Below are 48,419 nucleotides of genomic sequence, written 5' to 3'. Positions count from 1 at the left end.
GTACTTGGTGGCCAGCACCGCGCGGATGTCGGCCAGGGTAGCGATGACGTCAGCCCGGTCGTGGGAGCCGGGGGCGAGCTTGCTGAGCCGGAACGAGAGCCGTTCCCAGAGCTGGATGAGCTCGTCGCGTGTCAGCAGCTTCAGTTCGTCGATTGTCATCTTCATGATCTCCTCCTTTGTGTCCGACCACGACCGTCGCGGTCTTCTTGCGAAGGCCCACGAAGCCGACGCGGAGGCGGCCGCATCGCCTGCGACTGGAACGAAGAGGAAGACTGCCCCGCGGGGCAGTTGCGGCCACGAGCCGACCGCCGGCGTAGACCGGCCGTAGTTTTTGACCGCTACGATATCGGCGTGGGGACACTGGAGAGCTGATGGCGATCACGGACGCTGACGAACGCTCGACTATGCTGTCTCACGAAGCGGCGCAGTCCGGACGTGATATCTTTCATCTGGCGTGCAAGTGAATCGAGCCTTGGCATCGTGACTCGACCCCCGACCAAACAGGACAGCAGCAAGGCGCGGCCCCAATCCAATGTCGCAGAACGGGAGGTTAAGGCTTCTGCGGCAACCACGTCGGACCGCAACCCATTCCCTCAAAACGATGCATCGGAGGAATTAACCCGGCCAAATTCCTTCACATCGCGAATTAGTATCCTGAAGGCAATTCGCCGCTCCAATGAAGTAACTGAAATATATGATGAAAGTAATATACCTATTGAAGGGTCTCAATATTCCCGGCATCTATTGCCGGGGGTTAATTTGGACGAGTTCGATAGTGCAATTGAGCGCCTCGCTATTGAAAGCGAGTTTTCTGAAGCTGAACGAGAAGTGTTTTCCAAGGCTGCCCGCGAAGGCGTGAGGAAAGCACTCGAAGAGGCACGCGTTGCCGCGCGTCAGACCATCCATCAGCCCGATAGCGAACCGCGGCCGAAGTACCTGGGGGTCCGCAAGTCCGGCGATCCCGTCGATTTTCTGAATGAGCATTGGGGCGCGGATATCCAGAGTGGTCGCGCCACACGCGCCAGCATACGAGCTGCTGACGAGCCGCTCTTGATGGCAGTCTATCGAGCGTGTCGGGGCGACAAGTCTAAAGCCGACAAATTGTTACCGCCGTCAGCGAAGGAAGACCTCAGCGGGCTTACCGCCGATGAACTTCTTACTCGCAGGCGGAGCAAGGATGCCGAAAAGGCACGTATACGCCGAGCGAGCGCGAAGCCAACAACATAGTCAACATCGTACGATGTTGACATGCGAGAGAGAGGCGCGCACCGTGCCGCTGTCATCGATTTGGTGGCGTCAGCGGAGGGCATCACGATGTCCGACTTCAATCATCAGTATCTGACCGCCCAGGCTGAGATCGCCCGCGGCCTCGGTCTCTCCAACAACACCAGCGCCGGCTATCAGCAGGCGATCATCGACGACCCGAAGAAGTCCTGACTTCAGGGGCGTTGCGCTCAGAACGGGCCGCGCCCCCGCAAGGGCGCGGCCTTTTTCTTGGGGCAATCCACTATGAAACCCGTCTTACTTACGTCGTGCCTCTGCGGTGAGTGGCAGAGCTCCGAGATCACGCAGCGCCAGTTCAGCTGCACCGTCTGCGTTGAACCCGGCAACCGCAGCCTTTGTGCGGTGACCCAAGACTCCATCCTCTAGCGAGAACCCATCATGACTAAGCACGCCATCAACGGCGCTGCGTCTCGCAGCGACCGCACGACCTTCCTCGCCCTATTCGGCGCCCTTGGCCTGGCCTGCGCAACCGACGCTCAGGCCGCCGCACCTCCAGCGCCATCGGAAACTTCCGTGGTCGCTCAGCGTCTGTGGGGCAAGCTGCTGACGCGATGCGGAGACGACGCCTTCTATGCGGGTTCGATCTTCGACGCGTCGGGGATGCTCGCGAGCGTTCAGGCGTATCGCGCGACGTACTTCCAGTTCCGAAATCCACGCTTCCACATCGTGCCGATTGCACTGACTCCTGCCGAGCAAGCGAACGGGGTCACGGTTCGCGCTCGCATCTCGATGCTGTCTCAGATCTACCGCGAGCCCGGTGAGCCTTGGCAGGACGGCCCCGGCGCCCAGGCCCGCAACACCGAGGATATGTTCGCAAGGCTCTTGCGCTCGACGGGTGGCGACCAATTCGAGCTCGGTCGAGGCGGGGCGATGGCTCTTGAGCTCGTCAAGCACAAGGGCCGCTGGTCGGCGACGAGGCTCTCGACAAGTGGCGGCATCATTGCGCTGGGGAGGCCTTACTACTTCGTCGATGACCTGATCGCGACGCCAGCGGATCGCTACAGCTGCCAGACCGGCACGGTCATTCCGCGACCTCCAACACCCGAGGAAGCCGCAAAGCTCGCCGAGGAGGCGAAGAAGAAGGCAGAGGAAGATCGCATCGCTAAGCTTCACGCCCAGGTGGAAGCGGAGCGAAAGGAGCAAGAAAGGCGCGACGATATTGAGCGTGCCGCATACCAGGCCGAGCATGATCGCAAGATGAAGCCGTGGCGCTTCGAGGGTGCCTTTGGTCCCTTCACCTCGAAGCTGACCATGAACCTGATCAAACGAGGTCAGCAGTACGGCTTCAATCCGATGGACTACACGGACGAGGTCACGGCCATCAATCGGATGGTCCAGTCCTGCTTCCGCTTCACGGCCGCAGACTGGCGGCGCGCGCGGGACTTCCGCGGATCGGCGAAGGCCAAGAACGAGCTGCTGGAGAACTGCGAGGGCTATTCCAAGATTCCGGTGTCGCCGGCCGGAAAGCCTCACGGCCTCGTTGTCCAGCGCTCCTTGTCTGACGTCGTCGACAACAAGTTCGTCTGGGCCGGCAAGCTCCGCGTGATCGTGTCGATGACACCTACGCAAGAGGATCACGAGAAAGCCGGCCGCCCGCCCGTGATGGAGTACGGACCGGCCTTCACGATCGTCGACGCCACCTTCCCGATGACGACGACAGTTGCGCGAGGCGCGCAATGAACCGGCATCGCCCCGGCGTCGTTGCCCGCACGCGGATGGGCCTCGCCTGGTCGCAAGGCATCTTGCGGCTCTTCAGCGCCGGCACCGTACTCTATGAGGCGCACCAGCTCTTCCTTCGCTATCACGCCCGCGAATGGCAGGGCATTCAGCTCCGCGGCGTCAATGACTGCCGCGGCGAGGAGATCGTCGCAAGCGGCGATCTCTTCGTCGGCCAGACTTTCTGCAACAAGCCGATCAATTTCGTGCCGTGGGTGGAGGTCTATCGCAACCACCTCGCACAGGCGGCCATCTACTATGGCGTCGCGCTGGTCCTGATCGTCCTCATCGGGGTCGTGATCGGCTTCGCCTTCAAACGTCTCGGCACGACCACGCCCTACGGCGCTCACAAGCGCCTGCCGCCCTCGCAGCACGAGTATCTTCGCTGATGGCCGGCATCGACCTCGGCATCCCCCTCATCGCTCGCGATGGCAGCGAGGAGCTGGATCATGTGATCGCCAACCCCGTGCCGAGGCTAAAGCCTGACCGCACACCCTATCGTGTGCTGTTCGATGGGCCGGAGCACATCGTCTCGCTTGGCCCAACGCGGTCGGGCAAATCGCGCAGGCTTGCGGCCCCGGAGCTCTGCCTCGACGTCCACCGGTCGATCTTGGCCCTCGATATCAAAGGCGAGCTAGCCACCTGGTCGGCAGCGCATCGCGCGAAGTTCGGTGAGGTCCACGCCATCGACCCCTTCGGCATCCTCGCGCATGTGCCGGGCCTGGAGCTAGAGAGCAGCGGCTACAACCCGATGCGCTGGCTCAACCCTGAGAGCGAGGACTTCGTTGACGATTCTACGGCGGTCGCCGAATCGATATGCCCGGTCGAGAGTCAGAAGGATCCGCACTGGCAAAACGGCGCGCAGGACATCGTCGCCGGCCTCATCATGTATCGACGCCTCGTCAATCCGAACGCCAGCCTCGGCGACATCCGCGGCGACCTCGCGCTCACGCAAAAGGGCTGGCGCGATCTTCTCCTTGGCGATGACGACGGCCTCACCAAAGAGGGCCTGCCATGCGTGTTCCTGGCGTCCGAGCGGCACGGCGTTCCGGCGCTCTGGACGAAGCTCTCCGAACTCCAGTCACTCAGCCCCGATGATCGCGAGCTCAACGGCTTCATCCGTTCAGCCAAGACCCAGACGCGCTTTCTCGACAGCCCCGCCGTGGCGCGGGACCTGGCGCGGCCCGGCGTTGATTTCAGCACGCTGAAGCAGCGGACCGTGACCACTTTCGTTGTGCTCCCGCCTATTAGACTTGCCACGCATGCCAGGTGGTTGAGGTTGGTGATTTCGGGAGCGATTGAGGCGCTGCGGAAGACGCTCGGCGCGAACAACCGCCCCGAGACGTTGCTGATTATCGACGAGTTCCCGGCACTTGGCCGCATGCAGAGCATCGAGACGGGCGTGCAACTCAATGCTGGCTTTGGGGTGAAATTCTACCTCCTCGCGCAGGCCCTCTCACAGCTCAAAACGATCTATCCGGAGAACTACGAGTCGTTCACGTCGGCCGGCGTTCTGACCGCATTTGGCCCGCGCGATCCCACGACGTCGGCTTATCTCGCGGAGCTCTCCGGTGAACGCACGATCGACGTGCGCAGCGACAGCCGCGACCACGAGGGCAAGACGAGCTTCTCCGTCGGCCGCGAGCGCCGCGAGAACGTGATGCCTCACCAGTTCGAGCAGCTCGGGAAGGGCCGCATGTTCGTGCGGCTGCCGTCCGACACGCAGGGCGTCGCCCGTTACATCACCCAGGTCGCGGACTTCACGGAGCGTACCGACATACCGGAGGATGTCCGTGCACGCGGCCGTAGGTAGCTCGTTGCGCCTGCAAAATAACATGCAGGCGTGTTCCACATCCGGATGCGGCTTTTGGTATGAGGCCGCACCCCGCGCTCGCGGGTTCGCAGACGCCTCGCCGAAGTCGGGCCACCTACAATCCTCACCCGACGAGCTCACGCGCAGTCTGGCGCCGGACCCTTCGGCGTCGCTCGCGCACAGCGCTCGCTCAAGACAACAATTTTTCGATCCGGCCCCTGACCTCGCTCCGCTTTGCTGCGCGTCGGTCAAGGGTACGCGCCGTGCGCATCCCTCCCGAGAGCTTTGGGGGCTCCTCGAAAAATTCTCATCTTGTCGCCCTCGGTGCCGCCGCTCCCCTGCGCACATCACAACCGGAGGAGACGCCTATGCAGAGCCTGCCAACACCCGGATCGCCGACGCACCGACAGTGGATGAACCGCCGAACGAAGCGAGCACCGCACCACTACGCCAGCCTCAAAAGGGCCCTCCGTGGATCAGCGGAAGTGCAGTTGGTGAGTGGCCAGAAGGTGTTGGTTCAGAGTGTCGACCGACGAGATGCGGTTGGCGTTTGAGGCTCGTTGTGGTCGGCAACGGGTCCTGTGCCTCTTCGGCAATTCCACGGATGCGCATAGGGCGCGGTGGAATAAGGAAGGGGGCAAGCCATGCGCGGTAGTGCGTTGCACTCGCCTGCGGCGCCCCGCGCAGCTTGCCAGGGGACTTCGTCCCCGTGGACCCCGACCAAGAGGGTTGCACCCTCGCTGGACCTCCCCGCTCAGAACTCTCCGGTTCCGAGACCTCAGGCCAACCCGTCCGCCGGATTGGATGCCGCGCGACGTCGTCGAGACCGGGGAGTCTTGCTCCCCTGGACCCCAGCTCGCAGCCGGAGCCTCGCATGAGTCACGGCAGCGAAAAGCGCGCACGCACGACGCACCTCACCATCCGCTTCACGCCGGATGAACGCGCCACGGTCGACGACCATGCGGCGCGAGCGGGCCTGACCTCCGGCAGTTACGCCCGCCAGGTGCTATTAGGTGCGCCGGCCCCGCGCCAAGTGCGCAGGCCGCCAGTCGAGCGCCAGGAGCTGGTCCGCATCCTCAGCCAGCTCGGGCATGTTGGCTCCAACGTGAATCAAATCGCGAGGTCAGCCAACGCCAACATGCCGATGCAGAGGAGCGCGCTCGTTGCGGCCCTCGATGATCTGAAGCGGGTTCGCGATGCGATCCTTGCCGCTCTGGGGCGTGGCTCATGATCATCAAGGGCACATCAAGATCAGGCCCCGCCGGTCTCGCGAAGCATCTCGGCAATGCCGAGACGAACGAGCGGATCGAACTCCTCGAGACGCGCGGCACCATCGCAGAAGATCTCCGCGGGGCCCTGATCGAGATGGACACCTATGCGATGGGAACGCGGTGTCAGAAGCCGCTCTATCACGCCGCTATCAGCCCCGAGCCGCCGCACCGCCTGTCGGCCGAACAGCGCAACCAGGCGGTCGACGCGCTAGAGCGCAAGATGGGCTTCGACGGTCATGCGCGCGTCGTGGTGCTGCATGAGAAGGAAGGTCGCGAGCACCTGCACGTCGTGTGGACGCGGATCGACATCCACCACATGCGCGCCGTGTCTGACAGCCATAATTTTCGGAAGCACGAACAGGTTAGCAGAGCCCTTGAGGCCGAGTGGGGTCACGCTCGCATTCAAGGGGCTCATCACGAGCGCAGCGGGGTAGAACGCCCCGACCGCACACCATCGCGCGCGGAGCTGAGGCAGGAAGACCGCACCGGCATCAAAGGCAAGGATGTGAAGGCCGAGGTGAGCGTGGCCTTCCAGGCGAGTGATGGCGCAGAGTCCTTCCGCGCGGCGTTGGCGGACAAGGGTTATGTCCTCGCTCACGGAGATCGCCGTGACTTCGTAATCGTCGACTATGCCGGCGGCATCCACAGCCTCGCGCGCCGGATCGAGGGCGTGAAGGCGGCCGAGCTGCGCGAGTTCATGGCGCCGATCGACCGGGCCAGCATACCTACCATCAGCGAGGTGAAGTCGCTGCTGCGCGAGCGGAGCGGCAAGGAAATCGGGAACGAACTCGCGGGTGATGACGACACCATGCGTCGCCTTCGCGAGGCCAAGGCTGAGTTCGCAGCCGGCGATGAGTATAGGCGCGGCGGTGACTATGTGAGCCAGAGCCTCGCAGCCCAGGCCGACTTTGAGCGACGCCAGGAGCGGCTTCGTCAGATGGAGCAGGACCGCCAGCGCCAGGCCGCGGCTGCCGAGGTCACGAAGCCCGCGCCCGCCGAAGAAATCACCCCAAGTCGCGAGCTGAGCGAGAACGAGCAGAATGCGCTTGATCGGCTGAGGGCCGCCAAGCTCGATGCGCCGGATGTCAGCAGAGGGCTCGGCCAACAAAACGGGGCTCCCGGTGCAGGCCACACCCGGAGCCGCTGACGTTAGGCCGTACGATCCTTGCGACCTTTCGTGCAGCGGCGCGTCAAATCACCCGCGCGCTGCACAGGCTGACGTTCGATTTCAGAGCTGCGGCGCGGGCGATGACCGGCGGCGCAAAGCAGCGCCCGCCGCGCCGAAGCCCAGGATCATCAAGGCCCAGGTCGCGGGTTCGGGAACACCGCCCGTGACAGCCTCGCCCACCACGATGTTGTCGAGCTGGACGCCATAGGGACTCGTGCCGTTCGAATTGAGATCGCCGCCCCAGGACACCGAGACCACGTTCTGGAAATCGGTGTTGAAGGCGAAGGTCTTGAGGCCTGGCGTCTGATCGAAGGTGAAGCTCTGCGTCACCGTACCGCCGCCGGCCTTGGTCGCCGTGAAGATGGTCGTGAGCGGCAACCCGCCGGCCTGACCGTTGTAGATGTCGGCAAGGTCGATGGAGAACAGCGCGAAGGCGCCGCCGCCGATAGCGGCGAAGGCGTTGGCATAACGACCGCCTACGTTGTCGAAGAGCGTCGCGCCATCCGGATCGGCGTTGTTGGGCGCGAACTCGCCTTCCGTGCCCCAGCTCCGAAAGCCCACGCCCTGATTGAAGGCGTGCGTGAAGAGGAAGCCCGCGCTCTCGAAATCGCCCGTGTCGACGCCGCTCGCCGACGTCCGCTCATCAAAGGTGATGGTCGTGCTGGCCGCTGCCGGAAGCGCTGCGGCCATGAGCGCCGCACCGGCGAGAAGTCCCATCCTTATCTTCGTCATCTTTGCCCCCAAGGTGTTGCAAGGCGAAGACCATCATCGGCCTTCGGTGATAGAGATATCGGATGATCCGATATCGGATTTTTCGTTATTGGATCATCCGATTTAGCGCTGCACGCAGATTCTCGTATCGGGAGAGCTGTTTCGCGTGTGGCCAGGTCCGGCGGATCATAAAGTCGTCGGCGACTATCTGGGCCGGGTGCGCCGGGACGCTGGCGTCACGCAGGTGGAATTGGCGCGCCGCCTTCAGAAGCCTCAGTCGTTTGTCTCGGCCTACGAGCGCGGCCAGCGGCGCATCGACTTCCTGGAGTTCGTGGGCATCGCGGCGGCGCTTGAGATCGACGTGGAGACGACCGGCGCTGAGTTGTTGAAGCGCGTCGCCGCGCAGGCGTCGCCAGGGCGCACGCGCCGCGGTGGCCGCTAGATGTACCCAATCCGCCATTGAACTGATGCACTCGCCACTCACCTGGCGGAAGGCTAGGTCGAGCGGGCAGCGGTGGGCTACCCGACTTTCGTAGGGGTCATGGCGTGAGGTAGCCGCGCCAGATACCGAGCGCGACCGCATGCGTCCGGCTCTTCACCCCGAACTTCCGGCACACATTCCCGAGATGCTCTTTCACCGTGGCCTCGGTGACGGTCAGGATGTTGGCGGTCTCCCAACTCGTCTTGCCGGCGGCCGTCCACTTGAGCACCTCGATTTCGCGCGCGGTGAGGTTGACCCGCTGCTCGGGCACCTCATCAGCGACAAGGGCGAGCGCCCGCTCGTGAACGTAGGTCGCCATAATCTGGAGTTCGTGCCGATGCTCCCGATACAGTTTCTCGATCTCTTCCGGACGTCCTGAGCTGGCAACACCGAAGCGACTCCGAACCGCGCCTGGCCCCCAGAGCGGCACCGAGACGCCGGAAACGACTCCAAAATCGGCCCCTTCGTTGAAGATCCGCTGTTGCGCCGAAGTCAGGGCCGCCGGTTTGATGACTTCCGACCAGATGATCGGCCGCGTGCTCTCGGCCATGCGATGGAAAATCGCATCGTCCGCCTCGTAGTTCTCGGCCCGATAACGTGTCAGCCATTCGGCAGGATAGTTCGTGGACACGCAGTCCGGCCGCGCGCCGTTCGGCAGGGCCAGCAGTCGATAGGTGTAGCGCTCGAAACCGAGACGTTTGATCTCAGCTTCGACGAGCTTGAAGAGGGAGCGAAAGTCAGGCGCGGCCGCGATAACGCTGAGGAAGCGATCGATCCGCTCAAGTCGATCCAAGCCGCATCCCCCTTCGAGCCACGTACAGCTGGAGTCCGAGTACTCACTATGACGAGGACGCCAACCCTACGAAAGTCGGGTGTCGAGCGCTTTGGGTAGCGGACGGATCGGGAGGGTAGACTTACGCCCTTCGCTCGCGGCAGCCCGGTCGATACAATTTCATGGTCATGCATCAGGCTGAGCGCGACCGCATGCTCCTGTCCCTCTTGCCCGCGGCGGATCGCGCCGCGTTGGACGAGGTGGTGGAGGAGATCATCGAAGAAGAGATCTTCGCCGGCAGTGAAGCCGCATGCCTCGTCGCGGCGCAGATGTTCGATGAAAAGGCGGCCGACCCAACCCTCCTCGACGACGAAAAGATCGTCGCGCTTCAGATCGCCGCAGCGATCCGCATGCGGCTTCAACCGCCGCAGCTCGATGACTGAGATGGTGATGCCCGGAGAACGACGCCCCCGGCGGGGGCCGGGGGCGTCAACGTCGGGGCAAAGTTAAGGGGGTGCCGTCCCGACGAAGCCAAGCTGCCTTAAACACTCATGCGCGCTTCGGGCATGGTCAAGTCCGCGCGGCCGGTTAATGGCGCGCGGCGGCGGTCGCGACGGCATGATGGATGCGGCGAAGGATAGAGCCTTCCGGCTCCTCGTCTTCGAGCAACTCGCCGTCCAGCTCGACGCTGCAATGGCGCAGCGCGAATATCTTCAACTGATACGCCGCGGCAGCCAGGTGCGGCGCATCCATCGCCAGCATTTCGTCTTCGAGCGCGATCTCGGCGTCGCGGGTCGCCTCGCAGCGAAGCTCGTGGCCCTCGTCAAAGCCCGCCGCTTCGCGCGCGTAAGCCGCGTGCGCGGCATCGTGGACGCGGCGGGCGTCCTCATAGCGCTCGACCAATTCGGCCCATCTCGTCGTGGCGGTTTTGGACATGGCTCGCGACCTGTGCGGCGGTACTCGCGGCACTCTACCGCGCCGGTATTCTGGCTCAAGCACAACTGGAGCGCGCCCTAGCTGTATTCTACTGTCTGCCGATCAGGAGGTTTCATGAGGGGCGTTGAAATCAAAGACGATGGGCGCGCGCTCGTGTTCGGTCAGTTCCTCCGCGAGTTGCTGGCCATTCACGAGCACTACAAAGCAGGCAGCGAGCGCCTGGTCGCGTTCGCCGGCGAGCGGTTCGGGCGCACCGAGATTTATGAGGCCACGGTCACCCGCCACCACCTAGCGTTCGAAGTCAAAGTTGTCGTCAGCGATGACGGTGTTCGCGAGATCGCTCGCGCCGAAGTGTGACCTTACGGAGCGGTGTGCCGTAGGGGCGTTATGCGCCAATGGCTTAGAAGCCAATGGCGTCTTTTCTGGACTTTTGGACGCCATTGGCGTATAGTTGTCTGGAATGGCAACAAGGCTTATCACCGTCTGCGAGACCAAACTTTTCATGCGTCAGGCGGAAGCCGTTTGGGGCGATGAGGAGCGCGAGACCTTCATCAATTTCATCGCCGCCAATCCGGAGGCCGGGGATGTGATCCCCGACACGGGCGGCGTGAGGAAGGTGCGGTGGTCGCGGCCAGGCTCCGGGAAACGCGGCGGCGTGCGGGTGGTCTATTTCTACTTCGATGCCGAGCGGCCGCTCTTCCTCCTGATGGTCTATGCCAAGGCTCAGCAGGAAGACCTGTCACCGGAAGGCAAGAAGGCCGTCCGCGCGTTCGCGGCGGTCGTGAAGGGCGAGGCGAAATGAGAGGTGCGAGATGGGTAAGTTCGAGAAGGATCTGATTGAGAGCATGGGTGAAGCTGCGGCCTATGTCCGCGGCCAGCGCGCCAGCATACGCGTGACGACGATCGAAGTGCCGGACGTGAAGGCGATCCGGCGTTCACTTCATATGTCGCAGAACCGGTTTTCGACGGCATTTCGGATTCCGCTCGCAACGCTGAAGAACTGGGAGCAAGGGCGGCGCTATCCCGATGCGCCAGCGGCAGCCTACCTGCTCGCTATTCAGCGCCGGCCGAAGGAGGTCATGGAGGCGGTGGCGGAGTGAGTACGAGCGATCACCCAAGACATGGGCAAGGCGCGCTTGAGCCTTCGCCGCACTGATCAAACGAGAGGATAAGCCATGGCAGAACGCCGCGGTGACGTAGTCATCTTGACTGATGAAGAGCGCGCGGAGCTCGATCGCCTCCGCGAAGAAATTCCGGCTGCCTATGCAAGGGCGGGTGCTCTGTTCAGAGAAGCCACGATGAAGGAGTTCATCGAGGCGGATGCCTATACAGGAAAGCTCCTTCGCCGCTGGAAGGAGCTGATGGGCGAATAGCCCTAGCTCGCTTCCGCAATTCTGCGCGCCAAAGCAGCGTGGAGGCGGCGTCCTTTCGACCCGATAAGCGCTTCCATTTGATCGGCCGTCATCGCGGCAACGCGATCTGGTGTTCCGAAGCCGCGATCCCAGAGCAGCAACAACTCGCCACGTGTGAGTTCCAAACCGAAGTCGGTGAACCAAAGAGCAGCTTCGGGCACGCCGAGTTCAAGCCGTTTCAAGAAGGCGGCCACCGCCTCTTCGTCCAGGGCCAAGGCGAGGACGATGGAGGCGATGCGAACAGCCGACTCCAGGAGATAACGACTTCCATCGGCGAAGCCCCGGACATCAGCGTGACGCACCGCGGAGAAGCCGTTGGCGCTGTAGCCATCTTCGATTTCGTTCAGCGGCACTCCGGCGATCCAATCGGCGACGATGAGCGCGCGCTTGCAGCGGGCGTAGTATTCCTTGTCGCTGCCAACGCGCATGCGGAGCAGCCCAGCTACGTCGAATCCGAACCGCTGGCCGGCCGTTTGCTGCCAGCGCGCTTCGCCGTATCTGCCCGCCTGGGGCGTGTAGTCCTCATCACGCTCCGGCAGGACTTCGAGCAGCGTCGCCAGTGTTTCGGGGGTCGCGCGTTCGGGTTGAACGCGCCGCAGAACCTCGACCAAGCGCAGAGCGGACTCCAGCATCAATGGTGACTCGCCACACGCACGGCCCAACATCGTCAGGCGGATCATCTCGCCTTCCTGCTCGACGAGGCCGTCCGCGACCATACGGGTGAGGAGACGGTCCAGCGTCTCGGTCATCCGCTCCCGGAAGCGCGGGTCGCGAAGGTTGGCCAGATAGCCGCCATAGGTGTTCGCGACCATGTCGGTCACGGCGGCGCGCGGAGCCTCGCGGACCTGGGCCAGCAGTCGCATCACCCAGGTGCCGGGATTCCTCTCGTCAAACGACGACCGCAAAGGCTCAGGCCGGCCATCGACGTAGGTGCGCATGAGCTGGTTCCGCTCGGCACCATTGTCTGCGATCAGGATCGCCTTGCCTTCATTCTCGAAGCCGAGGCGACCGGCGCGGCCAGCCATGTTCTTGTACTGAGCGACGGTGTAGGGCGTTGAGCCGTCGGCACCGCGAAACTCGGTCTCCGCCACGATCACAGTCGATGCAGGGGTGTTCACGCCGGCCGCGACGGTGCTGGTCGCCACCAGGACATGAATGCCGCCGTCCTGGCGGCGGAAGCCGCGCTCGACGGCGACGCGTTCCTCGCGGTTCAGATCGCCATGGTGGAAGGCGACGCCACCTTCGAGCGCCTGTCGCAGACTGCGCGACATCACCGACTGATCGGCCTCGGGCAGTTCGGTGATGACGTTCGCCGCGCGCGGAAGGCCAAGCTCGGCGGCCAAGTAGTTCGCCGCGCCCGAGCTGGATCCGCGATTGTTGCGGAAGACTATGACCTTCTCACCTTGCTCGACCAGGTGCCGAACCAGTGGAACGATGACGTCCTGATCGGAGGGCTTTTCTTTCCGCTGCCGGATGGCGAAGCGGTCGAGCAACTGATCGGTCTGGGGGGCCTCGCCTTCACGACGGAACGTCCAGGCTCCCGTGCGGTCGATGACACCCTCGATGAGAGGAACGGGCCGCTGATCCGTCACCAACAGGTTGCAGCCGAGCCAGCGCTCAAAGCCATTGATGTCGCCGATCACGGCGCTGAGCGCGATGACCTGAGGAGCAATCCCGCGATCGCGCGCGCTCAACAGATAGGTTAGCAGCAGCTCGACCGTCATGCCGCGACCCGGCTCGGTGATGAACTGCGCCTCGTCGATCACGACAAGGCCGATCTGATTGAGGATGTGCGGCGCGCTCAGCACCATCCCGAGAAACTTCTCGTAGGTGAAGAAGGCCAGGTCGTACTTGCCGCGAAGCACGTCCCGGACCTGATCCTGATAGTCGCCGCTGCACCGCGCGATCCGAAGGTTCAGCTGGTCGCCGTAAAGCGCCGAGAAGTCCTCGAACTTCTCATTCACGAGCGCCTTGTAGGGCAGAAGGAACACCGCCTTGCGGCCTTCTGTGATGGCCTTGATCGCCGCCACTTCGCCAATGAAGGTCTTGCCCGCGCTGGTCGGGGCCACGGTCAGCAGGGAGTTTCCGCCCAGGACGTTGTGATCGTTGATGGCGGCGATCTGGAGCGCGTTCAGGCCGCCAGAATAGCGGCCTCGCCAGGCATCCAGCACTTCGGTCGCTAGCCCATAACCCGCCAGCTCGGCGAAATCTCCTGTCGTGCGGATCGGCGCGTATTCCGGGAAGGCAGCTTGATAGTTCACGCCCCGGCGGCATGGCGGCAGCGACAACTCGCCCTCGACCATGCCGAACATGACGGGCGTCTGTTCGTAGCCCATCCGCCCGGCGTTTGCGCGGACAGCACGGACAACATCGTCGACCATGCCCGTGATGCTGACCGGCTCGCCCGTCAGCAGATGATCGAGGATCGCCTTCGTAAAGAGGCCATGCCGCGTCTGGTGATCTTCAAGCGCGGGCTGGTGGGCGGCTGACGCTGCGAAGAGCACGCGACCTTCACCGGCCACGTCGTCCAACGGCTTTCCGATGGCGCGCGGTAGGACACCGAAGTCGATAACGCGGGCTGGCGCGCCGCCGCTGAAGCAGCAATCCAGAAGCATCACCACGGCCCGGGCGCGAGAGCGCCGGAAACGCTCGGCCAGGTCCTCCATGGTGATGGTTGTGTTCGGAATGTCCGTAGCGCTGGTGTCGGCCACAACCAGCCGGTGGTCCGGTGTCCCGTGGCCAGCAAAACTGATGAGGACCACATCGTCGTCGCCGGCGGCGTCCAGCGTTTCGTCGAGCGCTTGATTGACTGTGGCGAACGTCGCGCCGTCATCCGTCAGCAGCCGAGCATCAATCCCGGCGATAGAATCTGTCAGAACCGCCCAGAGCGCTCGTGCGTCACGTGTCGCGCCGTTCAGATCGCCGACCTGAGGATCGCGGTAGCGGTCGATTCCGATGAAGGCGGCGCGGATCATGGCGGTCTAGAACTGCCAGACCGAGGGGCCGGGATGGTCCTCGACGGCCTTCAGAACCTCGGGTCGAAACGTATCGCGCTTCACCACGCGCTGTTTGGCGACCACCTCGAACCAGACGCAGAAGCACACTGCCTTTCCGCCCGAAAGCTGGTGCTCGCCGATCTCTTCGATTGTCATTTCCGGACCGCCGGACTTCAGCTGAACGACGTCTCCGATCTTGAACTCCAACCTAGCCTCCTGTCGCAGGTTCTTGATTCGTTTTCAGGCTATCACGCAGCGTCAGCGTCGCCTAGCACTCAGGTCTCCCGAGTGCCAATCATCAACAGATACAGTGACCTGTCGCGGCTATGTCATCCCCGCACGCGGCAAGCTGCTGCCTTCGGTCTAGGTGTGGAGGCTGCGAACGAGGTAGTCGCGCACCTCAAACAGATTCACGCCAAAGTTCTCAGCGTCCTGCGGCCGCACCAGGATCGCGAGCCGGTTCGAGAAGATCTTGTCGCGGGACGCGTCGGCAAAGCTCTGCGCGATGCGCTCGATCATCTTCTTGCGCGGCAGCTCGACACGCCCACGGCCGGTGCCCATCAACGGGATTGCGATAGGCCGCAGCTCGCCTTGGTCGCCCACGAATTTCCACAACCCTTCAAGCGCATCATCGATATCGTGAAGCGTGGAGCGCGCCGTGCCGTGCTCGTTCAGGCGCGACATCGCGACGAAGTAGTAGATGCGGCCGGGCGCCGTCACCTTCGCGACGGTCCCGATGGGGAACTCTTCCTTCTTGCCCTTCGCGTCGGCGCGAATGACGTGCGGGTGCTGCCGTAGCCCTTCTGCCAGCTGGCGATCGATCTCGTCGGTGTTTCCCTGAAAGACCTGAATGGCCAGCTGGCCTTGAAGGCTGTCGACGGCAATGAGGCCGCTGGCCATGTCGGTGTCGAAGGTCGTGTTGGTGCTGATCACGACGTCCGCGTTCTCGGCGAAGATGTCGCCGATCTTCACCTCGAACCGATAGTCCCTATGCGGGGCCTTGTAGGACACCCGGGCCACCGGCCGGCGGGTGACGACAACGAAGAGAACCGCTACTGCGATAATCGGAATGATCGCGAAAGAGCTATACCGGTCCTTCGTATAAATACTGAGGAAATCCATCAGCTCCATGAAAAGGTAGATGGCCCCAATCGTCGCGAGCAGCTTCCCCAGCGCTTCCGCCGAGAACAGCGCGTAGCGCCAAAAAGAGAAGGTGCAGATCGAGCGGAAGAAGTACCGGAACATCACATGCCCAAGCTCTTGTAGGTGCTGCTCGACAGCGCGTAAGGCCCCGATTTTCCCTGGCGTTGCAGCTGTCCGAACTCACCTGGCCAGATCTCCATGGCGTGGTGGACGGCTTTCGGACCGAACGGGACGTAGAGCACGAGTTCCTCGCGGATTGCGGGCGGGCTCAGGTTGTCGCGGTCCCGCGCACCGTTCAGATTCACGCCGATGATCGGGAGGTTGAGCCGCAGCGCTACCTCCATCTCCCACCGAACGAACTTCGTCAGGTAGCGGGTCTTTTCACCGATCAGGACGATCATGAGCTTCGAGTTGGCGAAGCGCTCACGGAGCTTCCGCTTGATGCTCTCTTCCTGGCTCGTGTCCCTCGCCGTGTTCAGGTCGTGGGCGTTGTGGAAGGAGAACTCGAAGCGATCGTTGGCCGCCCATGCCGTCATGAGGCGATAGTAGTGCATGTCGGTATCGCCATCGAAGCAGATGTAGGTCTTGTTCCTATAGGCCACGTTTCAGCCCCATCGCGGACGCCCATTGCGGGCGACCGCGCCTTCTTTTTCGAATTCTTGGAGCGCGCGAGAACTCGCAGCCCCCACCATGGGCTGATGAATCAGTGATTCTTGAGATCGGAAAAGCGCAAACCTAGCTAAGACGATTCTATGTCTAGCGCCAAGGCTCGCTTGCCTGCGAGTTCCTGGACGCGACCGATCACGCCGCACCTTCATGGGCTACGCTGGACCAGGCCCGCCACCCGTCAACCCAGCGTCGCTTCCTCCGCGCTTCGCGCTCCGTGCAGCTCGCTCCCTTCGGGCTCGCTTCGCTCGGGGTGTGACGGCCGGCTCGATGGCCAGGTCCCCGGGGCTCACCATGAAGCCGCGAGATGGTCTCGCGGTGAACTGGAGCTTCTCACCGTGTTGAGCATCGCAAGCCCGTCCGGCCAGGACCGCAGCATCACCAGCGAATTGATGATTTGGGAGGGCATCACCATCCAGGTCTGCTTTGAGGCCGATTGGCTGGGCCTTGAGGCCTCGGGAGCTGGTCGGCCCTGGTCGCACCTTGAATTGCAGGTGATGGACCCGAAGGGTGCGCCGTTGCCTGTCACCGACACCGGCTATTGGTCCCAATTCCTTGCGCCCGGTGAGGTCGAGGAGGCCGGTGGAGCGGTCGCCCTCATCACCGCCCAGCTAGAGGAATTCTCGCACACCAAGACCTGGCGCGTGCGCCGCGCGAGGTGGGAGCAGCAAGACCTCTTCGGCTAGCCGCGCCCAGGACGCGTCGCCGGTGTAGCATCGGCGGCGCGATTCCTAGGAACGACGCCGGTGGATGCGGCTACCACGACCCTGATCGTTGCTGTCGCGACCGTTCTCACGAGCGGCGTCAGCTCGGCCGTGGTGACGTACCGGCTCAACCGGAGCAAAGAACAGACCTTCTTCATGCGGAGGAAGGCGGAAGAGCTCTACCTCGCTGCCGACGAGTTCGGGCGCCAATGGACCAGCTCGATGGTCCCGCTCCTGGGCGTTCTCGACGGAAGGCTCGACTACAACCAAATGCTCGACATCCGGCAGGCCAATCCCATCAAGAAGGACCATGGCGGCGCAGAGATGATGGAGATGCTCACACGCATCTATTTCCCCGAAGCACTGCCAGAGCTGTCCGCGATCCACGCGGCGCGGAGCGCGTACAACACGCTCGAAAGTGCCCACAAGGCGGCCTACCAGGACGGCGCGGGAATGGACCCACGCTGGAAGCCGGCGCTGATGGAAGCCATGAGAAAGGCCGACAAGGCCGTCGATGCCTTCAAGGTGAAGGTCGTTCGATTGGCGCGCGTGCATGCGAGCGCAGAAGCTAGGTGGTTCCTGTCTCGAAGCGGACCGAGCGGCGTGGAGCCGCGAGCGGCTTCGCTCAGAACAGCCAGGCGAACGGAAAGTGGTTCACGCGTCGGCATCGATGACAGCGGAAACTCTCCGTGAGTAGCGCGCGGGCAGTGTTGTGGCGGCTAAAGCGCGGTTCGGCCCCGCAACTGCCGCAGGGAAAGTGTTGAGCAAAGCTCGCGAGCTGCCGTTGGAATTCCGGCACTTGGTCGGTGTCGTAGACCAGGTGCAGGCCAGCGGTGCTGCGGGTTCGCAGCGCCGTCATGGACCCTTCGTCCATCGGTCTCATTCTGTCGAACAGTTCGGCAATAACGTGCGTGAGGTAGAGCAGCACGGTCGGAAGTGTCTCGTAGACGCCGAGGTAAACGTCGTCGTCTGCGTAACTCTTGAATATGAAATTGAAATTCTCCGCCTCGGTTCGGACGGAGACCCGCTGCACCGTGATGAGGTGCACAGCACGCTGCATCAGCCAGTAGAGACCCTCGACATTATCCGCATCGAAGAGGATCGCCTCGATCTCAGCGACTTCGACTGCCGCTCCAAGAGACGTTTTCGCATGCGCCGCTCTCAGTATTGCGGGCCTTCGGTTGCCTACGTTCGAGCCGGACAAGGCCTGGGGTGATTGCTTCGTGAAGGCTTCATAGAAACCATCCTCGTCACCCAGCACCCAGGACAGGAACACGAGGCTGTCGAGGAGCGGCTTACGCAAGAGGTTTAGTGCAACGACGAATTTGCGCCTCTCAAGGCACCGCAAGGCCTCGAAGACGTGATGCAGGCAGTCTGACACCATCGCCATGGTGATGGCATTGATCGCCACCCGCCGGGCCTCTTCATGATAGCCAAGGGCTCGTAGGACTCCGATGGCATCTCCCTTTGCCGCGTCGCTGAAGGCCCGAGCTTCCTTCTTGTTCTTGAATTCGATGCCGACCAGGTTGGCTTCTGCTTCCTCGTACTCCTTTAGGAGAGCGACGCAGTGGTCGTGGAGGAAGAAGCAGTACTCGTGCGCAAAGCGCGCGGGCTTCGGAATCCAGCGAAGGCGTTGGCGGGGAATGAGTGCGTGCGTATTCACGCGAAGCAAGCTAGCACGCGCCCAGAAGCGACCGGGGCGTTCTCTTGCGCTTCCTTTTGGACACATCTTTGGACACAGGCTAAATTCGCGTCCAAATAAATCCTTGTTCAGTATGTGTTATTTTGTAGTTGCGCTGGAACCTAAATCCAGTGCGTCTACCAGTTCCGCCACATCCGCGTGGGGCCCCTGCCATCGCGGGCGGCGCGCCGATCGTCAAGAGTGACAGGCGCTTCCGGGGCGGGCTAAAGCCGCGCACATGCCCGCCGGCGTCCTCTTCGTACACAACAACTTCCCGGGGCAGTTCCGGGACCTGGCCCAGACGCTGGTCGCACGCGGCGTGCCGTGCATGGCGGTGGGGCAGGACCATGCGGGCCAGATGGCCGGCGTGCGCACGGCGCGCTACGCCCTGCCCCGCGGCACGACGGCGGGCATCTACCCGCTGGCGGTGCGGGCCGAGGCGGACCTGATCCGGGGCCGCAGCGCCTATGACGCCGCCAAGGCGCTGAAGCTCGAGGGATGGGACCCGCAGGCGATCGTGGGCCACCCCGGCTGGGGCGAGACGACGTTCCTGGGCGAGCTGTTCCCGGCCGCGCGGCAGGTCGCCTTCGCGGAGTTCTGGTATCACGCCCGCGGCTACGACGTGGCGTTCGACACCGAGTTCTTCCCGGCGGAGGAGGAGCAGGTGTTCCGGGTGCATGCGAAGAACCCGGTCATGGCCCTGGCCTACGCTACCGCCGATGCGATCGTGGCGCCGACCGAGTTCCAGGCCAGCGCGCTGCCGCCGGTGTTCCGCGAACGGACGCGGGTGATCCACGAAGGCGTCGACGTGGGCGCGATCCGCCCCGCGCCGCCCCAACCGTTCGTACTGGACGACGGCCGCGTCATCGCGCCCGGCACGCCGGTCATCACGCACGTCAACAACAACATGGAGCCCCTGCGCGGCCTGCACATCCTGGCCCGCGCCCTGCCCCGCCTGCTGGCCGAGGTCCCGGATGCGCAGGTGATCGTGATCGGCGACCCGTCACGCCGCGCCTACGGCGGCACGGCGCCCGACGGGAAGACCTGGGCGGAGGCGATCTTCGAGCCGCTGGCGTTCGACCGCAGCCGGGTTCACCTGCTGGGCCGCGTGCCGCACGCGCGGATGCTCGCGGCGCTTCGCCTGGGCGCGGCGCACGTCTACTATACCTACCCCTTCGTGCTCTCGTGGTCGCTGGCCGAGGCCATGGCGAGCGGCTGCTACGTGATCGGCTCCGACACGGCGCCGCTGCACGACGCGATCACCGATGGGGTCGACGGCACGCTGCTGCCGTTCTTCGACGTCGACGCGCTGGCGGGGGCGATGATCGCGGCGTGCCGGACGCCTGACGCCTTCGCCCCGCTGCGCGCCGCGGCCCGCGAGACGGCGGTGGCGAAGTTCGACCGCGACAAGGGCCGCGAGGCCTGGCTCACGCTGCTGCGCGACCTCGGGGTAGCGATTCCGTAGAGCGCCCTCTTCCCACCACGCTCATCCCGCATTCGCGGGGATGAGCGGGATTTGGGGAGTTACCCGCAGCGGACTTCCGTGATGAGGCCGGTCCTGGCGTCGAAGAAGAAGTTCAGGCGCTCGGCGCTGAAGTCCATGGTCACCGGGCAGGTCGTACAGGCGACGCGCTGCTTGCCGGGGTCGAGCGGGACCGGGACTTCGGTGCGGGGGCGGCCGACGAGATGCTGATGTTCGCCGGCGCCGCAGGTGTCGGCGGGCGGCGGCGGGGGCGGCGCAGGCGCCGGGGCCGGCCGCGGTGGCGGGGCGGGCTCGGGCGGCGGCGCGGTGGAACAGGCCGTGAGCGCCGTCAGGGTCGCCGCCAGCAGCAATCGCCTCATGCCTGCTTCTCCCATCCGCGCGCCTGCTGCTTCCAGTACGACACCGGATGGCCCTGGGCCTTGGCCTCCCGGAACTGGGCGCGGGCGTTCTGCAACTGGCCCTCGTCCGCGCCGTCGAAGATCACGATGCACCGCTGGTAGCCGGAGAGATCGCCGGCTTCGGCCGCATCGACGAGGAACAACGCGTCGGCCGCGTTGGGGTTTTCCATGCCCGTCGTGAGCAGGATCGGCTGGCGCGCGGCGTTCGGCTCATCGGCCGGCGCGTGCGGCAGGAAGCTTTCGTCGCGATAGCTCCAGAGCCAGCCGTCGAGGTGGTCGATGCGATCCGGGGCCGCCGAGCGGACGATGGCCTTCCAGCCGCGCTGCAGCGTCTTCTCCAGCAGTTCGGGCAGCGCCTGGTCCAGGCCCGTGTGCTCCAGGTGGTAGAACCAGACCTCGCAGGCCGTGTCAGCCATGCGGAGCCTCCAGCCGCTCGGCGAGCGACAGGATCGCGCCGGCGACCGCTTCGGCGTGGGTCAGCATCGCCAGATGATGCAGCGGCAGGCGCACCACGGGCCAGCCCTTTCGGCCCGCGATCCCCGCTTCCTCGGCATAGGCGCCGCTGAGCTGGAGGTAGGCCGTGGCCGCGTCGAGCTCCAGCTCGGGCGCCAGCTCCTCGAAGTAGCCGACGGGGATCGGTTCGAGTTCGGCGATGAGGGCCGTGCGCACGTCGGCGTCGGGAATGAGCCGTTCCAGAGCCCCCGGCGGCCACCAGCGGTCCCAGGACGGCAGCGCATCCTGCACGGCGCCCGCCAGCAGTTGGCCCGCGAGGTTCGGCGGCGCGGTGTCGAACCAGGACTGGCCCGGATGCGGCAGGATCGCGTCGCAGTATATGACGCCCGCAAGCGCGCCTTTCGCCAGCGCGGCGACCGACGGGATCAGGGCGCCTGCTCCGCTGTGCGCGACGACGATGGCGGGCGGCCCGCCGGCCAGCGTGGCGGCCATGCTGCTGGCGAGCGCCGCGTAGCCGTCGGCGCCCAGTGTCGAGAGCCGCGGCCAGGCCGGCGTCTCGGCCTGCGGGCCCTTCTCGCGCAGGATCTCGGCCACGCGCCGCCAGGAAAGCGGCCCGAGCAGCGGGCTGTGCAGGAGGACGAGGCGCATACTCAGTTCCACCCGAGGCGGCGCCGGCCTGCCCCCTCACCGACCACGGTGTTCATGGGCCCCCGGGACAAGCCCGGGGATGACGGCGCCAGGGAGAGGAAGGCGCTCACCCCTCGTACTTGTCGCGCACCATGCGGTTCAGGAGGCGGACGCCGAAGCCCACGGCGCCGTCCGGGACGGTCGGTGCGCTGGAGGGCTTCTTCCAGGCGGTCGACGCGATGTCGAGGTGCGCCCAGGGCACGCCGTTGACGTAGCGCTGGAGGAACAGCGCCGCGGTGATCGAGCCGCCCGGACGTCCGCCGGTGTTCTTCATGTCGGCGATCATCGAGTCGATCTGCTTCTCGTAGGCGGCCGGCAGCGGCATGCGCCACAGGCCCTCGTCCTCGGCCTTGCCGGCGTCGAGCAGGTTGGCCGCCAGCTCCTCGTTGTTGGCGTAGCAGCCGGCGTAGTCGTTCCCGAGCGCGATGATGATGGCGCCGGTGAGGGTCGCCAGATCGACCATGAACTTCGGCTTGAAGCGGTCCTGGCAGTACCAGAGGGCGTCCGCCAGCACGAGGCGGCCCTCGGCGTCGGTGTTCACCACCTCGATGGTCTGGCCCGACATGGAGGTCAGCACGTCGCCGGGACGATAGCTGTTGCCGTCGGGCATGTTCTCGACCAGGCCCAGGATGCCGATGGCGTTGACCTTGGCCTTGCGGCCCGCGAGCGCATGCATGACGCCCGTGACCGTGCCGGCGCCGCCCATGTCCCACTTCATGTCTTCCATGTTCTCGGCGGGCTTGATCGAGATGCCGCCGGTGTCGAAGCAGACGCCCTTGCCCACGAAGGCGATCGGCTGGGCGCTCCTGTCGGCCGCGCCCATCCACTTCATCACCACGAGCTGGCTCTCGCGCACGCTGCCCTGGCCGACGGCCAGCAGCGAGCCCATGCCCAGCTTCATCATCTCGGCCTCGCCGAGGACCTCGACTTCGAGGCCCAGGCTCTCGAGCGACTTGGCGCGGGTGGCGAACTCGGCGGGGTAGAGGACGTTCGGCGGCTCGGAGACCAGGTCGCGGGTGAAGCTGATGGCGTCGGCCAGGGCGGCGAAATCGGCGAAGCGGCCCAGCGTCGCGTCGGGATCGTCGGCGACGACCTCGGTCCTGGCGATGGAGGGCTTCTTCTCGGCCGGCTCCCTGGTCCGGTACTTGTCGAACCGGTAGGCGGCGAGGCGCACGCCGAAGGCGGCGTTAGCCGCGAAGGCGGCCGCGCCCTCGACCCTCAGCACCTCGAGCCCCGAGGCCTTCACGGCGTTGTAGCCGGCAGCCGCGGCGTTCTCTGCGGCCGCCGCGTCGAAGGCGTCCTTCCGGCCGGCGCCCACCAGCACGAGGCGGGCGGCGCCTTCCCCCTGCGGCGCCAGGATGTCGAGGGTCTGGCCCTTGGCCCCGGTGAAGCGGCTGGCGGCGACCGCCTGGCCGACCGCGCCGGCCTGCGTGTCGCCCTCGAAGACGATGCGGGCCACCGCCGACCTGCCGGAAACAGCGGCGCCGGCCGCGACGAACTGGATATCCATGTCTCTTCTCTTGGGGTCTTTCTCGTTGGGTCCGCGGGGCGCGCCGACGTCAGGTTGTCTGGCGAAGCGACGCATGGTTTAGAACAGGTCCGCCGCTGGGGCGCAGCTAATTCTCCGGGCTATCCGATTTTCAGAGAATGCGCCTGATCGACCGCTATCTTCTGCGCCAGCTCACGGGGCCGGTGGTCCTGACCACCCTGGCCCTGACATCGGTCGCGCTGCTTTCGCAGAGCCTCGCCGGCCTCGACCTGATCGTGAACCAGCGCCAGAGCGCGCTGGTGTTCCTGAAGGTGACGCTGCTCTACATGCCGCAGCTCATCAACCTGATCCTTCCGATCGCGGTGTTCGTGGCTGCGCTGGTGGCGCTGAACCGGCTGCATACCGAGCAGGAGATCGTCGTCTGCTTCGCCGGCGGGATGAGCCGCTGGCGGGTGATCAGCCCGGCCATGCGGCTGGCGGCCACCGTCGCCTTCCTGGCGCTGCTGATGAACATCTTCATCCAGCCGGCGTCGTTCCGGACCCTTCGCCAGGAACTGTTCCAGGTGCGGACGGACCTCGCCGCCACCCTGGTCCGCGAGGGCGAGTTCACCGAGCCCACGCCCGGCCTCACCGTCTACGCCCAGAGCGTCGACGGGCAGGGCAACCTGCGCAACCTCTTCATCCACCAGGTGAAGCCGGACGGCGCCACCAGCACCTACACCGCCGAGCAGGGCCGCGTCGGCCGCGCCCAGGGGCGGCCCGTCCTGTTCATGAAGAACGGCTCGAACCAGGAGCTGTCGAGCCGCAGCGTGCTCAACTACCTGACGTTCGACGAGTACATCTTCGACCTGGAGCCGCTGGCCCGCTCGGACGAGCTCATCCACTACAAGCCCTCGGATCGCTACCTGCACGAGCTGTTCTTCCCCGATCTGCAGCAGGACTGGGAGCGGCGGAACCGCCTGGACCTGCTGGCCGAGGGCAACGCGCGGATCGCCTCGCCGCTCTACAACATCGCCTTCATGGCGCTGGCGCTGAACGCCATCATCGGCGGCGGCTTCTCGCGCCTGGGATACGGGCGGCGGATCGTGATGATGGGGGCCATCGCCGCCGCCGTGCGCCTGATCGGCTTCCAGGTGCAGGCGGCCTGCGAGGAGAACGCCTGGCTCAACGTGCTGCAGTACGCCGTGCCGATCGTGACCACCTGGGCCGCCCTGGCGCAGATCTTCCGCCAGAAGGTCAACCGCTACATCGACATCACCAAGACCTCGCTGCGCCTCACCGAGGCCCGCGCATGATCGGCCGGATCGAGCGCTACGTGCTGAGCTACATGCTGCTCGGGGTCACCGGCGCGCTGGCGATCATCTCCTCGGTGATCCTGCTGATCCAGTTCGTGGAACTGACCAGTCAGGTGGGCACCCGCGCGGACGTGGGCGCGGACCAGATCTTCGAGCTGACCCTGCTGCGCGTCCCTTCGATCATCCAGATCCTCCTGCCGTTCTGCTTCCTGTTCGGCGGCATCGGCGCGTTCGTGGCGCTGAACCGCCGCAGCGAGCTGGTGGCGATGCGCGCGGCGGGCGTGTCGGCCTGGCGGTTCATCCTGCCGTCGGCGGCCGGGGCGTTCGTGCTGGGGATCCTGGCCGTGGGCGGGTTGAACCCGCTGTCCGCGGCGCTGAACGCGCAGTTCGAGCTGCAGCGCGCGCGGCTGATGGAGAACTACCTGGGCGACCAGCCCAAGGACATCTGGCTGCGCCAGGGCGACGAGAAGACCCAGATCGTCATCCACGCCCGGGACCGCGACGTGAAGCGCGGCACGGTCACCCTGAAGGGCGTCTCGCTGTTCATCTACGAGAAGAACGAGCGCGGTCAGCCGGAATTCCGGCGCAGGCTCGAGGCGGGCGAGGCGACGCTGCAACCGGGCTACTGGCGGCTGAAGAACGTGCGCGAGGCGACGGCCGGCGATTCGTCGATCCGCTCCGACACGCTGTCCATCCGCTCGACGCTCGACGAGGAGGCGGCGATGGAGCGCCTGGCCTCGCCGGAGGCGATCGCCTTCTGGCGGCTGCCCAAGGCGATCCAACTGACCGAGCAGGCCGGCTTCTCGGCCAACGGCTACCGCCTGCGGTTCCAGCAGCTCCTGGCGACCCCCCTGCTCTTCGCCGCCATGTCGATCCTGGCCGCCGCCTTCTCGCTGCGCCTGGCCCGCCTGGGCGGCCTCGCGGGGCTGGCCGGGGCCGGCGTCGCCCTGGGCTTCGTGATGTTCTTCTTCAACCAGTTCGCGGGGGCGCTGGCCAAGGCCGACATCATCCCGCTGTTCGCCGCCGCCTGGGCCCCTGCGGTCGTCGCGCTGCTCGCAGGGGTGACCCTGCTTTGCTACACCGAAGACGGTTGAATCGTTTGGCCGCGGAGCTATGCATCGCAGGCCTGCAACAATGACGCCGCCGGGCGCCGCACTGGGGATCGAGAGGGTTGATGGTATCGCGTCGGCGTATGCCGCGATCGGCAGGCAAGCGCGCCCTCATGGCGGGCGCCGCCGTCGCCCTGCTCTGGGCCTGCGGCGCGCACGCCCAGGCCCCGCAGGCGCCGGCCAAGCCCAGCGCGGACGGGCTCCAGAAAGACGAAATGTACATGGAGGCCGACGAGGTCGTCCGTGAGGACGAGAAGGGCCTGACGACCGCCAACGGGAACATCGAAGTCCGCTACAACGGCCGCACGCTGCGCGCCGACAAGCTGGTCTACGACGACAAGAGCGGGATCATCCGCGGCTACGGCCACATCGTCATCGTGGAGACCGACGGGTCGACCGAGTACGCCGACGAGATCGTGCTGGACGACGAGATGAAGGCCGGCGTGGCGCTCGGCTTCTCGGCCCGGCTGCAGGAGAACGTGAAGATCGCCGCGGCCAGCGCCGCCAAGCGCAACGAGAACATCCAGGAGCTCAACAAGGCGATCTACACGCCCTGCGAGATCTGCGCGAAGGACGGCAGCCCGAAGACGCCGACCTGGTCGATCGCGGCCGAGCGGGTGGTTCGCGACAAGAAGCGGCGGATCGTCTACTACCGCAACGCGCGCTTCAAACTGTTCGGCGTCTCGACGATCTACCTGCCGGTGTTCTGGCACGCCGACCCGGACGCCGAGCGGACATCGGGCTTCCTGGTGCCCAAGGCGTCGGTTTCCGACCGCCGCGGCGTCTCCTACGAACAGCCGTACTACTGGGCGATCTCCCCGTCGGCCGACCTGATCGTCAGCCCGCAGATCAACTCGAAGATCGCGCCCTTCCTGAACGGCGAGGTCCGCAAGCGCTTCTACTCGGGCGATGTGGACGTCCGCTTCGGCTACACCCACGCCCGCGACTTCGACGGCAAGGGCAACGAGCTGCGCGGCACCTCGACCGACCGCAGCTACATTCTCGGCCGCGGCGCGTTCCAGATCGACGAGAAGTGGCTCTGGGGCTTCACCGCCGAGCGCGCCTCGGACGATCTGATCTTCGACAAGTACGAGGTCGGCAAGGTCTACATCAGCCGCGGCCCCTACATCGCCGACGACCGGCGGCTGATCAGCCAACTCTATTCCATCCGCCAGGACGAGCGCTCGTACTTCTCGGTCGCCGCCATGACGATCCAGGGTCTGCGCCCGGGCGCCATCGACCCGGTGACCGGCTTCGCGTCGGGCGAGAACGACCGCGTGTTCCCGGTGATCGGCCCGCTGATCGAGGGACACTACGAGCCGGCGCAGACGCTCGCGGGCGGCCGCCTGCGCGTCCACACCAGCGCCGTGGTGCTCAGCCGCGAGCAGTCGCAGACCGACCTGACCCAGCGCCTGCCGGGCCTCGACAGCGCCCGCGTGACCGGCGAGGTCGACTGGCGCCGCTCGTTCACCGCGGCCAACGGCATGCGTTTCTCGCCGTTCCTCACGGCGCGTGCCGACGCCTATCGTATCCAGGACATCCTGACGGGCGTCGGATCCAGCACCCGCAAGGACGAGATGACCCGGGGCCTCGCCACCGCCGGGATCGACTTCAGCTATCCCTTCTTCAAGCGCACCGGCGACGCGACGATCATCGTCGAGCCCGTGGCGCAGGTCGCCGCCTCGCCCAACGCCAGGCAGGTGGTGATCGGGCGCACCGCGGCGGGCGACCCGATCTACCTGAACGAGGATTCCGTCGCCTTCGAGTTCGACGAGACCACCCTCTTCCGTCCGAACAAGTTCCCCGGCTACGACCTCTACGAGGACGGGGTGCGGTTCAACCTCGCCGGCCGCGCCAGCGTGATGTGGGACGACGGGCGGCGCGCCAACTTCCTGGTCGGGCGCAGCTTCCGCACCGAGGCGAACGCGGTCTTCACCAACCGCTCGGGTCTGCGCACCAAGGCGTCGGACTGGATCGTCGCGGCCGACGCACAGCCGGTCCGCGGCCTCAGCGTCTTCGCCCGGGCGCGGCTGGACAACGACACCCTCGACATCCACCGCCTCGAAGCGGGCCTGAACGCGGCGAACAAGTACGGCTCGGGCTTCGTCCGCTATCTGACCGACGACTTCGACATCAACGGCACGAAGCGCGAGAACCTGGATCTCGGCGGCGAGGTCTATCTGGCGAAGAACTACGGCGTCAGCTTCTACGGCAACCGCGACCTGAAGCAGGATAGCTGGGTCATCCGCGACGTGGGCGTGTTCTATCGGGACGACTGCCTGCGGGTGGATGTGATCTATCGCCGCGAAGACACGATCATCGGCCGTCTGCTACCGAGTGAGTCGGTCTCCGTGCGCCTAACGCTCGCCACATTGGGCGGGTCATTCAATGGCAGGTAATATGGGGATCGTTGTGCGGTCCCACGAAGGAAGAGACTCTCGTCCATGATGCGTTATCTGACGGGCTCGACGGCGCGGAACACCGCGTTCGCCTGCGCGCTCGCCGTTCCCCTCGTCTTCCTGGGGGCCGCGGTTCCGGCCGGGGCGCAGCAGCCCGAGGGCCCCGTGGGCACGGCGCCCCCCGAGGGCACGCGCCTGCCGTCCGCGCCGCCGCCGACCGGGCTTTCCGAGTCGGTCGCCGCCGTGGTGAACGACGACATCATCTCGACCTACGACCTGGCGCAGCGCATGCGCCTGCTGATCGCCACCTCGGGGATCCAGCCCACCCAGGAGAACCTGCCCCAGTTCCAGCACGAGGCGCTGGTCTCGCTGGTCGACGAGCGGCTGCAGTTCCAGGAGCTGCGCCGTGTCGAGAAGGAGCAGAAGATCGACATCCTCGCCGACGAAGACGAGGTGAACGAAGAAATCGACGGCATGGCTCAGGGCAACAACATGAGCCGCCAGCAGTTCCTGGGCTACCTGACCTCGCGCGGCATCAACGCCGAGACCCTGAAGCAGCAGATCCGCGCCAACATCAGTTGGGGCCGCTGGATCCAGGGCCGCTACGGCTCGCGCCTGCGGGTCGGCGACGACCAGATCGCCGCCACCCAGGCCCTGATGAGCGCCCAGGCCTCCAAGCCGCAATACAACATCGCCGAGGTGCTGATCGACGCCAATCGCGTGGGCGGCATGCAGCAGGCGATGGCCGGCGCCCAGCAGCTCGTCTCCCAGATGCAGCAGGGCGCGCCCTTCCCGGCGGTGGCCCGGCAGTTCTCGTCGCTGCCGACGGCGGCGACGGGCGGCGACGCCGGCTGGGTCAGCCCCGGCGAGGTGCCCGCCGAGGTGGCCGGCGTGCTGGAACAGATGCGCCCCGGCCAGTTGTCGCAGCCGATCCAGGTGAAGGACGGCGTCTACATCCTCTACCTGAAGGAAAAGCGCGCCGGCGGGACCTCGACCCTGGTGAACCTGAAGCAGGCGGCCGTGCCGCTGGCCCAGGGTGCGAGCGCCGACGACGAGGCCGCGGCGCGGACCAAGCTCGTGGCCCTGAAGCCGCAGATCAAGGACTGCGCCACCCTCGAGGCCACGGCCGGCAAGGTTCCGGGCGTCGTGGCGGGCGACCTCGGCGAGGCCGAGGTCAGCGACCTCGCCCCGCAGTTCCGCGAGGCGGCCGAGAAGCTGCAGGTGGGCGAGATCTCCGACCCCATCCGCACCAGCGCGGGCCTGCACCTGGTGGCCGTCTGCGCGCGCCGCGCCGCCGGCGGCGGCCAGATGGACAAGGAGCAGATCGAGCGTCGCCTCCGCGGTCAGCAGCTCAGCATGATCGCGCGACGCTACATGCGCGACCTGCGCAACTCGGCGACCATCGAGCAGAAGTGACGCGGGCCTTGTGACCTTGGGGCCCCTCGCGCTCTCCCTCGGCGACCCGGCCGGCATCGGCCCCGAGATCGTCGTCAAGGCGTGGCGGGCCCTGAAGGACACGGGGCCGGCCTTCTTCGTGGTCGGCGACGCCGCGGCGATCGCCTCGGCGCCGACGTCGGCGGCGAGCCTGGTGCGGAAGATCTCCTCCCCCGAGGACGTGCGCGCGGACTTCGGCGGAGCCATCCCCGTCCTGGACCTGCCGCTGAAGGCGCCCGTCGTGGCGGGGCGGCCGTCGCCCGGCGCCGCCGGCAGCATCGTCCAGTGGATCGAGACGGCCGTGGGGCTGGCGCTCTCGCGGACGGTGGCCGGGGTCGTGACCGCCCCGATCGCCAAGGCGCCGCTCTACGAGGCGGGCTTCAGGTTTCCCGGTCATACCGAGTTCCTCGGCGAGCTGACCGCGGCGACCGCCTACGACGGGGCGCGCGGCCCGATCATGATGCTGACCGCGGCCGACCTGCGGGTGACGCTGGTCACGGTGCATGAGCCGCTGGCGAAGGTGGCGGGCAAGCTTTCCATCGAGGCGGTGGTCAACGCCGGCCTCGTGACCGCCCAGGCGCTGCGGCGCGATTTCGGCATCGCGCAGCCCAGGCTCGCGGTGGCGGGCCTGAACCCGCACGCGGGCGAGTCGGGCGCCATCGGCCGCGAAGAGGTTGAGATCGTGCAGCCGGCGATCCGGGCGCTGAAGAACCTCGGCGTCGACGCCAGGGGCCCCTACCCGTCCGACACGCTGTTCCCGCAGGAGGTGCGGGCGACCTACGACGCGGCGCTCTGCCTCTATCACGACCAGGCGCTGATCCCGGTGAAGATGCTCGACTTCTGGGGCGGCGTGAACGTGACGCTCGGCCTGCCCGTCGTGCGCACCTCGCCCGACCACGGCACCGCCTTCGACATCGCCGGCCGCGGCATCGCGCGCGCCGACAGCCTGATCGCGGCCATCCGGCTCGCGGACGAGATCGCCCGGCGCCGCGCGTGAGCCTGGAGGCCCTCCCCAGCCTGCGCGAGGCGCTGGAGGCGCACGGCCTCTGGGCGAAGAAGGCGTTCGGCCAGCACTTCCTGCTCGACCTCAACGTCACCCGCAAGATCGCCCGGCTGGCGGAGGTCGGCGAAGGCGACCATGTCATCGAGGTCGGACCGGGGCCCGGCGGCCTGACCCGCGCGCTGCTGGAGACCGGCGCGAAGGTCACCGCCGTCGAGAAGGACGAGCGGTTCCGGCCCCTCCTGCAGGAGGTGGCCGACGCCGCGCCGAACCTGACGCTGATGTTCGGCGACGCCCTGAAGGCCGACGAGGCGCAGATCGCCGCCGGCCGGCCGGCGCACCTCGTCTCGAACCTGCCCTACAACGTCGGCACGCCGCTCCTCATCAAGTGGCTGACGGGGCCGTGGACGCCGGCCTCGCTGACGCTGATGTTCCAGCGCGAGGTGGCGGACCGTATCACCGAGGGGCCCGGCGGGGCCGCCTACGGGCGGCTGGGCGTGATCGTGCAGGCGACCTGCGCGGCGCGGCGTGTGCTGGACGCCCCCGCCCGCGCCTTCACACCGCCGCCGAAGGTCGACTCCGCGGTCGTGCGACTGGAGCCCCGCGCCGACCGGCCCGCGCCGGAGCGCCTCGAGGCGCTCCAGCGCATCACCGCCGCCGCCTTCGGCCAGCGGCGCAAGATGCTGCGCTCCAGCCTGAAGCCGATGGGCGGCGAAGAGCTGATCGCCGCCGCCGGACTCGATCCTACGGCCCGCGCCGAGGTGATCTCCGTCGACGGCTTCCTCGCGCTCGCCGACGCGTGGCTTGCAGGCAGGTCCGCTTCCCAGGATCCGTACCCAATGCCGCTCAGCGGAGTGAAGGACTGAATGAAGGACGCTCGATGCTGACCCTTCTGGGCGTCGCCGCGGTGGTGGTCGGTTTCGCCGTGCGGCTGAACCCGCTGCTGGTGGTCGTGATCGCCGCGTTCGTCACGGGCCTCGCCGCCGGGATGACGCCGGTCGCGGTGCTGGAGGCGTTCGGCAAGGCGTTCAACGACAGCCGCCTCATCACGGTGGCCTACCTCGTCCTGCCGATGGTGGGCGTGGTCGAGCGGGCCGGCATCCAGGAACAGGCGCGCAAGCTGATGCTGCGCCTCAGGGGCGTCTCGGTGGGCCCGCTGCTGATCGTCTACCTGCTGTTCCGGCAAGGCACGTCGGCGCTGGGGCTGACCTCCATCGCCGGCCAGACCCAGAGCATCCGCCCGATCGTCGCGCCCATGGCCGAGGGCGCGGTCGAGAGCCACGGCGGGACGCTGGACGACGACGAGCGCCAGCGGGTGAAGGCCATGGCGGCGGCCACCGACAACGTGGGCCTGTTCTTCGGCGAGGACATCTTCGTCGCCATCGGCTCCATCCTGCTGATGGTGGGCTTCCTGGCCACGGCCGGGATCACCATCGACCCGATCCACCTGTCGCTGTGGGCGATCCCCACCGCGATCGTCGCCTTCTTGCTGCACGCGGCCCGGCTGCTGCTCTTCGACCGCGGCCGGCGGCGGAGGGCGGTCGCATGATCAGGATCGGCGTCGTCTACGTCCTGGCGGGGCTCGTCTTCGCCGCGTTCGCCGTGCTGAGCGCGATGGATCGGGCGAACGGCAAGCGCCTCGGCAACGCGGTGTTCTGGGGGCTGGTGGCGACCAGCTTCCTGGCCGGCGACGTGCTGGGCGACCTCGGCAACGGCGTGCTGGTCCTGGGCCTGGCGCTGATCGCCGGGTTCGGGCTTCTGGGACGCGGGCAACCGGCCACCACGTCGGCGGAGGAGCGCCAGGCCCTGGCCGAGCGGTTCGGCGGCAGGCTGTTCATTCCGGCGCTGGTGCTGCCGGTGGTGGTGATCTTCGGCGTCCTGGTGCTGAAGCCGATCGAACTCGCGGGCGGCCCGCTGCTCGATCCCAAGCAGGCGACGCTGATCTCGCTGGCGCTGGCGGCGGTCGTGGCCACCGTCACCGGCCTGATCCTGCTGCGCCAGCCGCCGATGAGCCCGCTGCAGGAAGGCCGCCGCCTGATGGACACGGTCGGCTGGGCGGCGCTGCTGCCGCAGATGCTGGCTGCGCTGGGGGCGGTGTTCGCGCTGGCCGGCGTCGGCGACCTGATCGGCCAACTCGTGACCGGCTACATCCCGATGGACGCGCGGCTGACCGCCGTGGCGGTCTACTGTCTCGGCATGGCGGGCTTCACGATCATCATGGGCAACGCCTTCGCCGCCTTCCCGGTGATGACCGCGGGCATCGGGCTGCCGATCCTGATGAAGCAGTTCGGCGGCGACCCGGCCGTGGTGGCCTCCATCGGCATGCTCTCGGGCTTCTGCGGAACGCTGATGACCCCGCTCGCGGCCAACTTCAACCTGGTGCCGGCGGCGCTGCTGGAGCTTCCCGACCGCTGTGCGGTGATCAAGGCGCAGATCCCGACGGCGCTGCCGCTGCTCGTGGCGAATGTGGTGCTGATGTATGTCCTCGCCTTCTGACCGGCTGACCCCGGAACTGGCCTCGCAGTTCGCCCGCATCGCGCTGGGCCACGTCGGCCGCGAGTATCCGAACAAGATGGACACGGTCCTGACCGGGCCGGCCGACGTGAAGAGCCCGCGCCAGCAGCACCCGATCTACTTCGGCAGCTTCGACTGGCATTCCTGCGTCCACGGCTACTGGACCCTGGCGACGGTGCTGCGGCTGTATCCGGAGATCCCCGAGGCCGGCGCGATCCGCGCCCTGTTCGACGCGAGCTTCACCGCGGCGAACGTGTCCGCCGAGACGGCCTACGCCGCCCGCCCCGCCTCGCGCGGCTTCGAGCGCCCCTACGGCTGGGCATGGCTGCTGAAGCTGCAGGCCGAGTTGCTGGCGCACGATGCGCCCTGGGCCGCCACGCACCAGCCGCTCGCCGACGTGTTCGCCCGGCGCTTCCGCGACTTCCTGCCCATCGCCGCCTACCCCATCCGCAGCGGCGTCCATTCCTCGACGGCCTTCGCCCTCGCGCTGGCCTCCGACTACGCGCGAGCGAGCGGCGACGACGCGCTGCTGAAGCTGTTCCACGACCGGGCGCTGAGCTGGCACGCGGAGGATCGCGACGCCCAGGCGTGGGAGCCGTCGCTGGACGACTTCCTGTCGGCCACGCTGATGACGGCCGAGTGCCTGCGCCGGCTGCTCCCCCCGCCCGAGTTCCGCAGGTGGCTCGCCGCCTACCTGCCGAGGCTCGCCGAGCGCCAGCCCGCCAGCCTGTTCACCCCCGCGCGGCCTACCGACCGCTCCGACGGCAAGATCGCCCACCTCGACGGCCTGAACCTCTCGCGCGCCTGGTGCTGGCGGGAGATCGCCGCCGAACTGGACTCGGACGATCCGGCGCGGCCGATCGTGCAGGACGCGGCCCGCGCGCACCTCGCCGCCGCCCTGCCCCACGTCGCCGGCGACTACATGGGCGAGCACTGGCTGGCGTCGTTCGCGCTGCTGGCGCTGCTGGCGGGATAGCCGTCACCTCCACGCTCATCCCCCCGTGCGCGAGGATGAGCGAGGCTGGGGTCGTATTCAGGCGACTTCCCTGGCTTTCTCGAGCGTGAAGTCGCCCGGGTTCGGCTCCAGGGTGGCCTTCCAGTAGTCGATCAGGCCGAAGGGCCAGTTCTGGCTGACGCGGCCGAACTGGTTCTTGTACCAGCTCGACACGTGCGGCGAGCCCCAGGCCCAGCCGGCGTTGGCCTCGTCGACCCGCTTGTTGAAGTCGTCGTAGACGGCCTGCTTCGGCTCCATCGTCGCCGAGCCGGTCTCGGCCAGCAGCTTCAGCGCGCCCACGATGTAGCGGACGGCGCACTCGGAGAAGAAGATGATCGAGCCGTTCACGACGATGTTCGTGTTCGGCCCGTAGATCGTGAAGAGGTTCGGAAAGCCCGGGTGGGTGATGCCCAGGTAGGCCTTCGCGTCGCCGCCCCAGGCCTCGTGCAGGTCCTGGCCGCCGCGGCCCTTGATCTTCAGGAACGAGAGGAAGTTCGAGGCCTGGAAGCCCGTGCCGTAGATCAGCACGTCGGCTTCATATTCCTGGCCGTCGGCCGTGACGACGCCTTTCGGCGTGATCCGCGCGACCTTCTCCGTGACCAGTTCGACATTGTCGCGCTTGAGCGCGGCCAGCCAGACGCCGTTGTCGAGCACCGCGCGCTTGCCGCCCACGGGATAGTCGGGGGTGACCTTCGGCAGGAGGTCGGGCCGCTCCGCGAGCTGGGCGGCGAAGCTGGCGACGGCCATGTCGCGCAGCCCCGCGTTCATTTCGCTGACCGCGCCGGGGCCGCCGTTCCACAGCGGGTCCGACTTGACCATCGGCAGGAAGCCCTCGGTGGTCATCCAGAACAGCCAGAAGCGATACCACTTGTCGTAGTAAGGCACGTGCTCGAGCGTCCACTTCATGCCCTCGGGCACGTCCTCGTGGTAGTGCGGCACGGGCAATCCCCAGGGCGGGTTGCGCTGGAAGACGGTGAGCTTCGCGACGTCCGGCGCGATTTCGGGCACGAACTGGTAGGCCGAGGCGCCGGTGCCGATCACGACGACGCGCTTGCCTTTCAGGTCGACGTCGTGGCGCCATTCGGCCGAATGGAAGGCCGGGCCCTCGAAGCTGCCCATGCCCTCGATGTCGGGGAAACGCGGCCGGTTGAGCTGGCCCACGGCCGTCACGACGGCGTTCGCCTCGACCACTTCGGTCTTGCCGTCCTTGCCCCTCAGCGTGGCGCGCCAGACGCTCCTGGCCTCGTCCCACGCCACGGTCTCGACCAGCGTCTCGAAGCGGATGTGCTTCTTCAGGTCGTACTTCCTGGCGATGCCGCGGAAGTACTCCAGCAGGACCGGCTGGGGCGAGAAGTGCTGCGGCCAGGCGTGGTTGGGCTCGAACGAGTAGCTGTACATGTGGTTCGAGTTGTCGACCCGGCAGCCCGGGTAGGTGTTCTCGAACCAGGTGCCGCCGACGTCGGCGTTCTTGTCGACGATCTCGAAGGGAACGCCGGCCTGGGCCAGGCGGATGCCGGTCAGCAGACCCGACATGCCGGCGCCGACGACCAGCACCTTCAGCCGACGCGCCGCGTCCTGCAGCTTCGGCGTCTCGAAGTGCGGGTCCTTGGAGCTGCGGCCCTTCAGCACCAGCTCGTCGACGAGGAAGTCGACGTACTGCTCGGGGATCTCCGCGCCGGCGACGAAGTCCATCTGCCTGCGGATGGTCTCGGTGGGCGGCGCCGGCTGGGCCAGCGGCTGGCCGGCGAGATGGGCGTGGATCGCCTCGGCGGCGCGCCGGCGGATCTTCGCCTGCTCGTCCTCCGGGATGCCGGTGTCGCCGCGGGAGAGCGGGTTGTAGACCGGCGTCCACTCCGGCCTCAGCCAGTCGGCGTCGCCCGTCATCTGGACCATGGCGCACATCAGCGCCGGGAGGTGGGCGTCCTTCAGGATCTCTTCGATCTGCGCGACGGTCTCCGGCATACGCTCCTGCCCTAACTTATCGTTGTTCCGTTATCCGCGGAGAATGCCCCCCGCGGCGGGGGAGCGGAAGTCCTCACGTGACGTCAGGCCTGCGCGGCGCGGATGCGGGCCATGAGTCCGGCGGCGGGCGCCAGGCCGGATGCGGCGGCGTTCTCGCGCAGATGTTCGGCTCGTGTGGCGCCGAAGACCGCGGCGCTGACCTGCGGATCGGCGAGGACGTAGGCCAGCGCGGCCTGCGAGCCGGTCATGTCGGGCAGTTCGTGCAGGAAGCGGAAGCGGCGTCCGCGGGCGAGTTCGCCGCGATGGTTCGCGAGCGCCCGGGCGGCGTACCAGAGGTCCCGCGGCCCCTTCAGCCGCGCAAGCAGCGGGCGCGTGTGGCCCATGGCGAGCGGCATGCCGGCCAGGACGCCCTTCCCGGCCGCCGCGGCGCGCGCGATCAGCGGCTCGCGCTCGGGCCGCAGGACGTTGTAGTCGACCATGACGACGTCGATGGCCGAGAGGCCGAGGGCCTGGTCGATGACGGCGGGGTCGAAACTGTTCAGGCCGACGGCGCGGGCGAGGCCCCGCGCCTTCAGGCTCTCCAGCGCCGCCAGCATGTCGTCGTTCAGCTCGGCGGCGGACGGACCATGCAGTTGCAGGAGGCCCAGGCTCTCGAGGCCGAGATTGCGCAGGCTGCGCTCGGCGCTGGCGACGACGGCGGCCGGGGTCATGTCGCGGCCGATGCGGCCGCCGCCGGCGTGGAAGGTGCCGGCCTTGGTCGCGACGACAAGGTCCGACGCGTCGCGGCCCTTCAGCGCCCGCCCCAGGCGCGGTTCCGCCTCGCCGGCGGAGTAGCTGGCGCCGGTGTCGAACAGGGTGATCCCGAGGTCGATGGCCTCGTGGACGAGCCCCAGCGCCGCGCGCTCCTCGAACCGCGGCTTGCCCCACCAGCTCGCGCAGCCGAAGCCGAGTTCGGAGACCTCGAGGCCCGTGCGGCCGAGCGGGCGCCGGCGCATCAGCGCGCGCCGAAGGCGCGGACGATGGCCGGGACCACGACCGTTTTCCAGGCCTCGCTCGTCGGCATGACCGGGTCGAAGTGCCCCGCGCCCTCGATCTCGATCGCCTCGGCCCTGTCGCCCGCGGCGCGGACCTGCGCCGCGTAGGCCCGGCCGGTGTCGGGCGGCATCACATGGTCGAACTCGCCGTGGATCATGGTCACGGGCACGCCGGTCGGCAGCAGCGCGGCGGGCGAGGTCTCGCCGTAGGTCCTGGGCGGCGCGACCCGGACCAGTGTCGGCCCGCAGGCCCCCGAGAAGACCCCGGCGTGCGTGTAGAGGTCGCCGATGCCGCCCAGGCTGACGACGCCTTCGATCGGCAGCGGATCGGCGCGCCACAGCGGGCTGGTCCTGGGCAGCTTCGCCCGCGACGCCGCCCACAGCGCCAGGTGCCCGCCCGCCGAGTGACCGACCGCCACGACGCGGCTCGGATCGAGGCCGTAGGTCGCCGCCTCGGTCCGGATGCGATCGACCGCGGTGGCGACGTCCTCGAACGTCCCGGGGTAGCCGGCGCCCGCCTCGCCCAGCCTGCGGTATTCGACATTCCAGACGGCGTAGCCGCGAGCGGCGAGGTCGGCGGCAAGGCCGCTGGTCTGCTTCAGCCCCTCGTACTCGGCCAGGAAGCAGCCGCCGTGGATCAGGACGACGACCGGGAACGGCCCTTGGCCCTTCGGCCGGAAAAGCTCGACCACCTGGGCCTGCGCCGCTCCATAGGGGATGCGCGCGTCGGGCGGCGCCTGCGCCTGTGCCATGTACGCCTGGACCGTCGCCGGCCCGGCGCCCGCCGGCCCCGAGACCATCGCGGTCATGGCGGCCAGGACCGCGGCCCACCGGCGGCGCCTCTCGGACGGATCACGCGTCGTCTCCGGCTTCATCCGCGCCACATCGGCCCATTCGCGGGCCGCGGGCAAGTCACCCCTCGCCCTTGCCGCCCTTGGCCGGCGCGCGCACGACCACGCCGCGGCGGGCCAGCGCCTCGCGCACCAGCACCTCCATCTGCGCGTTGACGCTGCGCAGTTCCGAGGCGGCCAGCCGCTCGACCGCGGTGAGCACCTCGGGCGCCGCCCGGAACAGGAAGGCGCGCTTTCCCGGCGAAGCCACGCGACCCTAGCCGTAGAGCGTGCCGGTGTTCACGACGGGCTGGGCCTCACGGTCGGCGCACAGCACCACCAGGAGGTTCGAGACCATGGCGGCCTTGCGCTCCTCGTCCAGGGTGACCACCTCGCGCTCGCCGAGCTGCTCCAGGGCCTGCTCGACCATGCTGACGGCGCCGATCACGATCTTCTGGCGCGCCGCGATGCTGGCCTCCGCCTGCTGGCGCCGCAGCATCGCGCCGGCGATCTCGGGCGCGTAGGCCAGGTGCATCAGGTGGGCCTCGTCCACGACGATCCCGGCCACCGCGACGCGGTTCGACAGGTCTGCCTTCAGCTTCTCGCCCACGATCTCGGCGTCGTCGCGCAGGGTGTGCTCGCCGTCCTCGGCATGGTCGTAGGCGTACTGGCGCGCCACCTCGCGCAGGCCCGTCTCGATCTGGATGTTCACGAAGGCCGCGTACTCGTCCACGTCGAACAGCGCCTGCGCCGAATCGCCCACGCGCCAGACCACGTTGGCGGCGATCTCGATCGGATTGCCGCGCCGGTCGTTCACCTTCAGCGTTTCCGAGGTGACGTTGCGGACCCGCAGGCTGATCTTCTTGCGGCCGTACCAGAACAGCACCCAGCGCAGGCCGGGCCGCCGGTCGGTGCCCTTGTAGTCGCCGAAGAGGGTGATCGCGACGCCCTGGTTCGGCTGCACGGTATAGAGGCCCGTGAGCAGCAGCAGCACGGTCGCCAGCGACAGCACCGAGCCCAGGATCAGCGCGCCCTGGTGGATCCTGAAGCCCAGTCCGAGCCCGTAGAACGCCAGCCCGCCGAGGAAGAGAAACACGAGCAGCGGCAGGACGCCGTTCACGCCGCCGCCGGAACGCTCCTGCGTCCGGTTGATCGTGCGCTCGCTCATAGGTCGATCTCCTTGACCACGTGGCCCGACCCGATGGCCTTGGCCCGGATGCTCAGAACCTTGTGCGCGCGCTGGCGGCGCAGCAGCACGTGATGCGCATGCGTCCCCCACGAGGGATCACGCGCCGAGGTGAACCCGATCACCTCCCAGCCCTGGGCCACCAGGGCGCTCAGCGGCTTGTCGTCGGCGTCTCTCATCCAGCCCTCCGCGTCTCGCTATCAAAGTGATATCACTTTTCGCGAGCTTGGCAATGCGGCGGAACTGGCCTGGGTTACGGAGATTGGTGGGCGGCGAGGGGCTCGAACCCCCGACCCCCTCGGTGTAAACGAGGTGCTCTGACCAACTGAGCTAGCCGCCCATCGCGGCGGTTCTAGTCCATCCTGCGGTCGCGCCGCTAGGCCCGCCGCCTCAGGCCGTCGCCGGCTGGGGGGCGGGCTGGGCGTTCAGGACGCGGCGGAACAGCGGGCCGATGGCGAAGATCACGAGGCCCGCGACGGCGACGATGGCGCCATGCATCAGCCAGAAGTTCACCGAGCCCATGCTTTCCAGCTTGGTGCCCAGCCAGCCGGCCGTCGCGTTCCCGGCGAAGAGGAACAGGTAGTAGATGCCGATCACCGAGCCCGCGATCGCCCGCGGCGCGGCCCGCGCGAACAGGGCCAGGCTGACCGGCAGCACGTTGGCGAAGCCGATGTCGTTCAGCAGGTGGAACGCCAGCAGCCACCAGACCGAGACCTTGCCGCCCTCGGGCGTGAGCATCGCGCCGAGCCCGAGGCAGGCGACGCCGGCCGCGCCGAACAGGCAGCCGATGGCGATCTTGCCGAACTCGTCGGGCTCCTTGAACCGCTTGGCCCAGACCCGCCAGAACACCACCATGCCGGCGAGGCAGCCGACCGACACGAAGGCGTCGGCCGAGACCAGGTCCTCGGCCAGGAACGTCACGCCGAACATCTGCAGGTCGACGCTCTTCTCGGCCCACACCAGGTAGGTGACGAAGATCTGCTGGTTGCCCAGGACCGAGGCGGCGAGCAGCGGCACCATCAGGGCCAGCAGGAACACGCGTTCCCAGTCGCTGCGCACCATCGCCGGGCGATCGACCTTCATCTCGCCGCGCTTGCGCAGCGGCGGGTCGGACGGGAAGAGGCGGCGGCCCGACAGGTAGATGACGATCGAGATCAGCATCCCGACCCCGGCGGCCCCGAAGCCCCAGTGCCAGCCGACGCCGTGGGCCAGGCGCGCCACGACGAGCGGCGCCACGATCACCCCGGCGTTGATCGCCAGGTAGAAGATCTGGAAGGCGTCGGCCCGGCGCGTGTCGCCCTCGGGATAGAGGCCGCCGACCTGGCTGGCGATGTTGCCCTTGAAGCAGCCCGAGCCCAGCATCAGGCAGAGCAGCGCCAGCAGGAACGGCTGCTCGAAGGCCATCAGGAAGTGTCCGGTGGCCATCAGCAGCGCGCCGAGGATGACTGTGGGCGTCCGGCCCAGCAGCCAGTCCGCCAGCAGGCCGCCCAAGAGCGGCGTCAGGTAGACGCAGGCGCCGTAGAGCCCGGCGATGGCCACCGCCAGCGCCTGCGGCGTCAGCGCCCCGCCGCGTTCGAGGATCCCCTGCAGGACCGGCAGGCCGACGACGTTCTCGACATGGCCGGGCAACAGCAACTGATTGACCATGTAGAGGGCCAGCAGCGTGTTCATGCCGTAGTACGAGAACCGCTCCCAGGCCTCGGTGAAGGCGAGGTAGCCCAGCGCCTTCGGATGCCCCAGGAAGGCGGTATCGCCGTCTCTGACGGTCGCTGCGGTCATAGGAATCTCCAAACCCCGCGGGACCTTAGAAGGAAAAACCTGGCTTGAGGAAGGCCGCGACCAGAACCGACGCCCCGATCAGGGCGAAGACGACGGCTGCGCCGATCCGGACGTAGCGCAGCGGCACGACCCTGGTGGCCGCTTCCCCCAGCAGCACGGCCGGGACGTTGGCCAGCATCATCCCGAAGGTGGTGCCGGCGGTGACGAGGAGAAGCTCGTGGAAGCGCGCCGCCAGCAGGGTGGTGGCGATCTGGGTCTTGTCGCCGATCTCCACGAGGAAGAACGCCACCAGCGTGGTCAGGAACACGCCGCCGGCGCTGGCGGCGGCCGCGCCCTCGTCCTCCTTGTCCGGGATCAGCGCCCAGGCGGCCATGACGATGAAGCCGAGGCCCACGACGGCCTGGAACAGCGGGCCGGTCAGCCACTGCGCGATGAGCACGCCGAGGCCGGCGGCCAGGCCGTGGTTGGCCAGCGTGGCGGCGAGGATGCCCAGGATGATCGGGACCGGCCGGCGAAACCGCGCCGCCAGCATGATGGCCAGGAGCTGGGTCTTGTCGCCGATTTCGGCGATGGCGACGAGGCCGGCGGAGACGAGGAAGGCTTCCAAGGTGACACCCGTTCGGGACGCGGCAGAGACGACGACGACGCAGGCCCTCCGCCGCGCCCGCAGGCTAAGGAGGCCGCATCGCCGGTCTCGCCGATCCGGACCCGAAAGGTCCGCCGCCCGCGCCATGCATCCGAGGATGCAAGTCTGTTGACGCGGGCTCCGCTGTCGTGCGGACGGCTACTCCCCGAAGACCGCCCTGCCCTAGCCCGCCACGGCCCCGCGACGCAAATGAAAAGGGCGGCCGTCGCGTACGGCCGCCCTTTCATCTTTTCTCGATGAAGCGCGTCAGTTGTTCAGCGTGCTCTTCAGCGCATCGCCCACCTTGAAGCGGCAGGTCTGGCTGGCGGGGCGTTTCACCTTCTCGCCAGTGCGGGGATTTCGGGCGGTGCCGGCCGCCCGCTGAACCGGCACGAAGCTGCCGAAGCCCACCAGCCGGACTTCGTCGCCGGCCTTCAGGGTTGTCGACACGGAAGCGATGAATGCGTCCAGCGCTTCCTTGGCCTGCGCCTTGTTGAGACCGGCACGGTCGGCCATAGCCGATACGAGTTCGGCTTTCGTCATGTGTGTTTTCTCCCAGCCCACTCTTTTTTTGGCGTGGGGAATCTGGGCCGCGTCCCCCTACGCCTTGTTCGAATTAGGCCCGAGTGAGCGTGGCCGTCAAACGGATGCGGCGCAGGATCTCTCCTGCGCCGCCCGCCTGATACAGAATTTGATCGGCTCCGCCGAAACCCCGGGCGGATACCTCTCCTTCGAAGTCAGCGTTTCCGGCGAACCGGTATGCTGTTCGCCGCAGCGCGCTAGTGGATGCCCACCTGATCGGACGCGTCGTCTTCGACGGGCGCCACGGCGACGGGCTCCACTTCCTTCCATTCGATCGGAACCGGCTGGCGCGTGAGCGCCCGGGCCAGCACCTCGTCCATCGTGCTGACGGGGATGATCTCCATGCCCGACTTCACGTTCTCCGGGATGTCGGCGAGGTCCTTCTCGTTCTCCTCGGGGATCAGAACGGTCTTCACGCCCGAGCGCAGGGCCGCCAGGAGCTTTTCCTTCAGGCCGCCGATGGCGGTGACCCGCCCGCGCAGGGTGACCTCGCCGGTCATGGCGATGTCGGCCCGGATCGGGATGCCGGTCAGCACCGAGACGATGGCGGTGGCCATCGCGGCGCCGGCCGACGGGCCGTCCTTCGGGGTCGCGCCGTCGGGCACGTGGATGTGAACGTCGGTGCGCTCGAACATCGGCGGCTCGATGCCGAACTTGGTGGCCCGGCTGCGGACGTAGCTGTTCGCCGCCGAGATCGACTCCTTCATCACGTCCTTCAGGTTGCCCGTGATGGACATGCGCCCCTTGCCGGGCATCTTCACCGCTTCGATCGTCAGGATGTCGCCGCCGAAGTCGGTGTAGGCCAGGCCCGTGATGATGCCGACGGCGTCTTCCTTGTCGGTCTCACCGTAGCGGTACTTCTTGACGCCGGCGTACTTCTCGAGCCGCGCCTCGTCGACCGTGATCGAGATGAGCTTCTCGCGCATCAGGTCACGGACGGTCTTGCGCGCCAGGTTGCCCAGCTCGCGCTCGAGGTTCCGGACCCCGGCCTCCCGCGTGTAGTAGCGGATCAGGCTGCGGATCGACTCCTCGGGCACCACGAACTCCTCCGGCTTCAGGCCGTGGTCCTTGGTGAGCTTCGGCAGGATGTGCCGGATGGCGATCTGAACCTTCTCGTCCTCGGTGTAGCCGGGGATGCGGATGATCTCCATGCGGTCCAGCAGGGGCTGGGGCATGTTGAGCGAGTTCGCGGTGGTCACGAACATCACCGGCGACAGGTCGTAGTCGACTTCCAGGTAGTGGTCGCCGAACGTCGAGTTCTGCGCCGGATCCAGCACCTCGAGCAGCGCCGAGCTCGGGTCGCCGCGCCAGTCCGCGCCCATCTTGTCGATCTCGTCGAGCAGGAAGAACGCGTTGGTGGTCTTCGCCTTCTTCATCGACTGGATGACCTTGCCGGGCATCGAGCCGATGTAGGTGCGGCGGTGGCCCCGGATCTCGGCCTCGTCGCGCACGCCGCCCAGGGAGACCCGGACGAACTCGCGGCTGGTGGCCTTGGCGATCGACTTGCCCAGCGAGGTCTTGCCGACGCCGGGCGGGCCGACGAGGCACAGGATCGGGCCCTTGAGCGTGCCCACGCGGCTCTGCACCGCCAGGTACTCCAGGATCCGCTCCTTCACCTTCTCGAGGCCGTAGTGGTCCTCGTTCAGGATGTCCTCGGCCTTCTGCAGGTCGATGGGCTTCTGCTTGGCCTTGCCCCACGGGATCGAGAGCAGCCAGTCGAGGTAGTTCCGCACGACCGTGCTCTCGGCCGACATCGGGCTCATGTTGCGCAGCTTCTTCAGCTCCGCCTCGGCCTTGGTGCGGGCTTCCTTGGAGAGCTTGGTCTTCTTGATGCGCTTCTCGAGCTCGATCAGCTCGTCGCGATGGTCGTCCTGTTCGCCCAGCTCGCGCTGGATCGCCTTCATCTGTTCGTTCAGGTAGTACTCGCGCTGGGTCTTCTCCATCTGCCGCTTCACGCGGTTGCGGATCTTCTTCTCGGTCTGCATGACCGAGATCTCGCCCTCCATCAGGGCGTAGACCTTCTCCAGGCGCTTCACGACGTTGAAGACCTCCAGAAGCTGCTGCTTCTCGGCGATCTTGACGCTGAGGTGGCCGGCGATGCGGTCGGCCAGTTCCGAGGGGTTGTCGATCTGCGGGATCGCGGCCAGCGCCTCGGGCGGGACCTTCTTGTTCAGTTTGACGTAGTTCTCGAACTGCTCGACGACCGCGCGCGACAGGGCCTCGGCTTCGGGGGACCCGACGCCGTCTTCCTGGACCATCGCGATCTCGGCTTCGTAGTAGTCTTCGCGGCCGGTGAAGCGGGTGATGCCCGCGCGCGCCTTGCCCTCGACCAGCACCTTCACGGTGCCGTCGGGAAGCTTCAGGAGCTGCAGGATGGTGGCCACGACGCCGACGTCGTAGATGGCGCCCGGCGACGGATCGTCGTCGTCCTTGTCCTTCTGCGTCGCCAGCAGGATTTGCTTGCCTTCACCGCGCATCGCCTCTTCGAGCGCGCGCACGGACTTCTCCCGGCCCACGAAGAGCGGCACCGGTTGATGCGGGAAGACCACGATGTCCCGCAAAGGCAGAATCGGCAGGATCTTGATCTCTGACATGATGCTCTAACTCCTGGCGGACCCCATCAGTGGCAGCCTCGCCTGTCGGATCGCGGTCACTCAAACGATGCGCTTGAGTCGGACGACCCGTCCGCCGGACCCCGGCGGCGTTGTCGATGATTTATGTGGACGGTTTCCAACGCCTTTCAAGCGCCGCAAGACCCGTGCGCGACACTGCGTCCTATCGCCTCTGATGATCCAGCTTGAGCGGGAGGACGCCGGGATCGCGCGCAACGCCATGCCCCGGACACGGCCGTCTAGATAGGAACAACGTCCGTTCGTCTCAAGTCTGTCGACGCGGCCACGACGCGCCTTAGCCTGGGGCCGCCGAAACGATCCGGAGACTTGGCCGATGCGCCGCCTTCTCATCCCCCTCGCCGTCGCGGCCGTGGCGGCCGGCTGCGCCCGGTCCGAGCCCCCGGCGAAGTCTGCAGACGCCGCCGCCGCCCCGGCCGCGGCGACGCTCCCGGACGCGGCGGGCAATCCGGCGCGCGCCGCCGACGTCGCCAAGGACGTCCAGCGCAAGGGCCCGGAACTGGTGGCCTTCGCCGAGGTGAAGCCGGGCCAGAAGGTGGTCGATCTGATCCCGGGCGCGGGCTACTTCACGCGGCTGTTCAGCCTGACCGTGGGTCCCGAGGGCAAGGTCTACGCGCTGTGGCCCGACGAGTACGACAAGGTCTCGCAGCCCGACTCGCAGGTGATGCGCAAGATGGCCGCTGCGCCGCCGTTCACCAACGTCACGGTCCTGACCCAGCCGGCGAAGGCGTTCGCAGCCCCCGAGGCCGTGGACCTCGTCTTCACCTCGCAGAACTACCACGACTATCCCGACCCCTTCATGGGCAAGGTCGACCCGGCCGTGCTGAACGCGGCGGTGTTCAAGGCCCTGAAGCCGGGCGGCCTCTTCGTGATCGTCGACCACGCCGGGCGGCCGGGCACGGGCATGACGGAGACCGACACCCTGCACCGGATCGACGTGGCGACCGTGAAGCAGCAGGTCACCGCCGCCGGTTTCGTGCTGGAGGGCGAGAGCGACCTCCTGGCCAACCCGGCCGATCCGCGCACGTCCGACGTCTTCGACAAGACGATCCGCGGCAGGACCGACCAGTTCGTCCTGAAGTTCCGGAAGCCGAAGTAGCTCCACCCACATCGCTCATCCCCGCGCATGCGCGGGGATGAGCGGAGGGAGGATATCGTTCACCCCTTCGGGCGATCGCCCTTCCAGTTGAGCTCTATGGTCACGCCGGCGGGTTCGCGGACGAAGATCTGCTTCACGGTCGTCCCGGGCGTGTCGACCGCGCGGAACTTCATGCCCGACGTCCGCACGCGGACCAGCGCCTCGTCGTAGTCGGCGATGTCGAAGGCGAAATGGTCCAGCGAGGACCCGGCGCTCTCGGCGGCGGGCGTCTCGACCTCCACCAGATGCACCACGTCCTTGCCGCCGGCGTAGAGCCATGCGCCCGGGAACGGGAACGGCGGACGCCAGCCCTCGACCAGGCCCAGCACGTCGATCAGGAACGCCTTGGTCCCCGCGAGGTCGGCGGTGCGGATGTTGATGTGGTCGAGGCCGGTGATCAGCGCCATGCAGCCAATGTGGGCCGTCCGGCGCGATCCCGCCAGCGGTTCAGCTACGGCCCTCGGCGCGGGCGACCTTGGCCCTGGCTTCGGCCAGCATCGCGTCCAGCGCCGCGCGGTCGAAGTAGCGGCCGCGCAGGACGACGCCGCGGACCGTGCGGGTGGCCGAGATGTCCTGCACCGGGTTGCGGTCGAGGATCAGGATGTCGGCCGCCTTGCCCGCGGCCACGGCGCCGTAGCGGTCGGAGACGCCGAAGTACTTCGGGCCGGCCAGGGTGGCGGCCTGGAGCGTCTGGAGCGGCGTCAGCCCATGCGCCACGAAGATGGCCATCTCGTCGTGCAGGCCGATTCCGGGATAGTTGAACGAATTCAGGAATCCGGCGTCGGTTCCTGCGATGATCGTCATGCCGGCGTCGCGCAGCAGCGGAAGCAGGTCGGCGGCCTTCTCGTAGGTCCGGTGGCGGCGCGCGATGGCCGCGGCGTCGTCCTTGGCGGCGCGTTCGACGCGCCATTCGTAGGTCTTCTTCAGGCCGGGGCCGATGTAGGCCAGGTAGGCGTCGTGCCTGTGGTCGTCCTGGTCGAGGTAGGCGGTCGCCTTGGAGCCGTTGAGCGTGGGCGTGATCATCGTGCCCTTGGCCGCGAAGCCGCGGTAGGCGGCCCTGGCGACGGCGGGGTCGAAGGCGGCGAGCGTGCGGGCCGTGGCCTCGGCGGGCGCGATCCGCCCGGCGGCGACGTCGGCGGCCAGCGCCGCCTCCTGCGGCGAGCCGGGGCGCAGCGCATAGCTCATGTGCTCGATCGAGGTGAGGCCCGCTTCGCTCGCCTGCTCCACGGTGACGGCGGCCGGAATGTGGGCCGAGGTGCGCAGGCCGCGCTTCGTCGCCTGGCGCACGGCATAGAGGAAGAGCTCGGGCTTCAGCGTGTTGTCGGTGATCTTCACGAAATCGACCTTCAGGCCCTGCAGCCTGTCGAGGGCGGCGTCGACCTCGGCCTCGGTCCCGACCTCCAGCACGCCCTTCCAGATCGGCTTGTAGCCCTCCAGCTTCGGTCCCGAGGTGTAGAGCGTCGGCCCCGGCAGCGCGCCGGAGCGGATCTCGTCGCGCCAGGCCAGGACGTCGTCGGCCAGATCCCCCGCGCAGTCGCGGATGCTGGTGATGCCGTGGGCCAGGTAGAGCGGCAGGAGGTCCCGGTTCTCCTGGATCAGCTCGGGGCCGCCGCCGAAGTGGACGTGCATGTCCCAGAGGCCCGGCATCACGAAGCGGCCCGTGGCGTCGACGGTCTGGCGCGCGGCGAAGGCCTTGGCCCCGCTGTCGGGGCCGACGGAGACGATGTCGCCGCCGCGGATGGCGACCACCTGTTCGCGGGCGATCTTGCCGGTATGGACGTCGATGACGCTGGCGTGGCGGATCAGGAGGTCGACCGGCTGGGCCGCGGGCGCCGGGGCGGTCCAGGCAAGCGCGGCGGCCGCGGAGACGACGGGCAGGATGCGGCGCATGGGAACTCCTCGGGCGAAGGTCCGTGTTAGCGCCGCCTCAGCTCCCGCGCACGAAAAAGGCCCCGCAATCGCTTGCGGGGCCTCATCGATTCGATGTCGCCGTGGGGCTCAGGCCGCGCCGCCCTTGTCGCGGCGCTCGGCGTAGATGATCAGCGGCTGCGCACGGCCTTCGATCACTTCCTGGTTCACGACGACCTCTTCGACGCCGTCGTAGGTCGGCAGCTCGTACATGGTGTCGAGCAGCACGCCCTCGAGGATCGAGCGCAGCCCGCGCGCGCCGGTCTTGCGCTGGATGGCTTTGCGGGCCACCGCCATCAGCGCGTCGTCGGTGAAGGTGAGGCCCACGTTCTCCATCTCGAACAGGCGGGCGTACTGCTTCACGAAGGCGTTCTTGGGCTCGGTGAGGATCTTCACCAGGGCCTTTTCGTCCAGGTCGTCCAGCGTCGCGATCACCGGCAGGCGGCCGATGAATTCCGGAATCAGGCCGAAGCGGAGCAGGTCGTCCGGCTCCACCTGGCGGAAGATCTCGCCCGTGCGGCGCTCGTCCGGATCGGCCACCTTGGCGCCGAAGCCGACGCTGGTGCCCTGGCCGCGCGCCGAGATGATCTTCTCCAGGCCCGCGAAGGCGCCGCCGCAGATGAACAGGATGTTGGTCGTGTCGACCTGCAGGAACTCCTGCTGCGGATGCTTGCGCCCGCCCTGCGGCGGCACGGAGGCGACGGTGCCCTCCATGATCTTCAGCAGCGCCTGCTGC

51 protein-coding genes, 1 tRNA gene and 1 riboswitch are annotated in these 48,419 nt (G+C 67.2%); of the genes, 26 read left to right on the top strand and 26 right to left on the bottom strand.

What is annotated here, in order from left to right; genetic code table 11:
• Positions 1–435: 435 nt before the first annotated feature.
• The 7 genes from JNL41_RS10050 (at position 436) to JNL41_RS10020 (ending at position 7,231) form a co-directional block, all read left to right on the top strand.
• Positions 436–1,227, top strand: coding sequence for a hypothetical protein (locus tag JNL41_RS10050; RefSeq protein WP_293474531.1), 792 nt, complete (start codon positions 436–438; stop codon positions 1,225–1,227).
• 87 nt (positions 1,228–1,314) lie between these two features.
• On the top strand, positions 1,315–1,437 hold the full coding sequence (locus JNL41_RS10045) for a hypothetical protein (protein ID WP_293474530.1): 123 nt from the start codon (positions 1,315–1,317) through the stop codon (positions 1,435–1,437).
• 225 nt (positions 1,438–1,662) lie between these two features.
• Complete coding sequence (locus tag JNL41_RS10040; RefSeq protein ID WP_293474528.1) at positions 1,663–2,964, top strand: hypothetical protein; 1,302 nt, start codon at positions 1,663–1,665, stop codon at positions 2,962–2,964.
• Entirely contained in the window at positions 2,961–3,389 is a 429-nt protein-coding gene (locus JNL41_RS10035) for a hypothetical protein (RefSeq protein ID WP_293474526.1), read from the top strand. Before JNL41_RS10040 ends, JNL41_RS10035 begins: the two co-directional genes overlap by 4 nt.
• Positions 3,389–4,813: a type IV secretory system conjugative DNA transfer family protein gene (locus tag JNL41_RS10030; protein ID WP_293474524.1), complete on the top strand. Its 1,425-nt coding sequence runs from the start codon at positions 3,389–3,391 to the stop codon at positions 4,811–4,813. Before JNL41_RS10035 ends, JNL41_RS10030 begins: the two co-directional genes overlap by 1 nt.
• A gap of 874 nt (positions 4,814–5,687) precedes the next feature.
• Complete coding sequence (gene mobC / locus JNL41_RS10025) at positions 5,688–6,044, top strand: plasmid mobilization relaxosome protein MobC (RefSeq protein WP_293474522.1); 357 nt, start codon at positions 5,688–5,690, stop codon at positions 6,042–6,044.
• Positions 6,041–7,231 (top strand): relaxase/mobilization nuclease domain-containing protein, encoded by a 1,191-nt coding sequence (locus JNL41_RS10020; protein WP_293474520.1) that lies wholly within the window; start codon positions 6,041–6,043, stop codon positions 7,229–7,231. The genes mobC and JNL41_RS10020 overlap by 4 nt, the downstream gene beginning before the upstream one ends.
• Positions 7,232–7,312: 81 nt before the next feature.
• Here the strand turns inward: JNL41_RS10020 and JNL41_RS10015 are convergent, their stop codons facing one another.
• Positions 7,313–7,969, bottom strand: a complete 657-nt coding sequence (locus tag JNL41_RS10015) for a PEPxxWA-CTERM sorting domain-containing protein (protein WP_293474518.1) — start codon at positions 7,967–7,969, stop codon at positions 7,313–7,315.
• 160 nt (positions 7,970–8,129) lie between these two features.
• On the opposite strand from JNL41_RS10015, the gene JNL41_RS10010 reads away from it, so the two are divergent.
• On the top strand, positions 8,130–8,405 hold the full coding sequence (locus JNL41_RS10010; RefSeq protein ID WP_293474516.1) for a helix-turn-helix transcriptional regulator: 276 nt from the start codon (positions 8,130–8,132) through the stop codon (positions 8,403–8,405).
• A gap of 97 nt (positions 8,406–8,502) precedes the next feature.
• Here the strand turns inward: JNL41_RS10010 and JNL41_RS10005 are convergent, their stop codons facing one another.
• Positions 8,503–9,237 (bottom strand): LuxR family transcriptional regulator, encoded by a 735-nt coding sequence (locus tag JNL41_RS10005; RefSeq protein WP_293474514.1) that lies wholly within the window; start codon positions 9,235–9,237, stop codon positions 8,503–8,505.
• Positions 9,238–9,398: 161 nt separating this feature from the next.
• On the opposite strand from JNL41_RS10005, the gene JNL41_RS10000 reads away from it, so the two are divergent.
• Complete coding sequence (locus JNL41_RS10000; RefSeq protein ID WP_293474512.1) at positions 9,399–9,659, top strand: hypothetical protein; 261 nt, start codon at positions 9,399–9,401, stop codon at positions 9,657–9,659.
• Between the two features lie 145 nt (positions 9,660–9,804).
• Here the strand turns inward: JNL41_RS10000 and JNL41_RS09995 are convergent, their stop codons facing one another.
• The gene (locus JNL41_RS09995; protein ID WP_293474510.1) at positions 9,805–10,152 is read right to left on the bottom strand and encodes a hypothetical protein; all 348 of its coding nucleotides are present in this window, start codon (positions 10,150–10,152) and stop codon (positions 9,805–9,807) included.
• Positions 10,153–10,266: 114 nt separating this feature from the next.
• Between JNL41_RS09995 and JNL41_RS09990 the strand changes: the two genes are divergently transcribed.
• From JNL41_RS09990 to JNL41_RS09975, 4 genes are all read left to right on the top strand, one after another.
• Positions 10,267–10,509: a hypothetical protein gene (locus tag JNL41_RS09990; protein ID WP_293474508.1), complete on the top strand. Its 243-nt coding sequence runs from the start codon at positions 10,267–10,269 to the stop codon at positions 10,507–10,509.
• 103 nt (positions 10,510–10,612) lie between these two features.
• The gene (locus tag JNL41_RS09985; protein ID WP_293474532.1) at positions 10,613–10,954 is read left to right on the top strand and encodes a type II toxin-antitoxin system RelE/ParE family toxin; all 342 of its coding nucleotides are present in this window, start codon (positions 10,613–10,615) and stop codon (positions 10,952–10,954) included.
• 10 nt (positions 10,955–10,964) lie between these two features.
• Positions 10,965–11,252 carry a NadS family protein gene (gene nadS, locus JNL41_RS09980; protein ID WP_293474506.1) on the top strand — a complete coding sequence of 96 codons (288 nt, stop codon included), beginning with the start codon at positions 10,965–10,967 and terminating at the stop codon, positions 11,250–11,252.
• Between the two features lie 75 nt (positions 11,253–11,327).
• Entirely contained in the window at positions 11,328–11,525 is a 198-nt protein-coding gene (locus JNL41_RS09975; protein ID WP_293474504.1) for a hypothetical protein, read from the top strand.
• A 2-nt stretch (positions 11,526–11,527) separates the two neighbouring features.
• Here JNL41_RS09975 and JNL41_RS09970 read toward each other — a convergent pair whose 3' ends face one another.
• The 4 genes from JNL41_RS09970 to JNL41_RS09955 form a co-directional block, all read right to left on the bottom strand.
• Entirely contained in the window at positions 11,528–14,539 is a 3,012-nt protein-coding gene (locus tag JNL41_RS09970; protein ID WP_293474503.1) for a DEAD/DEAH box helicase, read from the bottom strand.
• 6 nt (positions 14,540–14,545) lie between these two features.
• Complete coding sequence (locus tag JNL41_RS09965) at positions 14,546–14,767, bottom strand: DUF2158 domain-containing protein (RefSeq protein ID WP_293474501.1); 222 nt, start codon at positions 14,765–14,767, stop codon at positions 14,546–14,548.
• 156 nt (positions 14,768–14,923) lie between these two features.
• Positions 14,924–15,805, bottom strand: coding sequence for a macro domain-containing protein (locus JNL41_RS09960; protein ID WP_293474500.1), 882 nt, complete (start codon positions 15,803–15,805; stop codon positions 14,924–14,926).
• Positions 15,805–16,305, bottom strand: coding sequence for a TIR domain-containing protein (locus JNL41_RS09955; protein ID WP_293474498.1), 501 nt, complete (start codon positions 16,303–16,305; stop codon positions 15,805–15,807). The genes JNL41_RS09960 and JNL41_RS09955 overlap by 1 nt, the downstream gene beginning before the upstream one ends.
• A 405-nt stretch (positions 16,306–16,710) precedes the next feature.
• Here JNL41_RS09955 and JNL41_RS09950 point away from each other — a divergent pair, with 405 nt between their 5' ends.
• Both JNL41_RS09950 and JNL41_RS09945 read left to right on the top strand, forming a co-directional pair.
• Positions 16,711–17,055: a hypothetical protein gene (locus JNL41_RS09950; RefSeq protein WP_293474496.1), complete on the top strand. Its 345-nt coding sequence runs from the start codon at positions 16,711–16,713 to the stop codon at positions 17,053–17,055.
• A gap of 60 nt (positions 17,056–17,115) precedes the next feature.
• Positions 17,116–17,766 carry a hypothetical protein gene (locus tag JNL41_RS09945; RefSeq protein ID WP_293474494.1) on the top strand — a complete coding sequence of 217 codons (651 nt, stop codon included), beginning with the start codon at positions 17,116–17,118 and terminating at the stop codon, positions 17,764–17,766.
• On the opposite strand, the gene JNL41_RS09940 is transcribed toward JNL41_RS09945, so the two are convergent.
• Complete coding sequence (locus tag JNL41_RS09940) at positions 17,699–18,745, bottom strand: hypothetical protein (protein ID WP_293474492.1); 1,047 nt, start codon at positions 18,743–18,745, stop codon at positions 17,699–17,701. The two genes, JNL41_RS09945 and JNL41_RS09940, sit on opposite strands and share 68 nt — an antisense overlap.
• 247 nt (positions 18,746–18,992) lie before the next feature.
• Between JNL41_RS09940 and JNL41_RS09935 the strand changes: the two genes are divergently transcribed.
• Positions 18,993–20,219: a glycosyltransferase gene (locus JNL41_RS09935; RefSeq protein ID WP_293474490.1), complete on the top strand. Its 1,227-nt coding sequence runs from the start codon at positions 18,993–18,995 to the stop codon at positions 20,217–20,219.
• 59 nt (positions 20,220–20,278) lie between these two features.
• On the opposite strand, the gene JNL41_RS09930 is transcribed toward JNL41_RS09935, so the two are convergent.
• The 4 genes from JNL41_RS09930 to JNL41_RS09915 all read right to left on the bottom strand — a co-directional run bounded on the left by JNL41_RS09930 (position 20,279) and on the right by JNL41_RS09915 (position 23,285).
• A complete protein-coding gene (locus tag JNL41_RS09930; protein ID WP_293474488.1) occupies positions 20,279–20,596 on the bottom strand; it encodes a peptidase inhibitor I78 in 318 nt (105 codons plus the stop codon).
• The gene (locus JNL41_RS09925) at positions 20,593–21,051 is read right to left on the bottom strand and encodes a DNA polymerase III subunit chi (protein WP_293474487.1); all 459 of its coding nucleotides are present in this window, start codon (positions 21,049–21,051) and stop codon (positions 20,593–20,595) included. The genes JNL41_RS09930 and JNL41_RS09925 overlap by 4 nt, the downstream gene beginning before the upstream one ends.
• Positions 21,044–21,736, bottom strand: coding sequence for a hypothetical protein (locus JNL41_RS09920; RefSeq protein WP_293474485.1), 693 nt, complete (start codon positions 21,734–21,736; stop codon positions 21,044–21,046). Before JNL41_RS09920 ends, JNL41_RS09925 begins: the two co-directional genes overlap by 8 nt.
• 106 nt (positions 21,737–21,842) lie before the next feature.
• On the bottom strand, positions 21,843–23,285 hold the full coding sequence (locus tag JNL41_RS09915) for a leucyl aminopeptidase (protein WP_293474483.1): 1,443 nt from the start codon (positions 23,283–23,285) through the stop codon (positions 21,843–21,845).
• A 137-nt stretch (positions 23,286–23,422) separates the two neighbouring features.
• Here JNL41_RS09915 and lptF point away from each other — a divergent pair, with 137 nt between their 5' ends.
• From lptF to JNL41_RS09870, 9 genes are all read left to right on the top strand, one after another.
• Positions 23,423–24,559: an LPS export ABC transporter permease LptF gene (gene lptF / locus JNL41_RS09910; RefSeq protein ID WP_293474481.1), complete on the top strand. Its 1,137-nt coding sequence runs from the start codon at positions 23,423–23,425 to the stop codon at positions 24,557–24,559.
• On the top strand, positions 24,556–25,653 hold the full coding sequence (lptG, locus tag JNL41_RS09905; protein ID WP_293474480.1) for an LPS export ABC transporter permease LptG: 1,098 nt from the start codon (positions 24,556–24,558) through the stop codon (positions 25,651–25,653). The genes lptF and lptG overlap by 4 nt, the downstream gene beginning before the upstream one ends.
• 128 nt (positions 25,654–25,781) lie before the next feature.
• Entirely contained in the window at positions 25,782–28,067 is a 2,286-nt protein-coding gene (locus JNL41_RS09900) for an LPS-assembly protein LptD (RefSeq protein WP_293474478.1), read from the top strand.
• Between the two features lie 45 nt (positions 28,068–28,112).
• Positions 28,113–29,483 carry a peptidylprolyl isomerase gene (locus JNL41_RS09895; RefSeq protein ID WP_293474476.1) on the top strand — a complete coding sequence of 457 codons (1,371 nt, stop codon included), beginning with the start codon at positions 28,113–28,115 and terminating at the stop codon, positions 29,481–29,483.
• A gap of 10 nt (positions 29,484–29,493) precedes the next feature.
• On the top strand, positions 29,494–30,498 hold the full coding sequence (gene pdxA / locus JNL41_RS09890) for a 4-hydroxythreonine-4-phosphate dehydrogenase PdxA (RefSeq protein ID WP_293474474.1): 1,005 nt from the start codon (positions 29,494–29,496) through the stop codon (positions 30,496–30,498).
• Entirely contained in the window at positions 30,495–31,367 is an 873-nt protein-coding gene (gene rsmA, locus JNL41_RS09885; protein WP_293474472.1) for a 16S rRNA (adenine(1518)-N(6)/adenine(1519)-N(6))-dimethyltransferase RsmA, read from the top strand. Before pdxA ends, rsmA begins: the two co-directional genes overlap by 4 nt.
• 14 nt (positions 31,368–31,381) lie before the next feature.
• Entirely contained in the window at positions 31,382–32,050 is a 669-nt protein-coding gene (locus JNL41_RS09880; RefSeq protein WP_293474470.1) for a DUF969 domain-containing protein, read from the top strand.
• Positions 32,047–32,997, top strand: a complete 951-nt coding sequence (locus JNL41_RS09875; protein ID WP_293474468.1) for a DUF979 domain-containing protein — start codon at positions 32,047–32,049, stop codon at positions 32,995–32,997. Before JNL41_RS09880 ends, JNL41_RS09875 begins: the two co-directional genes overlap by 4 nt.
• Positions 32,981–33,991, top strand: a complete 1,011-nt coding sequence (locus tag JNL41_RS09870; protein WP_293474466.1) for a DUF2891 domain-containing protein — start codon at positions 32,981–32,983, stop codon at positions 33,989–33,991. The genes JNL41_RS09875 and JNL41_RS09870 overlap by 17 nt, the downstream gene beginning before the upstream one ends.
• A 57-nt stretch (positions 33,992–34,048) precedes the next feature.
• On the opposite strand, the gene JNL41_RS09865 is transcribed toward JNL41_RS09870, so the two are convergent.
• From JNL41_RS09865 to lon, 11 genes are all read right to left on the bottom strand, one after another.
• Positions 34,049–35,971 carry an NAD(P)/FAD-dependent oxidoreductase gene (locus JNL41_RS09865; RefSeq protein ID WP_293474464.1) on the bottom strand — a complete coding sequence of 641 codons (1,923 nt, stop codon included), beginning with the start codon at positions 35,969–35,971 and terminating at the stop codon, positions 34,049–34,051.
• A gap of 83 nt (positions 35,972–36,054) precedes the next feature.
• Positions 36,055–36,966, bottom strand: coding sequence for an aldo/keto reductase (locus JNL41_RS09860; RefSeq protein ID WP_293474462.1), 912 nt, complete (start codon positions 36,964–36,966; stop codon positions 36,055–36,057).
• Positions 36,966–37,916 carry an alpha/beta hydrolase gene (locus JNL41_RS09855; protein WP_293474460.1) on the bottom strand — a complete coding sequence of 317 codons (951 nt, stop codon included), beginning with the start codon at positions 37,914–37,916 and terminating at the stop codon, positions 36,966–36,968. Before JNL41_RS09855 ends, JNL41_RS09860 begins: the two co-directional genes overlap by 1 nt.
• Before the next feature lies 1 nt (position 37,917).
• Positions 37,918–38,106: a hypothetical protein gene (locus tag JNL41_RS09850; RefSeq protein ID WP_293474458.1), complete on the bottom strand. Its 189-nt coding sequence runs from the start codon at positions 38,104–38,106 to the stop codon at positions 37,918–37,920.
• Between the two features lie 6 nt (positions 38,107–38,112).
• On the bottom strand, positions 38,113–39,003 hold the full coding sequence (locus JNL41_RS09845) for an SPFH domain-containing protein (RefSeq protein ID WP_293474456.1): 891 nt from the start codon (positions 39,001–39,003) through the stop codon (positions 38,113–38,115).
• Positions 39,000–39,200: a hypothetical protein gene (locus JNL41_RS09840; protein WP_293474454.1), complete on the bottom strand. Its 201-nt coding sequence runs from the start codon at positions 39,198–39,200 to the stop codon at positions 39,000–39,002. Before JNL41_RS09840 ends, JNL41_RS09845 begins: the two co-directional genes overlap by 4 nt.
• Positions 39,201–39,284: 84 nt before the next feature.
• A tRNA-Val gene (locus JNL41_RS09835) sits at positions 39,285–39,361 on the bottom strand.
• A gap of 50 nt (positions 39,362–39,411) precedes the next feature.
• A complete protein-coding gene (locus JNL41_RS09830) occupies positions 39,412–40,800 on the bottom strand; it encodes a peptide MFS transporter (RefSeq protein ID WP_293474452.1) in 1,389 nt (462 codons plus the stop codon).
• Between the two features lie 25 nt (positions 40,801–40,825).
• Entirely contained in the window at positions 40,826–41,407 is a 582-nt protein-coding gene (locus JNL41_RS09825) for a TMEM165/GDT1 family protein (RefSeq protein WP_293474450.1), read from the bottom strand.
• A gap of 93 nt (positions 41,408–41,500) precedes the next feature.
• A riboswitch (yybP-ykoY riboswitch) is annotated at positions 41,501–41,606 on the bottom strand.
• 86 nt (positions 41,607–41,692) lie between these two features.
• The gene (locus JNL41_RS09820; RefSeq protein ID WP_293474448.1) at positions 41,693–41,968 is read right to left on the bottom strand and encodes an HU family DNA-binding protein; all 276 of its coding nucleotides are present in this window, start codon (positions 41,966–41,968) and stop codon (positions 41,693–41,695) included.
• A gap of 236 nt (positions 41,969–42,204) precedes the next feature.
• Positions 42,205–44,601: an endopeptidase La gene (gene lon, locus JNL41_RS09815; RefSeq protein WP_293474446.1), complete on the bottom strand. Its 2,397-nt coding sequence runs from the start codon at positions 44,599–44,601 to the stop codon at positions 42,205–42,207.
• A 352-nt stretch (positions 44,602–44,953) separates the two neighbouring features.
• On the opposite strand from lon, the gene JNL41_RS09810 reads away from it, so the two are divergent.
• Positions 44,954–45,736 (top strand): methyltransferase, encoded by a 783-nt coding sequence (locus JNL41_RS09810; RefSeq protein WP_293474444.1) that lies wholly within the window; start codon positions 44,954–44,956, stop codon positions 45,734–45,736.
• A gap of 59 nt (positions 45,737–45,795) precedes the next feature.
• On the opposite strand, the gene JNL41_RS09805 is transcribed toward JNL41_RS09810, so the two are convergent.
• The 3 genes from JNL41_RS09805 to JNL41_RS09795 form a co-directional block, all read right to left on the bottom strand.
• Positions 45,796–46,182 (bottom strand): VOC family protein, encoded by a 387-nt coding sequence (locus JNL41_RS09805; RefSeq protein WP_293474442.1) that lies wholly within the window; start codon positions 46,180–46,182, stop codon positions 45,796–45,798.
• Positions 46,183–46,222: 40 nt separating this feature from the next.
• Entirely contained in the window at positions 46,223–47,665 is a 1,443-nt protein-coding gene (locus JNL41_RS09800) for an amidohydrolase family protein (RefSeq protein ID WP_293474440.1), read from the bottom strand.
• 108 nt (positions 47,666–47,773) lie between these two features.
• The coding region (locus tag JNL41_RS09795) for an AAA family ATPase (protein WP_293474438.1) at positions 47,774–48,419 on the bottom strand (646 nt) is incomplete at its 5' end.

This window comes from Phenylobacterium sp. (assembly GCF_016793285.1).
Taxonomy (GTDB): Bacteria; Pseudomonadota; Alphaproteobacteria; order Caulobacterales; family Caulobacteraceae; genus Phenylobacterium.
Note: the sequence above shows the minus strand (reverse complement) of the source record. Positions and strands in the feature narration are given on the sequence as shown.

Coding starts and splice junctions, on each gene's coding strand:
- JNL41_RS10045 (WP_293474530.1), top strand. CDS start 1,315: ATGTCCGACTTCAATCATCAGTATCTGACCGCCCAGGCTGAGATCGCC.
- JNL41_RS10040 (WP_293474528.1), top strand. CDS start 1,663: ATGACTAAGCACGCCATCAACGGCGCTGCGTCTCGCAGCGACCGCACG.
- JNL41_RS10035 (WP_293474526.1), top strand. CDS start 2,961: ATGAACCGGCATCGCCCCGGCGTCGTTGCCCGCACGCGGATGGGCCTC.
- JNL41_RS10030 (WP_293474524.1), top strand. CDS start 3,389: ATGGCCGGCATCGACCTCGGCATCCCCCTCATCGCTCGCGATGGCAGC.
- mobC (WP_293474522.1), top strand. CDS start 5,688: ATGAGTCACGGCAGCGAAAAGCGCGCACGCACGACGCACCTCACCATC.
- JNL41_RS10020 (WP_293474520.1), top strand. CDS start 6,041: ATGATCATCAAGGGCACATCAAGATCAGGCCCCGCCGGTCTCGCGAAG.
- JNL41_RS10015 (WP_293474518.1), bottom strand. CDS start 7,969: ATGGGACTTCTCGCCGGTGCGGCGCTCATGGCCGCAGCGCTTCCGGCA.
- JNL41_RS10000 (WP_293474512.1), top strand. CDS start 9,399: ATGGTCATGCATCAGGCTGAGCGCGACCGCATGCTCCTGTCCCTCTTG.
- JNL41_RS09995 (WP_293474510.1), bottom strand. CDS start 10,152: ATGTCCAAAACCGCCACGACGAGATGGGCCGAATTGGTCGAGCGCTAT.
- JNL41_RS09990 (WP_293474508.1), top strand. CDS start 10,267: ATGAGGGGCGTTGAAATCAAAGACGATGGGCGCGCGCTCGTGTTCGGT.
- JNL41_RS09985 (WP_293474532.1), top strand. CDS start 10,613: ATGGCAACAAGGCTTATCACCGTCTGCGAGACCAAACTTTTCATGCGT.
- nadS (WP_293474506.1), top strand. CDS start 10,965: ATGGGTAAGTTCGAGAAGGATCTGATTGAGAGCATGGGTGAAGCTGCG.
- JNL41_RS09975 (WP_293474504.1), top strand. CDS start 11,328: ATGGCAGAACGCCGCGGTGACGTAGTCATCTTGACTGATGAAGAGCGC.
- JNL41_RS09970 (WP_293474503.1), bottom strand. CDS start 14,539: ATGATCCGCGCCGCCTTCATCGGAATCGACCGCTACCGCGATCCTCAG.
- JNL41_RS09960 (WP_293474500.1), bottom strand. CDS start 15,805: ATGTTCCGGTACTTCTTCCGCTCGATCTGCACCTTCTCTTTTTGGCGC.
- JNL41_RS09935 (WP_293474490.1), top strand. CDS start 18,993: ATGCCCGCCGGCGTCCTCTTCGTACACAACAACTTCCCGGGGCAGTTC.
- JNL41_RS09930 (WP_293474488.1), bottom strand. CDS start 20,596: ATGAGGCGATTGCTGCTGGCGGCGACCCTGACGGCGCTCACGGCCTGT.
- JNL41_RS09925 (WP_293474487.1), bottom strand. CDS start 21,051: ATGGCTGACACGGCCTGCGAGGTCTGGTTCTACCACCTGGAGCACACG.
- JNL41_RS09920 (WP_293474485.1), bottom strand. CDS start 21,736: ATGCGCCTCGTCCTCCTGCACAGCCCGCTGCTCGGGCCGCTTTCCTGG.
- JNL41_RS09915 (WP_293474483.1), bottom strand. CDS start 23,285: ATGGATATCCAGTTCGTCGCGGCCGGCGCCGCTGTTTCCGGCAGGTCG.
- lptF (WP_293474481.1), top strand. CDS start 23,423: ATGCGCCTGATCGACCGCTATCTTCTGCGCCAGCTCACGGGGCCGGTG.
- lptG (WP_293474480.1), top strand. CDS start 24,556: ATGATCGGCCGGATCGAGCGCTACGTGCTGAGCTACATGCTGCTCGGG.
- JNL41_RS09900 (WP_293474478.1), top strand. CDS start 25,782: ATGGCGGGCGCCGCCGTCGCCCTGCTCTGGGCCTGCGGCGCGCACGCC.
- JNL41_RS09895 (WP_293474476.1), top strand. CDS start 28,113: ATGATGCGTTATCTGACGGGCTCGACGGCGCGGAACACCGCGTTCGCC.
- JNL41_RS09880 (WP_293474470.1), top strand. CDS start 31,382: ATGCTGACCCTTCTGGGCGTCGCCGCGGTGGTGGTCGGTTTCGCCGTG.
- JNL41_RS09875 (WP_293474468.1), top strand. CDS start 32,047: ATGATCAGGATCGGCGTCGTCTACGTCCTGGCGGGGCTCGTCTTCGCC.
- JNL41_RS09870 (WP_293474466.1), top strand. CDS start 32,981: ATGTCCTCGCCTTCTGACCGGCTGACCCCGGAACTGGCCTCGCAGTTC.
- JNL41_RS09865 (WP_293474464.1), bottom strand. CDS start 35,971: ATGCCGGAGACCGTCGCGCAGATCGAAGAGATCCTGAAGGACGCCCAC.
- JNL41_RS09860 (WP_293474462.1), bottom strand. CDS start 36,966: ATGCGCCGGCGCCCGCTCGGCCGCACGGGCCTCGAGGTCTCCGAACTC.
- JNL41_RS09845 (WP_293474456.1), bottom strand. CDS start 39,003: ATGAGCGAGCGCACGATCAACCGGACGCAGGAGCGTTCCGGCGGCGGC.
- JNL41_RS09840 (WP_293474454.1), bottom strand. CDS start 39,200: ATGAGAGACGCCGACGACAAGCCGCTGAGCGCCCTGGTGGCCCAGGGC.
- JNL41_RS09830 (WP_293474452.1), bottom strand. CDS start 40,800: ATGACCGCAGCGACCGTCAGAGACGGCGATACCGCCTTCCTGGGGCAT.
- JNL41_RS09820 (WP_293474448.1), bottom strand. CDS start 41,968: ATGACGAAAGCCGAACTCGTATCGGCTATGGCCGACCGTGCCGGTCTC.
- lon (WP_293474446.1), bottom strand. CDS start 44,601: ATGTCAGAGATCAAGATCCTGCCGATTCTGCCTTTGCGGGACATCGTG.
- JNL41_RS09810 (WP_293474444.1), top strand. CDS start 44,954: ATGCGCCGCCTTCTCATCCCCCTCGCCGTCGCGGCCGTGGCGGCCGGC.
- JNL41_RS09805 (WP_293474442.1), bottom strand. CDS start 46,182: ATGGCGCTGATCACCGGCCTCGACCACATCAACATCCGCACCGCCGAC.
- JNL41_RS09800 (WP_293474440.1), bottom strand. CDS start 47,665: ATGCGCCGCATCCTGCCCGTCGTCTCCGCGGCCGCCGCGCTTGCCTGG.